This is a genomic window from Streptomyces sp. NPDC002640 (assembly GCF_053592575.1).
The window spans coordinates 169,596-227,266 of sequence record NZ_JBSFVZ010000002.1 but is presented as its reverse complement, the minus strand read 5'-3'; the positions used below and the strand labels follow the sequence as shown (position 1 = coordinate 227,266).

At 74.2% G+C, this 57,671-nt stretch carries 42 protein-coding genes and 1 riboswitch; of the genes, 28 read left to right on the top strand and 14 right to left on the bottom strand.

Annotated elements, in window-relative coordinates; all coding sequences use genetic code 11:
- Positions 1 to 23: 23 nt before the first annotated feature.
- On the top strand, positions 24 to 1,919 hold the full coding sequence (locus tag ACWD3O_RS03620) for a GMC oxidoreductase (RefSeq protein ID WP_451414835.1): 1,896 nt from the start codon (positions 24 to 26) through the stop codon (positions 1,917 to 1,919).
- Positions 1,920 to 2,337: 418 nt separating this feature from the next.
- On the opposite strand, the gene ACWD3O_RS03615 is transcribed toward ACWD3O_RS03620, so the two are convergent.
- From ACWD3O_RS03615 to ACWD3O_RS03605, 3 genes are all read right to left on the bottom strand, one after another.
- Positions 2,338 to 2,652 (bottom strand): chorismate mutase, encoded by a 315-nt coding sequence (locus tag ACWD3O_RS03615; RefSeq protein WP_451410516.1) that lies wholly within the window; start codon positions 2,650 to 2,652, stop codon positions 2,338 to 2,340.
- A 285-nt stretch (positions 2,653 to 2,937) separates the two neighbouring features.
- A complete protein-coding gene (locus ACWD3O_RS03610; protein ID WP_451410515.1) occupies positions 2,938 to 3,156 on the bottom strand; it encodes a hypothetical protein in 219 nt (72 codons plus the stop codon).
- Entirely contained in the window at positions 3,143 to 4,552 is a 1,410-nt protein-coding gene (locus ACWD3O_RS03605) for a PspC domain-containing protein (RefSeq protein WP_451414742.1), read from the bottom strand. The genes ACWD3O_RS03610 and ACWD3O_RS03605 overlap by 14 nt, the downstream gene beginning before the upstream one ends.
- Before the next feature lie 478 nt (positions 4,553 to 5,030).
- Between ACWD3O_RS03605 and ACWD3O_RS03600 the strand changes: the two genes are divergently transcribed.
- Entirely contained in the window at positions 5,031 to 6,323 is a 1,293-nt protein-coding gene (locus tag ACWD3O_RS03600; protein ID WP_451414741.1) for an ATP-binding protein, read from the top strand.
- Positions 6,320 to 7,057: a LuxR C-terminal-related transcriptional regulator gene (locus ACWD3O_RS03595; protein ID WP_451410512.1), complete on the top strand. Its 738-nt coding sequence runs from the start codon at positions 6,320 to 6,322 to the stop codon at positions 7,055 to 7,057. The genes ACWD3O_RS03600 and ACWD3O_RS03595 overlap by 4 nt, the downstream gene beginning before the upstream one ends.
- A gap of 41 nt (positions 7,058 to 7,098) precedes the next feature.
- Here the strand turns inward: ACWD3O_RS03595 and ACWD3O_RS03590 are convergent, their stop codons facing one another.
- Positions 7,099 to 8,166, bottom strand: coding sequence for an NlpC/P60 family protein (locus tag ACWD3O_RS03590; protein ID WP_451414834.1), 1,068 nt, complete (start codon positions 8,164 to 8,166; stop codon positions 7,099 to 7,101).
- A gap of 380 nt (positions 8,167 to 8,546) precedes the next feature.
- Here ACWD3O_RS03590 and ACWD3O_RS03585 point away from each other — a divergent pair, with 380 nt between their 5' ends.
- Positions 8,547 to 8,900: a hypothetical protein gene (locus tag ACWD3O_RS03585; RefSeq protein ID WP_451414740.1), complete on the top strand. Its 354-nt coding sequence runs from the start codon at positions 8,547 to 8,549 to the stop codon at positions 8,898 to 8,900.
- 75 nt (positions 8,901 to 8,975) lie between these two features.
- On the opposite strand, the gene ACWD3O_RS03580 is transcribed toward ACWD3O_RS03585, so the two are convergent.
- From ACWD3O_RS03580 to guaA, 3 genes are all read right to left on the bottom strand, one after another.
- Positions 8,976 to 10,139 (bottom strand): NlpC/P60 family protein, encoded by a 1,164-nt coding sequence (locus tag ACWD3O_RS03580; protein WP_451414739.1) that lies wholly within the window; start codon positions 10,137 to 10,139, stop codon positions 8,976 to 8,978.
- A 7-nt stretch (positions 10,140 to 10,146) separates the two neighbouring features.
- Positions 10,147 to 10,301: riboswitch (cyclic di-AMP (ydaO/yuaA leader) on the bottom strand.
- A 226-nt stretch (positions 10,302 to 10,527) separates the two neighbouring features.
- On the bottom strand, positions 10,528 to 11,811 hold the full coding sequence (locus ACWD3O_RS03575) for a hypothetical protein (RefSeq protein ID WP_451414833.1): 1,284 nt from the start codon (positions 11,809 to 11,811) through the stop codon (positions 10,528 to 10,530).
- 333 nt (positions 11,812 to 12,144) lie between these two features.
- The gene (gene guaA, locus ACWD3O_RS03570; RefSeq protein ID WP_451414738.1) at positions 12,145 to 13,734 is read right to left on the bottom strand and encodes a glutamine-hydrolyzing GMP synthase; all 1,590 of its coding nucleotides are present in this window, start codon (positions 13,732 to 13,734) and stop codon (positions 12,145 to 12,147) included.
- Positions 13,735 to 13,996: 262 nt separating this feature from the next.
- Between guaA and pcrA the strand changes: the two genes are divergently transcribed.
- Complete coding sequence (pcrA, locus tag ACWD3O_RS03565) at positions 13,997 to 16,501, top strand: DNA helicase PcrA (RefSeq protein ID WP_451414737.1); 2,505 nt, start codon at positions 13,997 to 13,999, stop codon at positions 16,499 to 16,501.
- A gap of 72 nt (positions 16,502 to 16,573) precedes the next feature.
- Here pcrA and ACWD3O_RS03560 read toward each other — a convergent pair whose 3' ends face one another.
- Complete coding sequence (locus tag ACWD3O_RS03560) at positions 16,574 to 18,022, bottom strand: M23 family metallopeptidase (protein WP_451414736.1); 1,449 nt, start codon at positions 18,020 to 18,022, stop codon at positions 16,574 to 16,576.
- A gap of 487 nt (positions 18,023 to 18,509) precedes the next feature.
- On the opposite strand from ACWD3O_RS03560, the gene ACWD3O_RS03555 reads away from it, so the two are divergent.
- The gene (locus tag ACWD3O_RS03555; protein ID WP_451414735.1) at positions 18,510 to 18,926 is read left to right on the top strand and encodes a cobalamin B12-binding domain-containing protein; all 417 of its coding nucleotides are present in this window, start codon (positions 18,510 to 18,512) and stop codon (positions 18,924 to 18,926) included.
- A gap of 550 nt (positions 18,927 to 19,476) precedes the next feature.
- Here the strand turns inward: ACWD3O_RS03555 and ACWD3O_RS03550 are convergent.
- Positions 19,477 to 21,075: a DUF5691 domain-containing protein gene (locus ACWD3O_RS03550; protein WP_451414734.1), complete on the bottom strand. Its 1,599-nt coding sequence runs from the start codon at positions 21,073 to 21,075 to the stop codon at positions 19,477 to 19,479.
- 70 nt (positions 21,076 to 21,145) lie between these two features.
- Entirely contained in the window at positions 21,146 to 22,477 is a 1,332-nt protein-coding gene (locus ACWD3O_RS03545) for an SWIM zinc finger family protein (protein WP_451414733.1), read from the bottom strand.
- A 145-nt stretch (positions 22,478 to 22,622) separates the two neighbouring features.
- Here ACWD3O_RS03545 and ACWD3O_RS03540 point away from each other — a divergent pair, with 145 nt between their 5' ends.
- The 7 genes from ACWD3O_RS03540 to sucD all read left to right on the top strand — a co-directional run bounded on the left by ACWD3O_RS03540 (position 22,623) and on the right by sucD (position 32,980).
- On the top strand, positions 22,623 to 23,777 hold the full coding sequence (locus tag ACWD3O_RS03540; RefSeq protein ID WP_356128824.1) for an ATP-binding protein: 1,155 nt from the start codon (positions 22,623 to 22,625) through the stop codon (positions 23,775 to 23,777).
- Positions 23,774 to 26,200, top strand: coding sequence for a DUF5682 family protein (locus ACWD3O_RS03535; protein WP_451414732.1), 2,427 nt, complete (start codon positions 23,774 to 23,776; stop codon positions 26,198 to 26,200). Before ACWD3O_RS03540 ends, ACWD3O_RS03535 begins: the two co-directional genes overlap by 4 nt.
- Positions 26,197 to 27,444 carry a VWA domain-containing protein gene (locus ACWD3O_RS03530; RefSeq protein ID WP_451414731.1) on the top strand — a complete coding sequence of 416 codons (1,248 nt, stop codon included), beginning with the start codon at positions 26,197 to 26,199 and terminating at the stop codon, positions 27,442 to 27,444. The genes ACWD3O_RS03535 and ACWD3O_RS03530 overlap by 4 nt, the downstream gene beginning before the upstream one ends.
- A gap of 145 nt (positions 27,445 to 27,589) precedes the next feature.
- On the top strand, positions 27,590 to 28,876 hold the full coding sequence (locus ACWD3O_RS03525) for a hypothetical protein (protein ID WP_451414730.1): 1,287 nt from the start codon (positions 27,590 to 27,592) through the stop codon (positions 28,874 to 28,876).
- 152 nt (positions 28,877 to 29,028) lie between these two features.
- Complete coding sequence (locus tag ACWD3O_RS03520) at positions 29,029 to 30,576, top strand: hypothetical protein (protein WP_451414729.1); 1,548 nt, start codon at positions 29,029 to 29,031, stop codon at positions 30,574 to 30,576.
- A gap of 312 nt (positions 30,577 to 30,888) precedes the next feature.
- Positions 30,889 to 32,067 (top strand): ADP-forming succinate--CoA ligase subunit beta, encoded by a 1,179-nt coding sequence (sucC, locus tag ACWD3O_RS03515; RefSeq protein ID WP_451410498.1) that lies wholly within the window; start codon positions 30,889 to 30,891, stop codon positions 32,065 to 32,067.
- A gap of 28 nt (positions 32,068 to 32,095) precedes the next feature.
- A complete protein-coding gene (gene sucD / locus ACWD3O_RS03510; RefSeq protein WP_451410497.1) occupies positions 32,096 to 32,980 on the top strand; it encodes a succinate--CoA ligase subunit alpha in 885 nt (294 codons plus the stop codon).
- A gap of 540 nt (positions 32,981 to 33,520) precedes the next feature.
- Here the strand turns inward: sucD and ACWD3O_RS03505 are convergent.
- Positions 33,521 to 34,864, bottom strand: coding sequence for a cell division protein PerM (locus tag ACWD3O_RS03505; RefSeq protein WP_451414728.1), 1,344 nt, complete (start codon positions 34,862 to 34,864; stop codon positions 33,521 to 33,523).
- Between the two features lie 256 nt (positions 34,865 to 35,120).
- Between ACWD3O_RS03505 and ACWD3O_RS03500 the strand changes: the two genes are divergently transcribed.
- On the top strand, positions 35,121 to 35,939 hold the full coding sequence (locus ACWD3O_RS03500; protein ID WP_451414727.1) for an RNA polymerase subunit sigma-70: 819 nt from the start codon (positions 35,121 to 35,123) through the stop codon (positions 35,937 to 35,939).
- A 156-nt stretch (positions 35,940 to 36,095) separates the two neighbouring features.
- Here the strand turns inward: ACWD3O_RS03500 and ACWD3O_RS03495 are convergent, their stop codons facing one another.
- Complete coding sequence (locus ACWD3O_RS03495) at positions 36,096 to 36,905, bottom strand: hypothetical protein (RefSeq protein WP_451414726.1); 810 nt, start codon at positions 36,903 to 36,905, stop codon at positions 36,096 to 36,098.
- Positions 36,906 to 37,351: 446 nt separating this feature from the next.
- Here ACWD3O_RS03495 and purN point away from each other — a divergent pair, with 446 nt between their 5' ends.
- Positions 37,352 to 38,002 (top strand): phosphoribosylglycinamide formyltransferase, encoded by a 651-nt coding sequence (gene purN, locus ACWD3O_RS03490; protein ID WP_451410493.1) that lies wholly within the window; start codon positions 37,352 to 37,354, stop codon positions 38,000 to 38,002.
- A complete protein-coding gene (gene purH, locus ACWD3O_RS03485) occupies positions 37,999 to 39,576 on the top strand; it encodes a bifunctional phosphoribosylaminoimidazolecarboxamide formyltransferase/IMP cyclohydrolase (protein WP_451414725.1) in 1,578 nt (525 codons plus the stop codon). Before purN ends, purH begins: the two co-directional genes overlap by 4 nt.
- Before the next feature lie 105 nt (positions 39,577 to 39,681).
- Here the strand turns inward: purH and ACWD3O_RS03480 are convergent, their stop codons facing one another.
- Positions 39,682 to 40,251, bottom strand: coding sequence for a hypothetical protein (locus ACWD3O_RS03480; protein ID WP_451410876.1), 570 nt, complete (start codon positions 40,249 to 40,251; stop codon positions 39,682 to 39,684).
- A gap of 310 nt (positions 40,252 to 40,561) precedes the next feature.
- Here ACWD3O_RS03480 and ACWD3O_RS03475 point away from each other — a divergent pair, with 310 nt between their 5' ends.
- The 12 genes from ACWD3O_RS03475 (at position 40,562) to ACWD3O_RS03420 (ending at position 56,419) form a co-directional block, all read left to right on the top strand.
- Complete coding sequence (locus ACWD3O_RS03475; RefSeq protein WP_451410875.1) at positions 40,562 to 41,416, top strand: bifunctional methylenetetrahydrofolate dehydrogenase/methenyltetrahydrofolate cyclohydrolase; 855 nt, start codon at positions 40,562 to 40,564, stop codon at positions 41,414 to 41,416.
- Complete coding sequence (locus ACWD3O_RS03470) at positions 41,406 to 42,035, top strand: DUF3017 domain-containing protein (protein WP_451414724.1); 630 nt, start codon at positions 41,406 to 41,408, stop codon at positions 42,033 to 42,035. Before ACWD3O_RS03475 ends, ACWD3O_RS03470 begins: the two co-directional genes overlap by 11 nt.
- Positions 42,036 to 42,190: 155 nt before the next feature.
- Complete coding sequence (locus ACWD3O_RS03465) at positions 42,191 to 43,381, top strand: DUF2690 domain-containing protein (protein WP_451414723.1); 1,191 nt, start codon at positions 42,191 to 42,193, stop codon at positions 43,379 to 43,381.
- Between the two features lie 341 nt (positions 43,382 to 43,722).
- Positions 43,723 to 44,712, top strand: coding sequence for a malate dehydrogenase (locus tag ACWD3O_RS03460; RefSeq protein WP_451410872.1), 990 nt, complete (start codon positions 43,723 to 43,725; stop codon positions 44,710 to 44,712).
- A 366-nt stretch (positions 44,713 to 45,078) separates the two neighbouring features.
- Positions 45,079 to 46,458, top strand: coding sequence for a Cys-Gln thioester bond-forming surface protein (locus tag ACWD3O_RS03455; protein WP_451410871.1), 1,380 nt, complete (start codon positions 45,079 to 45,081; stop codon positions 46,456 to 46,458).
- A 318-nt stretch (positions 46,459 to 46,776) separates the two neighbouring features.
- Positions 46,777 to 48,309 carry an aldehyde dehydrogenase family protein gene (locus ACWD3O_RS03450; protein WP_451414722.1) on the top strand — a complete coding sequence of 511 codons (1,533 nt, stop codon included), beginning with the start codon at positions 46,777 to 46,779 and terminating at the stop codon, positions 48,307 to 48,309.
- Positions 48,310 to 48,373: 64 nt separating this feature from the next.
- Positions 48,374 to 49,927 carry a GMC family oxidoreductase gene (locus ACWD3O_RS03445; protein ID WP_451414721.1) on the top strand — a complete coding sequence of 518 codons (1,554 nt, stop codon included), beginning with the start codon at positions 48,374 to 48,376 and terminating at the stop codon, positions 49,925 to 49,927.
- Positions 49,924 to 51,024 carry a quaternary amine ABC transporter ATP-binding protein gene (locus tag ACWD3O_RS03440; protein ID WP_451414720.1) on the top strand — a complete coding sequence of 367 codons (1,101 nt, stop codon included), beginning with the start codon at positions 49,924 to 49,926 and terminating at the stop codon, positions 51,022 to 51,024. The genes ACWD3O_RS03445 and ACWD3O_RS03440 overlap by 4 nt, the downstream gene beginning before the upstream one ends.
- Before the next feature lie 178 nt (positions 51,025 to 51,202).
- A complete protein-coding gene (locus ACWD3O_RS03435; RefSeq protein ID WP_451414719.1) occupies positions 51,203 to 53,422 on the top strand; it encodes an ABC transporter permease subunit in 2,220 nt (739 codons plus the stop codon).
- Positions 53,423 to 53,612: 190 nt separating this feature from the next.
- Positions 53,613 to 54,602, top strand: a complete 990-nt coding sequence (locus tag ACWD3O_RS03430) for an ABC transporter substrate-binding protein (protein WP_451414718.1) — start codon at positions 53,613 to 53,615, stop codon at positions 54,600 to 54,602.
- Between the two features lie 318 nt (positions 54,603 to 54,920).
- Complete coding sequence (locus ACWD3O_RS03425) at positions 54,921 to 55,226, top strand: hypothetical protein (RefSeq protein ID WP_451410866.1); 306 nt, start codon at positions 54,921 to 54,923, stop codon at positions 55,224 to 55,226.
- Positions 55,227 to 55,234: 8 nt separating this feature from the next.
- Positions 55,235 to 56,419 (top strand): glutathionylspermidine synthase family protein, encoded by a 1,185-nt coding sequence (locus tag ACWD3O_RS03420; RefSeq protein WP_451414717.1) that lies wholly within the window; start codon positions 55,235 to 55,237, stop codon positions 56,417 to 56,419.
- On the opposite strand, the gene ACWD3O_RS03415 is transcribed toward ACWD3O_RS03420, so the two are convergent.
- On the bottom strand, positions 56,409 to 57,575 hold the full coding sequence (locus ACWD3O_RS03415) for an acyltransferase family protein (protein WP_451414716.1): 1,167 nt from the start codon (positions 57,573 to 57,575) through the stop codon (positions 56,409 to 56,411). The two genes, ACWD3O_RS03420 and ACWD3O_RS03415, sit on opposite strands and share 11 nt — an antisense overlap.
- Between the last annotated feature and the right edge of the window lie 96 nt (positions 57,576 to 57,671).

The window sequence follows — 57,671 nt, the reverse complement described above, 5'->3', positions numbered from 1 at the left end:
GCCGGCCGCCCTACGACTACGACGTGGTCGTGGTCGGCTCCGGCTTCGGGGGTTCCGTCACCGCGCTGCGGCTCACCGAGAAGGGCTACCGGGTCGGTGTCCTGGAGGCGGGCCGCAGGTTCACCCGGGAGACCCTGCCGAAGAACTCGTGGGACCTGAAGAAGTTCCTCTGGGCCCCGCAACTCGGCATGTACGGCATCCAGCGCATCCACCTGCTGGGCAACGTGATGGTGCTGGCCGGCGCCGGGGTCGGCGGTGGCTCGCTCAACTACGCCAACACCCTGTACGTGCCGCCGACGCCCTTCTTCAAGGACCCGCAGTGGAAGGACATCACCGACTGGGAGGAGGAGCTGAAGCCGTACTACGACCAGGCGCAGCGCATGCTGGGCGTGCGGCTCAACCCCACCATGACCCCCTCGGACGTCCACCTGAAGGCGACCGCCGAGCGGATGGGCGTGGGGGACAGCTTCCACCTGGCGCCGGTCGGCGTGTTCTTCGGCGACGGCGAGGACGCGGACGGCGGCGTCACCGCGCGGCCCGGCGAGGCGGTCGCCGACCCGTACTTCGGCGGGGTCGGCCCCAGCCGCACGGCCTGCTCCGAGTGCGGCGAGTGCATGACGGGCTGCCGCCACGGCGCCAAGAACACCCTCAACGAGAACTACCTGTACCTCGCCGAGAAGGCCGGCACGACGGTGCACCCGATGACCACCGTGCGGTCCGTCACCGAGGACGGCCACGGCGGATTCCTGGTCGACGCCGTCGGCACCGACCGCAAGAGGCTCGGCAAGGGGCGCGTCTTCCGCGCACGTCACGTGGTGGTGGCCGCCGGCACCTACGGCACGCAGACGCTGCTGCACCGGATGAAGGCGGGCGGGCAGCTGCCCCGGATCTCCGGCAAGCTGGGCATGCTCACCCGCACCAACTCCGAGGCGCTGGTGGGCGCGCAGACCGACGACCGGCGCTACCGCCGGGTGACCGGGCAGCCCAAGGTCGACTTCACCCGGGGCGTCGCCATCACCTCGTCCATCCACCCGGACGCCAACACCCACATCGAACCCGTCCGCTACGGCAAGGGCTCCAACGCCATGGGTGCCCTCACGGTGCTCCAGGTGCCGTACGCCGCCAAGGGCACGGGCCCGGCGCGGGTCCTGGGCTGGCTGGGCAACGGGCTGCGCCACCCGCTGCTGACCCTGCGGTCGCTGTCCAACCGGCGCTGGTCGGAGCGGACCATCATCGGCCTGGTGATGCAGTCCCTGGACAACTCGCTGACCACGCACCTGAAGCGCACGGGCCTCGGCAAGGGCCTGCTCACCGCGCGGCAGGGCCACGGGGCGCCCAACCCGAAGCAGATCAAGGCGGCGGTGGAGGCGGCCTCGCTGCTGTCGGAGGAGATCAACGGTTTCGCCGGCAGCAACGTCGGCGAGCTCACCGGCATGCCGCTGACCGCGCACTTCCTGGGCGGCTGCCCCATCGGCGACTCGCCGGAGACCGGCGTGATCGACCCGTACCACCGGCTGTACGGACACCCGGGGATCTCCGTGGTGGACGGCTCGGCGGTCTCCGCGAACCTGGGCGTCAACCCCTCGCTGACCATCACGGCGCAGGCCGAGCGGGCGATGTCGTTCTGGCCCAACAAGGGCGAGGAGGACCCGCGGCCGGCGCAGGGCGAGGCGTACCGGCGACTGGCCGCGGTGCCGCCGCGGACACCGGTGGTGCCGGAGAAGGCCTTCGCGGCGCTGAAGCTGCCGTTCCTCGGCATGCCGGTGGTGCCGCCGAAGAAGGCGGACACGGGAGCGGCGGCGTCAGGAGCGGCGTTGGGAGCGGCGTCGGAGTCGCCCGCGGCGATCACCATGCCGAAGCCGGCCGAGACGGACCCGGCGGACCCGCCGACCGTTGAGGCCGCGGGGACGGCCGAGTAGCGCCCGTCCTCGACAACTCCCTGGACCGGGACCGTGGGTGGCGGTCCCTGTCGGCCGGCTCCGGGCGTCCCCGGAGCCGGCCGTTTTTCCGGTTGGACCGGGCTGCTGTCCCCTGCCGTCCGGTCACCACCCTGGAGCGACGGTCCCACGGCGCACGGCACGGTGTTCCGTGCGCCTCATCGCTCCAGCAAGCCACGCGTGGGTTTTTTCGGGAGCCGTGCCTGGCCGGCACGGACAACCGGACCAACGAAGGGTGCGGGTGGACGGTCACGGTCCCGGACGGGTGACCGTGCGGCGGTCCGGCGTCGACGGGTGGGCGGGGCGGCTGGTCCGGTCCGTCCGGCCCGTCCGGTCCATCTGGTCTGCCTGGTCCGTCCGGTGCGTCGGCCCGTGCGGGCGGGCTCTTCGGGACGGCGGTTCACACGCGGCCGCGGGAGAGCTCCAGGATGGTCATCGCCAGGGAGGTGCCCGGCCGGCCCAGGGCGTCGCGGTAGCGGGAGAGGACCTCCATCTCGCGGGACAGGTTCACCCGGCGGCCACCGGCGGAGATGCGGGTCTGCTGGATCACGGAGGACACGGCCATGCGTTCCTGCACCAGCCCCAGGATGCGGTCGTCGAGGGCGTCGATCCGCGTCCGGGCGTCGGCGATGACCTCGGCCGGGTCCGTGTCCTGGGCGGTGGGGCCGGTGGACGCGGGGGTGGCCAGGGGGGTCGTGGTGGGGGTGATGCTCATCGGGGTCTCCTCCGTGGTGTGCGGTGAGGCCCCGGCGCCGGTGGGTCCGGGAAAACGACAGGCGCCCCGGGCCTTGCCGGCCCGGGGCGCCTGGGAAGTCGCTCTGCGGTCTATCCGCGGTGAGCAGCACGACCATGGCAGCCGGCGGGCCGGGTGCCATAGGTAAACGTGTAGCTCGAAAGCGCGGACATGAGGCCAGTATGGCCGGAGGGACGCCCGGGCTCCAACCCGGCCCGCATCGTGAGACTCCCGTCCACGGTGAGGCGCGCCGCGGCGCCGCGGGTGTCAGGTCGCGGGGTCGTCGCCGGAGTCCCGTCCGGAGCGGAGGGTGCGGGCGACCAGGCCGGCCGCCCCGGCCAGCGAGAGGCCGCCCACCACCAGCGGAATCGCCACGAACCACGGCACGCTCCACTCCCCGGCGGCGTCGCCCGCGAAGAGCACGCCGGTCGTGATCAGGACCAGGCCGGCGGTGAAGCGCCCCGGCTGGAACTCATGACGCCACACGGGTCACCTCCACGTTCCCGGCGCCCACCTCGAGGCGCAGGTCGATCGTCCCGGCCGGCCGGTCGTCCTGGCCGTCGCCGTCCCCGCCGTCCGCCGCGGGCAGTGTGTACTCCTCGATCAGCCCGCCGCCGAGGCCGGTGTCCTTCCCGGCGGCGGCGGGCGAACGGATGTCGCCCATGCCGACCTCGATCCGCGTCCTGACCCTCAGGTCGTCCGGGACGATCACCTCCAGCCGCCCGGTGCCGACATCGGCCTCGACCGGCACCGTCTGCCCGTCCGTCACCGGCAGGCGTGTCAGGTCCAGTCGGGCCAGGCCCATGCCCAGCTGGTAGCCGTCGCGGGCCTCGGCCGCGGAGGCCGGACGCCATTCCACGCGCATCCAGTCCGCGTCCACGCTCCTCGGCAGGGCCGCCGACACGGTCAGCAGGGCCGCCGTGACCAGGCCCCAGAAGACGGTGCCGGCGCCGGTGCGGCCGAGGAAGGAGCTGACGGCCAGGCCGAGCCCGAGGACCAGCAGGGCGCAGGCCAGGCCCTGCTGGACGGCGCTGACGGCCGGGGTGCCGTCCCCGCCCAGGCCGGTGGCCAGCACTCCCGCCGCCACGGCCAGCAGGAACGTCGTCCCGCCGAGGGAACGGGGGCGCGGCCCCGCGCTCCGGGACCGGCCCGCACTCGGAGCCCGGCCGGCCGCGCCATCCGCGGCGGTGGCGCCGCCGCGGGAGATGGTGAGCGCCGCCGCGAGGTCCCTGTCGGAGGTGTTCCGCAGGTCGCCGGGGCCCCACAGGTAGCCCGTGCCCCCGACGAAGGTGCCGTCCTTGACGATCGGCTCCCGCCACCAGGACGGGCCCGGGACCGCGACCGGGGGAGCCTGCGCCTCCGGCGGGGCGTCGGCCGCGGCCTGGGCGGCCAGCGGGTCCGGCCCGGGAGCGTCCCGGTGACGGGACCAGTAGCCCGCCCCGGCCAGCAGCAGGGCGAGCACCGCGCCGAAGGTCAGCACCCCGCCGTTGCCCAGCATGGACAGGAACACCCCGCAGCCCACCAGGGCGAACAGCACCGAGGCCAGCGCCGGACCGTCCACCCGGCCGGTGAGCAGGCGGCGTATCTCGTTCTCCTCCTCGCCCTCGTAGGGGACCAGGAGCCAGGCGAAACCGTAGAAGACGAGACCGATGCCGCCGGTCGCCGAGAGCACCGCGAGGGTGATCCGGAAGATCACCGGGTCCATGTCGCACTGCCGGCCCAGACCCGCGCAGACGCCGCCGAGCATCTTGTACCGCCGGTCGCGCCGCAGCGGCCGTGGTTCCCGCTCCTGTTCCGGCCGCTCGTCGGCGGTCGCGGACGCACCGGCGCGCCGCCCCGCGTCGGCGGACGCGGGGTCGTGCGGGTGGTGGTGATCCGTCATGCCTTCATGGTGACGGGCGGGACGCCCCAGCGGGAGTCGGGACGACCCTGGGAAGACCCTGAGATCCTCCCCGAGGTCCCGGGCCGAAGCCTCTTGTGCTGAAGCCTCTCGTGCCGAAGCCCTGGGCCGAAGCCCTGGGCCGAGGACCCGGTCGAGGTCCCGGGCGCCGAGGCTGGACACCGAGGCAGGGCCGACGCCGGGCCGAGATCGGAGCCGACGCCGCCGGGCCTGGGCCGGAGCGGAGCAGGCCGGGGGGGCGAGGCCGACGCCGGGCCGGGGCCGAGGCCGAGGCAGGCCGGGGTGTCGGGGCCGACGGTATGCCCTGGGCGCCCGCCGCGGAGTGGTCCGCCGTCCCGGCGGTGGGCCGCGCCCCGGCGTCCCGGAGGGGAACCGTTCGAGGCGCGCCGGGGTGGGGATCAGGGTCCTCTCGGGGGCGGACCCTGATGACCCGGAGGACGCGGCGTGTGACGATCGTGGCATGCCGGAAGCCGCAGCAGTACTCGACGAACAGCGGCCGCCGCGCAAGCTCTACCGCAGCGGCGACGGACGCTGGCTCGGGGGCGTGGCGCGGGGGCTCGCCGGGCATCTCGGCCTGCCCGTGGCCTGGGTCCGCCTGACCTTCGTGGGCCTGTTCGTGGCGCAGGGGCTGGGGGCGCTGCTCTACGCGGCGTTCTGGTTCTTCGTCCCGCTGGGCGTCGGCGGCGTCGGTGCGGCGGACGGCCGGAAGCAGCAGGCCGCGTCGGCGTCCGGGGCCTCCTCGCCGCGCCGACTGGTGGCGCGCAAGCCCGACCGGGGGCAACTGGTCGCGCTGCTGCTGATGGTGGTGGTCGCGCTGGTCTTCGTGGGCAGTGTGGACCTGGGCGGCGGGACGCGGGCCTACCTGTGGCCCGCGGTGCTGGTCGCGGCCGGTGTGGCCCTGGTGTGGCGTCAGGCGGACAACGCGCGGCGGGCCCGCTGGATGGAGGTCGGCCGCCGTCGCCGCACGGTGACGCTGGCCCGCGCGGCGGCGGGCGTCCTGCTGGTGACGGCCGGCGTCTCGGGGATGTTCGTCCTGCAGGGCTCGGCCGCCCACCTCGGCTCCGTGCTGCAGGCCGCGCTGGCCGTCCTGGTCGGCGTGGCCCTGCTCGCCGGCCCCTACCTGGTGCGGATGACCCAGGACCTCTCCGCGGAACGGCTGATGCGCATCCGCGCCCAGGAACGCGCCGAGGTGGCCGCCCACGTCCACGACTCGGTGCTGCACACGCTGACGCTGATCCAGCGCAACGCCGACAGCCCCGGCGAGGTCCGCCGGCTGGCCCGGGCCCAGGAGCGCGAGCTGCGGGCCTGGCTGTACCGGCCCGAGGGCTCCGGCAAGGAGGAGGAGACCGAGCCGGAGACGCTCGCCGAGGCGGTCCGGAGCACCGCGGCCGAGGTGGAGGACAAGCACGGCGTCCCCCTCGAGGTCGTGGTGGTCGGCGACTGCCCGCTCGACGAGAAACTGGCCGCCCAGATCCAGGCCGCGCGGGAGGCCATGGTGAACGCCGCCAAGTACGGTGGCGACGGCGGGCCGGTCCAGGTCTACGCCGAGGTGGAGGGGAGGACGGTGTTCGTGTCCATCCGCGACCGCGGCCCCGGCTTCGACCTGGACGCGATACCCGCCGACCGGATGGGTGTCCGGGAGTCGATCATCGGCCGCATGGAACGCAACGGCGGCACGGCCCGTGTGCGGGCCGCGCCCGACGGGGGCACCGAGGTCGAGCTGGAGATGGAGAGGGCGGAGAGGACGTCATGAGCGACGCGACCGGAGCCACCGGCCCCGAGGGCACGGGCATCGAGGCGGGCACGGGCGGCGAGCCGGGTGCCGGACGCCGGGTGAGGGTCGTGCTCGTCGACGACCACCGCATGTTCCGCACGGGGGTGCGCGCCGAGATCGGCGAGACGGAGCGCACCGGAGTGGAGGTGGTCGGCGAGGCCGCCGACGTCGACCAGGCGGTCACGGTGATCACCGCCACGCGGCCCGAGGTCGTCCTGCTCGACGTCCACCTGCCGGGCGGCGGCGGCGTCGAGGTGCTGCGCCGGTGCGCGGGCCTCGCCTCCGACCCGGAGCAGCCGGTCCGGTTCCTCGCCCTCTCGGTGTCCGACGCCGCGGAGGACGTGATCGGCGTCATCCGCGGCGGTGCCCGCGGGTACGTCACCAAGACGATCACCGGGTCGGACCTGGTCGACTCGGTCTTCCGGGTCCAGGAGGGCGACGCGGTGTTCTCGCCCCGGCTGGCCGGCTTCGTCCTGGACGCCTTCGCCTCCACCGACGCCCCGCCGGTGGACGAGGACCTGGACCGGCTCACCCAGCGGGAGCGGGAGGTGCTCCGGCTGATCGCGCGCGGCTACGCCTACAAGGAGATCGCCAAGCAGCTCTTCATCTCGGTGAAGACGGTGGAGTCGCACGTCTCGGCGGTCCTGCGCAAGCTCCAGCTCTCCAACCGGCACGAGCTGACCCGCTGGGCCACGGCCCGACGCCTGGTCTGACGGCGGGCCTGCCCGTCCCCGCCCCGCGCGCTCCGGTCCGCTCAGACCACGCGGGTCGCCCCGGCGAAGGGCATTTCGTCGATGGGGGCGATCCGGACCGGGGCCGAGGGGTTCGGCGCGTGGATCATCCTGCCCTGGCCGATGTACATGCCCACATGGGTGACGCCCGGGTAGAAGAACACCAGGTCGCCGGGGCGGAGCTGGGAACGGGACACGCGCCGGCCGGCGTCGATCTGGGCGTAGGTGGTGCGGGGCAGGGAGACCCCCGCGGAGCGGTAGGCGGCCTGGATCAGTCCGGAGCAGTCGAAGGCGTTGGGCCCGGTGGCGCCCCAGACGTAGGGGCTGCCGAGCTTCCGCTGGGCGTAGGCGATGGCGGCCGCCGCGCGGGAGTCGGGTGCGGAGATCCTGCCGCCGGAGCCCTGGGTGCCGGCGGACCCGCCGCCCTTGCCCGGTGACGCCTCCGCGCCGCCGCCCGACGCCTCCGCGAGGCGGGCGCGTTCCTCGGCGGTCAGCCGGGAGAGCAGCCGGCGGGCCTTCTCCAGCTTCCCGGTGACGGTCCGCTTGTGACGCTCGGCCCGCTCCTGCTGGTCGCGCAGCCGCTCCAGTTCGGTCCGGGCGTCGTCCCGCACCTCGTCGAGTTCGCGGATCTGCTGCGACACGGAGGCGATCTCGGTGGCCTGGAGGTCGCCGGCGCGCTGGGCGAAACCCGCGTCCCGCAGGAAGCGGTCGGGGTCGGAGGAGAGCGCCAGCTGCATGGCGGGGTCGAGACCGTTCCCGGAGCGGTACTGGGCGGCGGCGGCCGAGCCCAGTGCCTCACGCGCCTCGTTCAGCTCCTCGGCCCGCCGGGCGGCCTCGTCCTGCAGCTGGTCCACCCGGCGTTCGGCGACCCGGGTCCTCTCCTGGGCGCCGTTGTACTTCTCGGTGGCCGCCTCGGCCTCCCGGTACAGCTGGTCGACCTCTTCCCTGACCTGTTCCGGCGTCGGCTTCGGCGCCGCGTGTCCGACCCCCTCGAGTCCCGCCGAGGCCGCCGCTCCCGCGAGTACCGCGGTGAGCAGGGTGCGTGCCCTGCCGCCGCTCCGGTGCTGTGGGGGTTTGCGGTGCGATGCCACGTTGGAGTCCACGTCCTTCCGTACGTCCCGCCCCACTGGAGGGACGGTCACACAATCCGGCGGCGGCCCGCACAGGGGAGGCGGGCCGCCGCCGGACCTTCGATGGGGTGGCCGACGCCGTCCGGTCGGGACGACAGGTGGGGGAGCCGGTCACCTGGGGGAGGACGCTAATCCGGTAGGTCACCGTACGGTAACGGTTTGTGCGGAGATGACTGCAAAGAGTCACGGGCGGACTCGAGAGGGTTGTAAGGCGCTTCGGTCATGACGGATCGATGTGCTCTCACGACCGTTTGTGCACGTCCGGGGCGGGTGGGGCGGGAGGGGCGTTACGCGGCGGCCCGCCGCGGGAGCCGCCGCGGGCGGTGGCTAGGCTCCCCGGCATGGACGTACTCCTGCACATCTTCGTCGGTCTTCACATCATCGGTATCGCCGCGCTGCTCGGCGGTTTCTTCCACCAGATGAAGGCCATCGGTCAGGGCACCGCCCGCTTCACCCCGGGCATGCTGCACGGCGCCCTCACCATGCTGGTCACCGGCATCGTCCTGGTGGGCCTCAACGAGGCCCAGGGCGCCTCGGTCAACCACGTCAAGATCGGCATCAAGCTGCTGCTGCTGATCGTGATCCTCGGCCTGGTCTACGTGAAGCGTGACGAGGAGCGGGTGTCCAAGGGGCAGTTCGCCCTGGTGGGGGCGCTCACCACGGTCAACATCTTCATCGCGGTGCTGTGGACGTGATCCCGCGTCCCTGACGCGTACCGCGACGGCCCGCACGCCAGGAGCGTGCGGGCCGTCGCGCGTCCTCGGGGCCGTTCAGGAGGGGCGCACGATGCTGTGGATGGAGCCCTCGCCGTCGTAGTAGATCGACTCCTCGCGGACGTTCGTGCCCGGCTTCGGAGCGTGGACCATCATGCCGCCGCCGATGTAGACGCCCACGTGGGTGACGTCGTCGTAGAAGAAGACCAGGTCGCCCGGCTGCGCCTGGGAGACCGGGACGGTGGTCCCGGCGTCGACCTGGTCGTAGGTGGTGCGCGGCAGGTCCACGCCGGCGGCCTTCCAGGCGGCCTGGGTGAGACCCGAGCAGTCGTAGGAGTCCGGGCCGGTCGCGCCCCACACGTAGGGCAGGCCGATCTGGGCCTCGGCGAACGCGACGGCCTTCTGGCCCTGCGAGGCGGAGGCGTCGGTGGAGCCGCCGGAGCCGGTGTCGCCGCCGGTGGAGCCCTCCTCGGCGGCTTCCTCGGCCTCCTCGGCCGCCGCCTCCTGACGGGCCTTCTCCTCGGCGGCCTGCTGCCGTGCCAGTTCCTCGGCCTTGCGGCGGGCCTCCTCCTCCTTTGTCCGCTCGATCTCGGCGAGCCGCGCCTTCTCCTCGGCGGTCAGCTCGGCCAGCAGTTCGCGGGCGTCGCTCAGCTTCTTCTGGACGGTCGCCTTGCTGGTGCGGAGCTCCTCCTCGGAGGAGCTCAGGGTCTCCATGCTCTCGGAGGCCTCCTGCCGCTTCTCGGCGGTGGCGGCCTGCCGCTCCACGAACGCGTCGACCGCCTCCTGCTGGCGGGCGGTCAGACGGTCCATCAGCTGGGCCTGCCCGAAGTAGTCCTCGGGGGCCTCGGCGAGGAGGAAGGTGGCGGTGTCGGGGAGCGCGGTGCCGGAGCGGTACTGGGCGGCGGCGTACGAACCGAGCTTCTCGCGGGCCTCGTTCAGCTCGTCGGTGCGCTCGGCGACCTCGTCGAGCAGCTTGTCGAGCTCCTGGCGCTGGGCCTCGCTCTGCTCCTTGGCGGAGTTGTACTTCTCGGTCGCCGCCTCGGCCTGGCGGTAGAGGCCGTCGACCTTCTCCTGGACCTCTTCGAGGCTCGGGCGGTCGGACGGGGCGGCCTGGGCGGTCTGGCCCAGCAGGGCCAGGGAGGTGAGGGCGACGGTCGCCAGGGCGGGGGTGCGTATGCCCGCGAGCAGACCCGCGGGGCGGGGTTTTCGGTGCGACGCCAAGGCGGCGACTCCTTCCGTCTCCCGCCTACCGGGTCAGCTGTCGGGTTCGGGCGGCAGTTCCGGAAGGGTTGCCCTACGGTCCGGCGGGGCCGGAACGATTCACCCCAGGTGGTGCGTGCGGGCCCGGCTCCGGCGCGGGGCCGGACTCGGCGGGGGCCGCACGGACCGGCGAGGTTCGCGGGTCGGGGTCGGACGGCCCGCGCGGCACGTTAGCCAACGTGTGGGGTCCGTGTGAAGGACGGTGTGCGATATGCCCGATACGTTTTCGTGACCTTGTCCTGAGCGTGGCGCTGCGTCACACCGGGGCGGCTGGTGGTAACCATCGCCCCCGCGTCCCGCTCCTCCTGGCGTATGCCCCGCAAGGGGGTGCCGCGCGGACGCAAGGGGGTCACTCGGTGACGTCGACGACCACCCGGTTGGTCTCGAGGCCGGCCGCGGTGACGACCTGGACCTCGACGCGGCCGGGCTCGACGTCGGCCGGCACCGGCACCGTCAGCACCGTGTCGGACGGGTTGCTGAAACCGCCCGCCACCGGCACCAGCGGCACGTGGACGTTGACCGCTCCTATGCGGACGACCATCCGCGACAGACGGTCCGCGCCCTGCGCCCCCGGCGGCACGAAGCCCGCCCCGCGGATCTCGATGTCGTCGCCTGTGCGGATCGGCCCGTCGAGGTCCCCCGCCTCCCGGGCCCGCACCACGGAGAGCACGACCGGACGGCCGCCCTCCGCGTACTTGCCGGCCAGGTAGGTCGCCGCCGAGATCAGCACCACCACGGCCAGCCCCCACGGCAGGTCGGGCAACTGCTCCGGCTTGCGCGCCAGCCGGACCAGGCCGAAGACCAGCGCCACCGCGGAGATCACGACGTACTGGATGTCGGCGAAGCTGCCGCGCCCGGCGTCGTCGGTCAGCAGGTCCGCCGCGCGCGGCCGGTGCGCGCGCACCTTCTGCAGCCGCTGCCCCTGCACGCGCAGGCTCACCACCCGGCGGACCAGTACCGCGATGGCGCACACCACGGCCAGCACCGTCACCATGCCCGCCCCGCGCGCCAGGTCGAGGCCCGCGATCAGCGCGTCGCGCTCCCGGTGCCCGGAGGCGGCGGCGAGCTGGCCGGCCAGGGTGAGCACGGCGAAGGCGGTGAACAGCACCCACGCGACGGCCACCGCGCGCGAGGTGGACAGACGGTTGTCCTCGCCGATCACCGGCGCGAGCACCCCGCCGCGAGCGCGGTGGTACCAGGAGGCGGCGGAGAGCGCGGCGGCCGTCACCAGGGCCGCGAGCAGCCCGGCCGTCCGGGCCGGTGTCCATCCCGCCCCGATCGCGGTGAGGGCCTGCACCAGCAGGAGCAGCAGTACCGCTCCCCACACGGCGTAGAGCGTGACCCGCCACAGCCGTGCCAGCCAGGCCTGGCCCTCGGCCCGGCTGCGCTCGGCGACCTCCGCGGCGGACTGGGTCAGCTCGTCGGAGACCCACTGCCGCGAGGCGGACGCCGAGTGGGCGACCGCGGCGGGCAGTCCCTTTCCGGCGGCGAACTCGTCCCGCTGGTGGAGGAAGGCCGCCACGGCCTTCCGGTGTCCCGCGCGTGCGCCGTGCGGACAGTCCCCGCACGTGCAGCCGCCCTCATGGGTGTCCTTCGCCGCGTCGGCGCCCTGCCGCGCCTCCTGCACCGCCACGCCGTGTCCGCCTTCCGCAACGATCGTCACAACGGCAACTCCGCTGCCGCGTAGGGGAATTGTGCCGTACCGCCCGCCCCGTCCGGTCCACGGGGCCCGCTCCGCCGCGGGGTGCCGCCGGGAGCCGGGGGCGCGTCCCGGCCTCTCCCTTCACAACCGTCCCGGCGCCCTGCGGGTCTCGGTCGCGGCCCAAGAATTTCGGCCCGTTTCCCGGCCGCGGGGCGACATCCCGGGCGGTTCGGCCGGAATCCGTCCTCCGGGAGGGGCGGGGACGGCGAAGGGCGCCGTCCGGAAGGCCGGACGGCGCCCTGCGTCACGCGGTGGTGGGAAGGGTCACTCCCACTCGATGGTGCCCGGCGGCTTGGAGGTGACGTCCAGCACCACGCGGTTGACGTCCCGCACCTCGTTGGTGATGCGGGTGGAGATACGCTCCAGCACCTCGTACGGCAGCCGCGACCAGTCGGCCGTCATGGCGTCCTCGGACGAGACCGGGCGCAGCACGATCGGGTGGCCGTAGGTGCGGCCGTCGCCCTGGACGCCGACGCTGCGGACGTCCGCGAGCAGGACCACCGGGCACTGCCAGATCTTGCTGTCCTGGCCGGCCGCGGTGAGCTCCTCGCGGGCGATGGCGTCGGCCTCGCGCAGCAGGTCCAGGCGCTCCTTGGTGACCTCGCCGACGATGCGGATGCCGAGGCCGGGGCCGGGGAACGGCTGCCGCTGGACGATCTCCTCCGGCAGGCCGAGCTCCTGGCCGACCATCCGGACCTCGTCCTTGAACAGCTGGCGCAGCGGCTCGATCAGCTGGAACTCGAGGTCCTCCGGCAGGCCGCCCACGTTGTGGTGGGACTTGATGTTGGCCGTGCCGGTGCCGCCGCCGGACTCGACGACGTCCGGGTACAGGGTGCCCTGGACCAGGAACTCGACGGGCTGGTCGCCCGGCGCCTCGGCGACGATCTCGGCCTGCGCCTGCTCGAAGACGCGGATGAACTCCCGGCCGATGATCTTGCGCTTCTCCTCGGGGTCGCTGACGCCCTTGAGCGCGGTCAGGAACCGCTCCTCGGCGTCGACGACCTTGAGCTCCACGCCGGTGGCGGCGACGAAGTCCTTCTCGACCTGCTCGGTCTCACCCTTGCGCATCAGGCCGTGGTCGACGTAGACGCAGGTCAGCTGCTTGCCGATGGCCTTCTGGACGAGCGCCGCGGCGACCGCGGAGTCCACGCCGCCGGACAGGCCGCAGATGGCGCGACGGTCGCCGACCATCTCGCGGATCGCGGTGACCTGCTCGTCGATGACGTTGCCCGTGGTCCAGGTGGGCTGCAGGCCCGCGCCGCGGTACAGGAAGTGCTCGAGGATCTGCTGGCCGAACGTGGAGTGCATCACCTCGGGGTGGTACTGCACGCCGTACAGCTTCTTGTCGTCGTTCTCGAACGCGGCGACCGGCACCACGTCGGTCGAGGCCGTGACCGCGAAGCCCTCGGGGGCGGCGGAGCAGGCGTCGCCGTGCGACATCCACACCGGCTGCTCGTCCGGGGTGCCCTCGAAGAGGGTGGAACCCGACCGGCTCACGTGGAGCTGGGTACGGCCGTACTCACGGGCGCCCGTGTTGTCGACCTGGCCGCCCAGGGTCTGCGCCATCAGCTGGAAGCCGTAGCACATGCCGAAGACGGGGACGCCGGCCTCGAAGAGGGCGCGGTCCAGGGTCGGCGCACCCGGCTCGTACACGGACGAGGGGCCGCCGGAGAGGATGATCGCCGCCGGGTTCTTGGCGAGGATCTCCTCGACCGGCATGGTGCTCGGCACGATCTCGCTGTAGACCCGTGCCTCGCGGACGCGACGGGCGATGAGCTGGGCGTACTGCGCACCGAAGTCGACGACCAGGACGGTGTCGGGGGCGGCGGACGCAGCGGTGGGCGCTGATGACACGGGGGGCCTTCCGGCGTCAGGGTGTGGGTCTGTCCGCCCAATTCTACCGGTGTGCGGAGAACGCCGTGTCCGCCCGCGGGCCGCCCCGGGCCCCCGCGGCGGCCCGCGGGGCGGGACCTTCGTCACACCGGGAGGGACGGGGAGGCGCCGGTCCGCGCGTGGGGCGCGCGTGCGGACGCGCCGGGGGGCGCGTGCAACGGTTCGGGGGCGGTTTCGTCCACCGGCCACGGGTGTCGGTGCGGGCACCTAGACTCGGAGGGCGATGAGCAGCCTCTTTGACGAAAGCTACCTGGCGAGCCTCCAGGCCCCTCCGGCCCACGACGAGGCCCCGCCGCCGCCCGACGAGGAGCACGGCGAATACCCTCCGGAGCCGATCCCGGACGACCTGTTCGCGGGCCGCTTCGACGTGCCGCCCGCCCGGGACGCCTACTACCGCGACGGCGCCCCGCGCCCCGCCCTGAGCGGCGCCGCCCTGCTGGACGGGCTGAACGAGAACCAGCGCGCCGCCGTGGTGCACGCCGGGTCCCCGCTGCTCATCGTGGCCGGAGCCGGCTCCGGCAAGACCCGGGTGCTGACCCACCGCATCGCCTACCTGCTCGCCGAGCGCGGCGTCCACCCCGGCCAGATCCTCGCCATCACCTTCACCAACAAGGCGGCCGGCGAGATGAAGGAGCGCGTCGAGCAGCTGGTGGGCCCGCGCGCCTCGGCGATGTGGGTGATGACGTTCCACAGCGCCTGCGTGCGCATCCTGCGCCGGGAGAGCAAGCGCCTCGGCTTCACCTCGTCCTTCTCGATCTACGACGCCGCCGACAGCAAGCGCCTGATGGCGCTGGTCTGCCGCGACCTGGACCTGGACCCGAAGCGGTTCCCGCCCAAGTCGTTCAGCGCGAAGATCTCCAACCTGAAGAACGAGCTGATCGACGAGGAGGACTTCGCGGCCCAGGCGACCGACGGCTTCGAGAAGACCCTTGCCCAGGCCTACGCGATGTACCAGTCCCGCCTCCGCGAGGCGAACGCGCTGGACTTCGACGACCTGATCATGACGACGGTCAACCTGTTCCGCGCCTTCCCGGACGTGGCGGAGAGCTACCGGCGCCGTTTCCGGCACGTCATGGTCGACGAGTACCAGGACACCAACCACGCCCAGTACGCGCTGGTCCGTGAGCTGGTGGGCGGGGCCTCGGAGACGCACGACGAGGACGTGCCGCCCGCGCCGGAGGACGTGCCGCCGGCCGAGCTGTGCGTGGTGGGTGACGCCGACCAGTCGATCTACGCGTTCCGCGGGGCGACCATCCGCAACATCCTCGACTTCGAGGAGGACTACCCGAACGCCACGACGATCCTCCTCGAGCAGAACTACCGCTCCACGCAGACCATCCTCAGCGCCGCCAACGCGGTCATCGAGCGCAACGAGTCCCGCAGGCCCAAGAACCTGTGGACCAACGCCGGCGCGGGCGCCAGGATCACCGGCTACGTCGCGCCGTCCGAGCACGACGAGGCGCAGTTCGTCGCCGACGAGATAGACCGCCTCACCGACGCCGGCGACGCCAAGCCGGGCGACGTCGCGGTGTTCTACCGGACCAACGCGCAGTCCCGTGTCTTCGAAGAGGTCTTCATCCGGGTCGGGCTGCCCTACAAGGTCGTCGGCGGCGTGCGCTTCTACGAGCGCAAGGAGGTCCGCGACGTCCTCTCCTACCTGCGGGTGCTGGCCAACCCGGAGGACGCGGTGCCGCTGCGCCGCATCCTCAACGTGCCCAAGCGGGGCATCGGCGACCGGGCCGAGGCGATGATCGAGGCACTGGCGCGGCGGGAGCGGATCAGCTTCCCGCAGGCGCTGGTCCGGGTCGACGAGGCGTACGGCATGGCGGCCCGCTCGACGAACGCGGTCAAGCGGTTCAACACGCTGATGGAGGACCTGCGCACGGTGGTGGAGTCCGGCGCCGGTCCGGCGACGGTCCTGGAGGCCGTGCTGGAGCGGACCGGCTACCTCGCCGAGCTCCAGGCGTCCACGGACCCGCAGGACGAGACGCGGATCGAGAACCTCCAGGAGCTCGCCGCGGTCGCCCTCGAGTTCGAGCAGGAGACCGCGGAGGCCGAAAGCGGTTCCACGCTCGCCGACTTCCTGGAGCGGGTGGCGCTGGTCGCCGACTCCGACCAGATCCCGGACGAGGAGGACGGCGACGGCGTCATCACGCTGATGACGCTGCACACCGCCAAGGGCCTGGAGTTCCCGGTGGTCTTCCTGACCGGCATGGAGGAAGGCGTCTTCCCGCACATGCGGGCGCTGAGCCAGACCAAGGAGCTCGAGGAGGAGCGGCGGCTCGCCTACGTCGGCATCACCCGCGCCCGTGAGCGGCTGTACCTGACGCGCGCCGAACTGCGCAGTGCGTGGGGGCAGCCGTCGTACAACCCGGCGTCGCGGTTCCTGGACGAGATCCCGGACGGGCACGTCGACTGGAAGCGCAAGGGCGGCTCGTCCTCGGGCGGCGGCTTCGGCAGCGGCCCCGCGGCGGGCGTCGCGGCCTCGCTGTCGTCCACGCGGGCCCGTTCCTCCGCCGCGGGCGGTTCCGGCTTCGCCACGCGGCGGGCGGGGGAGAAGCCGGTGGTCGACCTGTCCGTCGGCGACCGGGTCACCCACGACCAGTTCGGCCTCGGCACGGTGGTCGGCGTGGCCGGAGCGGGCGACAAGGCGCAGGCCACGATCGACTTCGGGGACGGCAGCCCGAAGCGGTTGCTGCTGCGGTACGCGCCGGTCGAGAAGCTGTAACGGGGGTCCCCGCGGCGGCGCGCCGCACCACGCCGGAGCCGGTGTGCGCCGCCGCGGGACGACGCTCGGGTGTCAGGTCGGGTCGATGCCGTGGCTGCGGAGCCAGGCCAGGGGGTCGACCGCACCGCCGCCGCCCGGGCGGACCTCGAAGTGGAGGTGGGGACCGGTGGAGTTGCCCGAGTTGCCCGAGTAGGCGATGGTGTCGCCGGCCTTCACGGCCGTGCCGTCGGCCAGCTTGTACGTGGAGAGGTGGCAGTACCAGGTCTCCGTGCCGTCCTTGGCCGTCACGATCATCATGTTGCCGTACGCGCTGTTGTACTGGGTGCGGACCACCCCGTCCGTCGCGGCCATCACCGGCGTGCCGTACGAGACGGGGAAGTCGATGCCGGTGTGCACCGACATCCAGTTCACGCCCGCCGCGCCGTAGTAGGCGCTGAGACCGTGCGCGGAGACCGGGCTGGCGAACTTGGGGCGGAGCCGCTCCTTCTTGGCGGCCTCCTCCGCGGCCTTCCTGATCTCGGCCTCGCGCTGGGCCTCGAGGTCGATCCGCTCCTGCTCGCGGCTGGCGCGGTCGCCGAAGTCGGCGGCGGCCACGGTCACTTCGCTGAACTGCGCGGAGACCTTGTCGTTGGCGACGGAGGGCTTCACCGGCTGGGCGTCGGACGCGGCCTGGGTGGTGGTCTCCTCGGCGGCGCCGCCCACCGAGGCGGCGGCGACACCGGCCACGCCCATCACGCAGACCGAGGGCACCGCGACGGTCAGCAGGGCGGACCTGCGGGCGGGGGTGCGGCGGCGTCCGCGCGAACCGGACCGGGGGACGTGCGGCAGCGCCTCGTCCTGGCCGTCCAGGAGGTGCGGCCGGCCGTCGGGCTGGTCGTCGTGGCCTCTGGGCCGGTCGCGGTCCTCGCCGTCCGCGTCCTCACGCCGGCCGTCGGCGGACTCCGGCGTGTCGTGGGCGTCGCCCTCGGCGGAGTTCCACGCGGTGGCGTCGTAGGCGCCGGTCTCGGTGTCCTGCTCGTTCCAGTTCCACTGCCCGGTGCTCTCGTGGCCGCCGGTCGCCTGCTCGGGAACGTCGGCGGAGTACGGGTCACCGCCGCCCCAGCCGTCGGAGTCGGACGACCCGGTCTCCTGGGCGGCGTAGTGCTGCTCTGCGTAGAACTGGGCGGCGTAGGCGTCGTACTGGGCGCCCATGTCCCACTGGCCGCTGTCGTAGGAGGAGTTCGAGCCGTAACCGTCGCCGGTGTACTGGGCCGTCATCGACGGATCGGTCCAGGCGGACGTGTCGGTCGTGTCGTAGGAACCGCTCGGGTACGAGCCGGCGTCGTAGGAGCCGGACAGCGTGGCGTAGGAACCCGTGTCGTATCCACCGCCGGGGTGGATATGCGTCTCGTAGGACCCGGTGCCGTAGTCCTGGGAGGCCTGACCGTCGTACGGGGTGAAGTCCGCGTAGTAGGGCTCGGACGCGCCGTACGCCGGGTAAGGCGCCGACGACGAGTCGGAGGCCGGGGCCGGGGTCGTCATGCTCCCCGACGGGTGACGCTCGTCCACCAACTTCTCTTTCGCCTCGACGACAGGGGCTGCCAGAGCAGTGCGGCGACTGTACCCGGCGGTATGCGGACTGGACAATCTTCGGCGGCCATACTGCGGGCACCAATGGGACAGGAGGGCCTGTTTCGGTGTTCCTCGGGCGTGTCCTTGGGGATGTGTTCGGCAAACGTTCGACGTGTGCGGCACCGTTTTGGGGTGAACGGGCCGGTTGCCTATGCCAGGGTCACGCCGACCGGCGGTTCTACCGTCCCCCGAGTGCCGTGTCGGGGCTCGTGGGACCGGCGTGTCGGAACCCTGCGGGAGGGGCCGACGGACGTGTTCGAGGGCCGGTCGAGCGGGTGGCCGTGTGATGTTGCCCTCCCTCTTCACCGGGCGACTGACGGTTGAGGGATGCTGTGGATAACGTGCGTTCACTTCCCCGGCCGGTGCGGCGGGCTTGAGTCGGTTGATGGAGGCGTTGATGGGTGTGGCAGTCGGTCCGATCCGTGTGGTCGTAGCCAAGCCGGGACTGGACGGTCACGATCGTGGGGCCAAGGTCATCGCGCGTGCCCTGCGGGACGCGGGCATGGAGGTCATCTACACGGGCCTCCACCAGACCCCCGAGCAGATCGTGGACACCGCGATCCAGGAGGACGCCGACGCGATCGGCCTGTCCATCCTCTCCGGTGCGCACAACACGCTGTTCGCCAAGGTGATCGACCTGCTCAAGGAGCGCGACGCGGCGGACATCCTGGTGTTCGGCGGCGGGATCATCCCGGAGGCCGACATCGCGCCGCTCAAGGAGAAGGGTGTGGCGGAGATCTTCACCCCGGGCGCGCCGACGCAGGCGGTCGTCGACTGGGTGCGCGCCAACGTCCGCGAGGACGCGCAGGCCTGACCCGGCGCCGAACGGCCGCCGAGTCCCCTCTCATCGGTGTGTCTCTGTTGATGTGTCTCTACTGGCGCGTCGCCAGAGGCCGTTGTCGGCCGTTGTCGGCCGTTGTCGGGGGTGTCGTCCCGCGTCGACCCGTCCTCCTGATCGGCCCGGCCGCCCGGTGCGACGGCACGGCACCGGGGGCCGGCCTCTTCACCCGTCTGGTCCGTGCGGCTCCGAGGGCACGCGCTCGCGGAGCCGCGGCGGAGCGCGCCGGTGGGTCTGGGCGGTGCGTGCCGGTGCCTGGCGCCGAGCCGTGACCGCGTCAACTGCGGGTCCGCGGAACGCCGCGCCGCAGGGGCGGCCCGCCTTCGGGGCGCGGCCGTCCCCTTCCTTCCGCGGGGAGGGCGGACCGCGCCGCGCCCGCCGCTCGACGGCGGCCCGGCGGCGGTCGAGCGCGCGGGGCCGCCCGTGCGGTGGCTGACCGACGGGGCCTCAGCGTTCCCGGCGCCCCGGCTGGGCCGATGCCCTGGTGAGCGAGCCCCGTCCGGCCCCGCCGTTGGTCGACGCCTCGTCAGGTCACCCCCAGTTCCTGGGCCATGGTGGCGCGGAGACGGAGGGTGCTGTCGAGGCGCTGGAAGGCCTCCGACCAGTAGCCGCCGGCCCCCGGCGCCGTGTCCTCGCCGTCGGCGGACGTCGCGGTGAGGGGCGCGAGGCGGGTGGCCTCGGCCGGATCCAGGCAGCGTTCGGCCAGGCCCATCACCCCGCTGAAGCTCCACGGGTAGCTCCCGGCGTCCCGGGCGATGTCCAGGGCGTCCACGACGGCCCGCCCCAGCGGCGCCGACCACGGCACCGCGCAGACGCCGAGCAGCTGGAAGGCCTCCGACAGTCCGTGCGCGGCGATGAACTCGGCCACCCAGGCCGCCCGTTCCTCGTCGGCGAGGGTGGTGAGCAGCTTGGCCCGCTGGGCCGGGCCGACCGCGCCCGGGCCGGCGGCCTCCGGCGCGGAGGGGGAGCCGAGCAGGGCGCGGGCCCAGGCGGCGTCACCCTGCCGGACGGCCGCCCGGCACCAGGCCGCGTGAAGTTCGCCCTCCCAGCCGTCGGCCACCTCGAGGGCCACGATCTCCTCGGGCGTGAGCCCGCCGAGCCGTTCCGGCCAGGTCGCGAGGGGGGCGGCTTCGACGAGCTGGCCCAGCCACCAGGAGCGTTCGCCGCGCCCGTTCGGCGCCTTGGCGACCACGCCGTCGCGCTCCATCTCCGTGTTGCAGGCGTGCGGCGCCTCGACGACGACGCACGGTTCCGCGTCCGTGCGGTCCAGGGCCACGCAGGTGGTGGCCCGCGCGGCCATCCGCAGGGACAGGGCGGATCCCGGCAGGGCCGACAGCAGTTCCGCGGCGGTCGCCCGCACGTTGCGGCTGCGGTCGCCCAGCGCCCGCTCGAGGAACGGCTCGTCCTCCGCGCACAGCCCGGCCCGCAGCGAGTCGAGGAACATCAGCCGGTCCTCCGCGCGCTCGGTCGTCCAGGTGGACTCCAGCAGGACGCGGGCGGCGGCCGGGTCCTGGCCGCGCAGGGAGGTCAGCAGGGCGACCCGCTCGGCGAACAGGCCTTCCTCCCAGAGCTGCCGTGCGCCGTCCGGGTCGGTGGCGGCGGGCAGCCTGCCACTGCCTCCCGGAGCGGAGCGCAGCGCGAAACGCCACTCGGGATTGAGCCCGGCCAGCCAGAGGGCTCGCGGCCCGGCGAAGGAGAGCACGGCGGGCCGCAGGTCGGTGCGGCTGCGGGCGGCCTCCAGCAGGGCGGGCAGCGCCTCCGGCGGCGCGGCGAACCCGCGCCCGTCGGCCAGGGCCAGCCACTGCGGCAGCAGTTCCACCAGGTCGGGCGTGGTGCCCCGGCGTCCGCCGCCCCCGCTGCCGGGGCGTGCGGTGAGCAGCAGGGAGAGCCGGCGGGCCGCGGCCGGCGGCAGCGGGGGCCGGAGGTCCGCGGGCGCGGGGCGGGGGAGCGGCGCGGCCTGGGCGGGGCGGAGCCCGGCCCTCCGGCGCAGCGTCTGCTGCGCGGCCTCGTCCAGCAGGGCGATCGGCGCCTCCCGCCCCTCGGAGGGAACGGACGGCGGGCGCCGCTCGGTGCCCAGCAGGGCCGTGGTGACCAGGTCCTCCCAGGCGGAGGCGGTGGCAGTCATGAGGGGAGCGTCCCTTCGGTGAGGCGACGGTGGCCGCGGAGACGACGGGCGGGCCGGTGGGCGGGGCGGGTCATCGGACCGTCACCGGCTCGCCGGGGCCGGCGGGCCAGGCGGTGAGCGGGGTGAAGCCGCGGTGGCCGTACTCGCCGAAGACGCGCAGCGGGGCGCCGCCGGAGAGGGAGACCAGCCGCCAGAAACCCGTGCCGGGGGACGCCGACCCGGTGACGGGCACGGCGCCGCCCGCGGCGTCGGCCAGCTGCCAGCCGTCGGCGTGCGGGACCGGGGTGACGGCCTCCAGCGTCACCGGTACGGAGTCCAGCCAGGGGTCGTGGCACAGCGCGTCGCCGTACCGGGCGGCGGCCTCCGCCGTGGTGAGGCCCGGCGGGCGCAGCGTGCTCGGGGCCGGGGCGGCGAACTGCTTCTCCAGCGCCGCCCTCGGCTGCCCGGACCCCGGATAGGAGGAGAGCTCCGCGTCGAGGGCGAGCCCCGTCGGCAGCACCAGTTCCGGCGCGCGGCCGGCGGCGCCGTAGGAGAGGAGCAGCGCCGTCCGGCCGCTCTCCTCGCCGTGCACCCATATGCGGCGGGTGGTCAGGCGGGCGTCGGCCGTGTCGTAGTGGGCGAGCACCAGCCACCGGTCGCGGACCGCGGGCCCCTCCGCGGAGCCGGTCAGGCCGACCCGGGAGCGGACCGTGGCGGCCAGTTCCGCGGGGAGCCCGTCGCGGCGCAGCCAGCCCTGGACCAGAGTGTGGAGCAGCGCGCACTCCTCCAGCAGCCGCACCGGCCAGCCGGGGCCGGAGCCGGGTATCGCCCCCAGTTCCCGCACCCGCGCGGCCAGTCCGGGCGCCTGGGCGTCGACCATGCGGGCCGCCGTCTCCTCCCAGAGCGCGTATCCGGCCTGCTCCGCGCCGGCCAGGCCGGTCCGCAGCAGGTCGGCGAGTCGTCGTTCCAGCTCCGCGGCGCCCGCGTCGATGCGCTGCGCGCGGCGCTCGGCGCGCTTGCGCGCCGCCTCCCCGTCGGCCGCGGCCGTCTCCTTGCGCTCGGCCCGCTGCCGCCGGCCGTCCAGCCACTGCGCCGCCCAGTCCGGAGGCCGCTGTCCGTCCGGGACGGCCACCGGGTCGGCCGCCCACAGCAGCAGCAGCCCCAGGGCGTGCTTGCAGGGGAACTTGCGGCTCGGACAGCTGCACTTGTAGGCGGGAGCCGCCGGGTCCCCCAGGTCCACGATCGTCTGGTAGGGCTTGCTGCCGCTTCCCTTGCAGAGCCCCCACACCGTTCCCTCGTCGCCGCAGCCCGTGCCGGACCACGGCCCGGACGCAGCGAGTTTGCTGCCGGCTTTGCGTGACGCCGCGTCAGGCGCCAGTGCCAGCACTTGTTCCGCGCTCCAGCGCACCCCCTGCTGAGTCATGTCTACGACGGTAGGGCCCGGCACTGACAACGCTCCCCCGGACTGCCCTACCGACTTCGTTTCCGCAGGTCGTGACCGATTGTCAGTGGCGTCGTGCAAGGTGGTCACCAGATCCGAACCGGCCGAGCTGGAGGGGGCCTCAGCCATGTCTGTGTCCATCGACCCGACGTCCGTCACCGAGCGTTCCGACGACCCCGCGCCCGCGAACGGCGCAAACGCCGAGCAGGCCCTGCGGCCGCACGCCGAGGACGCCTTCGCCCACGAACTGAGGGCGCTGGCGGCCGCCGACGACCGCCCTCGCCCGGCCCGCTGGAAGATGTCCCCGTGGGCCGTCGCCACCTACCTGCTGGGCGGCACGCTCGACGACGGCACGGTGATCACGCCGAAGTACGTCGGTCCGCGCCGCATCGTCGAGGTGGCCGTCACCACGCTCGCCACCGACCGCGCCCTGCTGCTGCTCGGTGTGCCGGGCACGGCCAAGACCTGGGTCTCCGAGCACCTGGCGGCCGCCGTGAGCGGCGACTCGACGCTGCTCGTGCAGGGCACCGCCGGCACGCCGGAGGAGGCCATCCGCTACGGATGGAACTACGCCCAGCTGCTGGCCCACGGCCCCAGCCGGGACGCGCTGGTGCCGAGCCCGGTGATGCGGGCCATGGGCGAGGGCATGATCGCCCGCGTCGAGGAGCTCACCCGCATCCCCGCCGACGTCCAGGACACCCTGATCACCATCCTGTCCGAGAAGACGCTCCCGATACCGGAGCTCGGCCAGGAGGTCCAGGCGGTGCGCGGCTTCAACCTGATCGCCACCGCCAACGACCGCGACCGCGGGGTCAACGACCTGTCCAGCGCGCTGCGCCGCCGCTTCAACACGGTGGTGCTGCCGCTGCCGGACAGCCCGGAGGCCGAGGTGGAGATCGTCTCCCGCCGGGTCGACCAGCTCGGCCGCTCCCTGGACCTGCCGCAGGCCCCCGACGGCATCGACGAGATCCGCCGGGTCGTCACGGTCTTCCGCGAGCTGCGCGACGGACTCACCACCGACGGGCGCACCAAGCTCAAGTCGCCCAGCGGCACGCTCTCCACGGCGGAGGCCATCTCGGTGGTCACCAACGGCCTGGCGCTCGCCGCCCACTTCGGCGACGGCGTGCTGCGCCCCGGCGACGTGGCCGCCGGCATCCTGGGCGCCGTGGTCCGCGACCCGGCCGCAGACCGGGTGATCTGGCAGGAGTACCTGGAGACGGTGGTCCGCGAGCGGGACGGCTGGAAGGACTTCTACCGCGCTTGCCGGGAGGTGTCGGCATGACCGGCGCGCAGGCGCTGCCGCTGCTGCTCGGGGTGCGGCACCACGGGCCGGGTTCCGCCCGCGCGGTACGGGCGGCCCTGGAGGCGACCCGCCCCCGGGCGGTCCTGATCGAGGGGCCGCCCGAGGCCGACGCCCTCGTACCGCTGGTCGGCGACGAGGAGATGCGGCCGCCGGTCGCCCTGCTCGCCCACGCGGTCGACGAGCCGGGACGCTCCGCGTTCTGGCCGCTGGCCGAGTTCTCCCCGGAGTGGGTGGCCCTGCGCTGGGCCGTGGAGAACGACGTGCCGGTCCGGTTCGTCGACCTGCCCGCCACCCACGTCCTGGCCCTGCGGGGCGAGGAGGAGGCGGCGGCAGCCCCGGACGCGGGTCCGGTCGCGGCTCCCGCCGGTGAGGCCGACCCCGCCGGCGCTGCCGACGACGCCGGCCCGGTCGGCCCGGCCGGCTCCGCCGGGGCCGAGGAGGCCGCCGGGGCCGGTGCCGCGGACCCGCGGGTCGACCCGCTGGCCGTGCTGGCGGACGCCGCCGGGTACGACGACCCGGAGCGCTGGTGGGAGGACGTCGTCGAGCACCGCGGGGCCGGGGAGGACCCGCTCGCGCCGTTCGCCGCCGTCGAGGAGGCGATGGAAGCCCTCCGCGAGGCCTACGGCACCGGCGGACACGACCGCGACCCGGTCCGCGAGGCGTACATGCGCCTCCAGCTCCGCGCCGCCCGCAAGGACTTCGGGGACCACGTCGCCGTGGTCTGCGGCGCCTGGCACGTGCCGGCGCTGCGGCAGAAGAGCACCGTCACCGCCGACCGCGCCCTGCTCAAGGGCCTGCCCAAGGTGAAGACGGAGATGACCTGGGTGCCCTGGACCCACCGCCGGCTCTCCCGGTTCAGCGGCTACGGCGCCGGTATCGACTCCCCGGGCTGGTACGGGCACCTCTTCTCCGCCCCCGACCGCCCGGTCGAACGCTGGATGACCAAGGTCGCCGGCCTGCTGCGCGACGAGGACCTGAGCGTCTCCTCCGCCCACGTCATCGAGGCGGTCCGGCTCGCCGAGACCCTCGCGGTGATGCGCGGCCGCCCGCTGCCCGGTCTCGGCGAGACCGTCGACGCGGTGCGCGCGGTGATGTGCGAGGGCTCCGACGTGCCGCTGGAGCTGGTCCGCGACCGGCTGATCGTCGGCGACGTGCTCGGCGAGGTGCCGTCCGCCACGCCCTCGGTGCCGCTGCGCCGGGACCTGGAGCGGCAGCAGCGGACGCTGCGCCTCAAGCCCGAGGCGCTCGAGCGGGAACTCGAACTGGACCTGCGCAAGGAGAACGACGCCGCCCGCAGCCGTCTGCTGCACCGGCTCCGCCTCCTCTCCGTGGCCTGGGGCGAACCCGTCTCCGCGCGGGGCGGCACCGGCACCTTCCGGGAGACCTGGCGGCTGCGCTGGGAGCCGGAGCTGGCGGTCCGGGTGGCGGAGGCCGGGGTGTGGGGCACCACCGTGCTCTCCGCCGCCACCGCCAGGGCCGAGTCCGACGCCCGGGACGCCACCGCCCTCGCCGAGATCACCGCGCTCGCCGAACGGTGCCTGCTCGCCGACCTCCCCGACGCCCTGCCCACCGTGATGCGGGCCCTCGCCGACCGGGCCGCGCTCGACACCGACGTCGCCCACCTGGCGGCGGCCCTCCCCGCGCTGGTGCGGACCCTGCGCTACGGCGACGTACGCGGCACCGACACCGGGGCGCTCGCAGGGGTCGCCGCCGGGCTCGCCGAGCGGATATGCGTCGGCCTGCCGCCGGCCTGCTCCGCGCTGGACACCGACGCGGCCGACGAGATGCGCCGTCACGTCGACGCGGTGCACACCGCGGTGGGACTCCTCGGTGGCGTCCCCGCCGTCGACCCGGAGGGACTGCGCGCCCGCTGGCACGGGGTGCTGCGGAAGCTCGCCGGACGGGACACCGTCCCCGGCGTGCTCCGCGGCCGCTCGGTGCGGCTGCTGCTCGACGACGGTTCGCTGGACACCGACGAGGCCGCCCGGCGGATGGGCCTGGTCCTGTCGCCCGGCACCGAGCCGGCCGACGCGGCGGCCTGGATCGAAGGCTTCGTCGGCGGCGGCTCCGGCGGACTCCTGCTGGTCCACGACGAGCGGCTGCTCGGCCTGGTCGACGCCTGGCTCACCGGCGTACCGGCCGAGGCGTTCACCGACGTCCTGCCGCTGCTGCGCCGCACCTTCTCCGCCTACGAGCCGGGAGTCCGCCGCAGCCTGGGCGAACTGGTCCGGCGCGGACCGGCGGCCGGCGGCGGGGGGACGGCCACCGTGTCCGCCCCCGGCTTCGGCGAGGGCCTCGACGCGGCCCGTGCCGACGCCGTCCTGCCCGTGGTCCGGCTGCTGCTGGGCCTCGACCCCGCCCCCGGCCCTCAGCCCGACGACCTCGTGGAGGCAGCGGCATGACCACATCTCCGACCCGGACCGCCACGGCGTCCGCCCAGGCTTCCGCCCAGGGGTCCGCCCAGGCGTCCGCCCCGGCTTCCGACGCGGACGTGGAGCGGCTGCGGCGCTGGCGTCTGGTGCTCGGCGGCGACCGCGCCGACGGCACCGGTCACGGCCTCACCGGCCGGGACGCGGCGATGGACGCCGCCCTCGCCGCGCTCTACGGCAACGGCGAGCAGGGCGCGCGCGGCTCCGGCCGTCCGCGCGGCGGTGAGCGTTCGGCGGGCCTCGGCGGCTCGGCGCCGTCGGTGGCGCGGTGGCTGGGCGACATCCGGACGTACTTCCCGTCCTCCGTCGTCCAGGTGATGCAGAAGGACGCCATCGACCGCCTCGGGCTGGCGTCGTTGCTGCTGGAGCCCGAGATGCTGGAGGCGGTGCAGCCCGACGTCCATCTGGTCGGCACCCTGCTGTCGCTCAACCGGGCGATGCCGGAGACGACCAAGGAGACCGCCCGCGCGGTGGTGCGCAAGGTCGTCGAGGACCTGGAGAAGCGGCTCGCCTCACGCACCCGGGCCACCCTCACCGGAGCGCTGGACCGCAGCGCCAAGGTCAGCCGGCCGCGCCACCACGACATCGACTGGAACCGCACCATCGCGGCCAACCTGAAGAACTACCTGCCCGAGTACAACACCGTCGTGCCGGAGCGCCTGATCGGTTACGGGCGGGCCTCCCAGGCGGTGAAGAAGGAGGTCGTGCTCTGCATCGACCAGTCCGGCTCGATGGCCGCGTCGGTCGTCTACGCCTCCGTCTTCGGGGCGGTGCTGGCGTCCATGCGGTCCATAGCGACCCGGCTGGTGGTCTTCGACACCGCCGTGGTCGACCTGACCGACCAGCTCGACGACCCGGTCGACGTCCTCTTCGGCACCCAGCTGGGCGGCGGCACCGACATCAACCGCGCGCTCGCCTACTGCCAGTCGCAGATCACCCGGCCGTCGGAGACGGTGGTCGTGCTGATCAGCGACCTCTACGAGGGCGGCATCCGCGACGAGATGCTCAAGCGGGTCGCGGCGATGAAGGCGGCGGGCGTGCAGTTCGTGGCGCTGCTGGCGCTCTCCGACGAGGGCGCCCCGGCCTACGACCGTGATCACGCGGCGGCGCTGGCCGCGCTCGGGGCACCGGCGTTCGCCTGCACGCCGGACCTGTTCCCCGAGGTGATGGCGGCGGCGCTGGAGAAGCGGCCGTTGCCGATACCGGACACGGCGTGAGGCAACGGGACATCACAGCGCATCCCTGACAGGGGGCTTGCGTGGCCGAGGGAGGCGCGTGCGAGGATCGGTGCGCCGTGGGCGTGGCCGGATCTCGCCGCTCCCGCCTCCGCCATCCGTTGCCGCACGGAGGAACTCCTTCCCCTTGAACTCGCCAGCGTCCTTCGCCGGGACCGTTCCGCGCGCCGTGCGCGGGGCGGCCGGGCGGCGTGCGCTGTGGCTGGCGGTGCTGGTGGCCGGGCTGTTCGCGCTCGGTCTGCTCTGCGGAGAGCGGGCGGGGGCGACGGAGCGGCTCACCGGTGACGGCGACCTGCCCGTGCGGGCCGTGACGGAGCGTCTGGTCGGGCTCGCCGGGAGCACCGCTGCCGGTGCGGAGGCTGACGCCGTGTCGGTCCCGGGCGGTGCGACGGTGACGGAGCCGGGTGGTCCGACCGCGCGTCGGGCGGCGCCGGAGCCCGTGGAGGCCACCGCGGCCGAGGCGGCGCGAGAGCCGTCCCGCTCGGCGGCCGACCGGGAGGCGCCGCCTGTGAGGGGCGCCGACATCGGTCCGGAGAGGCTGTCGTCCGCGGTCGCCTCGTCGTCGACCGGGGTGCAGGCGTCCCGTGCCGGTGCCTCGCGGACCGCTAGCCCGGAGGTGCCGAACCTTCCCGCCCCGCCCGCGGCCCGCGGCACCGACCACGGCACCGCGCCGTCGGCACAGCCCGACGTCCCCGCGGCGGCCGGTCGGGCGGACCTCGCCGGGCCGGCGACCGTGGTCGCCCTGCCGGACGGTGCAGCGCTGCCGGTCCTCACCGGTCTGCCGGGCCTCGCCGGTCTGCCGGGCCTCGCCGGTCTGCCGGACCACACCGAGCTGCCGGACCTCACCGGGCTGCCCGGGCTCACCGAGCTGCCCTCGCTGGGGGCGCTGTCGACGCTGCCGGTGCTGTCCGACCTGTCCCGGCTGCCCGCGCTGCCGACGCTTCCGGGACTGCCGGGCCTCCCCGGCCTCCCCGGCCTCCCGAGTCTCCCCGGCCTTCCGGCTGTCCCCGGCCCGGCCGCACCGGACACCTCTCACGAGCCGGCCGCCCCGGCGGGTGACGGTTCGGCCCGGGACACCGAGGCCGGGACGCCGCGCCCCGCGGGCGGGGCGGAGCAGGGCCCGGGGCTGCGGCCGTGGCTCGCGGACCTCTCCGGTCAGGGCGCGGGCGAGGAGGCCCAGCGCGCGGCCGCCGGGACCGTGCCGTCCCCCGCCGACCGGTCGCCCGCAGGCGCTCCGTTCCCCGTGCCGGCCGGTACCGCGTCGGCCGACAACGGGCCGTCCCGCAACGGCGACACCCACGCCGTCACCCTCGACGCCCGGCCGCCCCTGCGGCTGAGCGCCGGTGCCGCTGCGCCCGACGACGCGGCCGAGACCCGCGACCGGCACCGCGACGTTCCCGTCTTCCCCGGCTGAGGCAGGCCCTTCCCCCGCCACGACCTGCCGCGCGGGGGCGGAACAGGTCTGCCCGCCTGGCCGGACGCACTCCGGTACGGGAACGTCTTCAGTCTTCCGATCGTCCTTCGACGCCTCGGAACGCTCATGATCCGAAGGATCCGCAGCACCTCATGAACAAGAACCTTCGTCGCTCCATCGCGATAGCCGCCGGCGTCACCGGCGCCTGGGCCCTCGGCACGGCCACCGCCTCGGCCGACGAGTTGCCCACCACCACCTCCCTGACCCTGCCCGACCTGCCCGTCGAGGACGCCGCCGCCGAGGTCGCGTCCGGCACCGCCGCCGACGCCGCGTCCGAGGTGGAGGCGGATCTCGCCACCGTCCGGGAGGAGCTCCCCGTGTCCGAGGACACCGTGCCCGAGACCCTCGCCCGGGCAACGGCCGCCACGGAGGTCGACTACCTCTTCGGTCCCCTGGAGGACTTCGCGCCCGACCTGGCGGAGGCCCGCTCCGCGGCCGTCACCGGCGCCGGCGAGGCGGTGGACGGCGCGGCCGCGGCGGCCGTCCCGCCGGTGGCGCACACCGCTGTGGACGGGGCTCGGCCCGCCGTGGACGGCACGGTCGGCCGGATCGCGGCGGTCGCCGGACAGGCCGTCACCGGAGCCACCACCGCCCTCACCCATCTGGGTGAGGTTGCCGGGCACGCGGTTGACGGGGTGCGGCCGGTCGCCGGCGGTCTCGTCGAGGACGTGGCCCCGTACGCCACCGGGATCGTCGGCGACGTCGCCACCGACACCGGGCAGGCCGTGCTGCCGCCCGTCGCGGGGGCCGCGGTGCGCGGCGTCGCCCCGGTCGCGGAGCAGGCCGTCGCCGACGCGGGTGACCTCGCGACCGGCACCACCGGGCTGGTCCGGCCGTTCGTGGCCCGCCTCGCGGACCAGGTCCCGCCGCTCGCCCAGGGGGTGGCCGACCACGCCGCTCCGTTCGCCCAGGCGGTCGTCGGCGAGGTGCCGCAGGCCGTGCACGGTGTGACCGGCACCGCCGACGCCGCGGTCGGCGCGGTCGCCCCCGCCGTCGCCCCGGCGGTCGACCGGGCCGACGCGACCGCCGCCGGAGCCGTCCGGGACGTCCACACCACGGCCGTGCCGCTGGTGGAGCGGGCCGACGCGACCGCCGCCGACGCCCTGTACGGCGTGCACGGCGCCGCCGACCAGGCGGTCCGGCAGGTGGCGGGCACCGCGTACGACACGGTCGGCGCGGTCCACGCGACAGCGGCCCCGGCGGTGGGCGGGGTGTGGGACGTCGCGGGCACCGCCGTCCGGCACACCGACGGCACCGTCACCGCCGTCGGTCACGGCCTGCACGGCACCGTCGCCCCGGTGACCCACGGAGCGGCGGGCGCCGTCGACGCCACCGCGTACGGGGTGGCGGCCACCGCCGACGGCACGGTCCGGACCGTGGCCGGGGAGGCCGCGCCGCTCGCCTTCGGGGTCACCGGTGAGGCCGGCGCCTTCGTCCGGGGCGCCACCGGCGAGGCCGCGGGCCTCGCGCACGGTGCCGTCGGCGAGGTCTCCGGGGGCGTGGCCGGCACCGCCGCACACGCGGTGGACGGCGCCCACGGCGTCACCCACGGCGCCACCCACGACGTCACCCACGGCGCCGCCCATGACGCCGTGGGCGACATCGCCCCGCACCACTCCACGCACCCGTACTTCGGCTGATCGCCGGCAGATCATCGGCTGATCACCCGTCGACCTCACCGGACCGGGCCCCGGTCCGGTGAGGTCGGTCGAGCGGGGCCGAACGGGTGAAAACCCGTGATCACCTGCGACAACATGTGACCGGTATCACCGCTCATGTGTGATGCCCTAATTAGAGCCGTCGTGGGTGGCGGGGATACCCTGCCGGACGGACATGCCGCGCGCTCGGACACCGTGTGCGCCCCCCTTGTGACACAGCGGACGTCACGTTGCCCTTCGCGGCACGCCCACGCATCCAACGAACCGCGAGATCACTGATAGGGACGGAAGCGCGTGGACCTGTTCGAGTACCAGGCGAGGGACCTCTTCGCCAAGCACGATGTACCGGTGCTTGCCGGTGAAGTCATCGACACGCCTGAGGCGGCGCGCGAGATCACCGAGCGGCTCGGCGGCAAGTCGGTCGTCAAGGCGCAGGTGAAGGTCGGTGGCCGCGGCAAGGCCGGCGGCGTGAAGCTCGCCGGCACGCCCGACGAGGCCGTCGCCCGGGCCAACGACATCCTCGGCATGGACATCAAGGGCCACACGGTCCACAAGGTCATGCTGGCGGAGATGGCGCCGGAGATCGCGGAGGAGTACTACGTCTCCTTCCTCCTCGACCGCGCCAACCGCACCTTCCTCTCCATCGCCTCCGTCGAGGGCGGCATGGACATCGAGGAGGTGGCGGCCAGCCGCCCCGAGGCCGTCGCCAAGACCCCGATCGACGCGATCGACGGTGTCACCCCGGAGAAGGCCCGCGAGATCGTCGAGGCCGCCAAGTTCCCGGCCGAGGTCGCCGACAAGGTGGCCGCGGTGCTGGTGAAGCTCTGGGACGTCTTCATCAAGGAGGACGCCCTCCTGGTCGAGGTGAACCCGCTGGCCAAGGTGGCCTCCGGCGACATCATCGCCCTGGACGGCAAGGTCTCCCTGGACGACAACGCCGAGTTCCGTCACCCCGACTTCGAGGAGCTCCACGACAAGGCCGCGGCGAACCCGCTCGAGGCCGCTGCCAAGGAGAAGGGCCTCAACTACGTCAAGCTCGACGGCGAGGTCGGCATCATCGGCAACGGCGCCGGCCTGGTCATGTCGACCCTGGACGTCGTCGCGTACGCCGGTGAGGCCCACGGCGGCGTGAAGCCGGCCAACTTCCTCGACATCGGTGGCGGCGCGTCCGCCCAGGTGATGGCGAACGGCCTGGAGATCATCCTCGGCGACCCGGACGTCCGCTCCGTGTTCGTCAACGTCTTCGGTGGCATCACCGCCTGCGACGAGGTCGCCAACGGCATCGTCCAGGCGCTGCAGCTCCTCGAGGAGCGCGGCGAGAAGGTCGAGAAGCCGCTCGTCGTCCGCCTCGACGGCAACAACGCCGAGCTGGGCCGCAAGATCCTCAGCGACGCCAACCACCCGCTGGTCCAGCGCGTCGACACCATGGACGGTGCGGCCGCGAAGGCCGCCGAGCTCGCCGCCGCCAAGTAAGCACCGAGGACGAGGACATCCACACACCATGTCTATCTGGCTCAACAAGGACAGCAAGGTCATCGTCCAGGGCATGACCGGTGCCACGGGCATGAAGCACACCAAGCTCATGCTCGGCGACGGCACCAACGTCGTGGGCGGCGTCAACCCGCGCAAGGCGGGTCAGACGGTCGACTTCGACGGCACCGAGGTACCGGTCTTCGGCTCCGTCAAGGACGCCATCGACAAGACCGGCGCCGACGTCACCGTCATCTTCGTCCCGGAGAAGTTCACCAAGGACGCGGTCATCGAGGCGATCGACGCCGAGATCCCGCTGGCCGTGGTGATCACCGAGGGCATCGCCGTGCACGACAGCGCCGCGTTCTGGGCGTACGCCGGCAAGAAGGGCAACAAGACCCGGATCATCGGCCCGAACTGCCCCGGCATCATCACGCCGGGCGGCTCGAACGTCGGCATCATCCCGGGCGACATCACCAAGCCGGGCCGCATCGGCCTGGTCTCGAAGTCCGGCACGCTGACGTACCAGATGATGTACGAGCTGCGCGACATCGGCTTCACCACCGCCGTCGGCATCGGTGGCGACCCGATCATCGGCACCACGCACATCGACGCGCTCGCCGCGTTCCAGGACGACCCCGACACCGACCTGATCGTGATGATCGGTGAGATCGGCGGCGACGCCGAGGAGCGTGCCGCGGCGTTCATCAAGGAGAACGTGACCAAGCCGGTCGTCGGCTACGTCGCGGGCTTCACCGCGCCGGAGGGCAAGACCATGGGTCACGCCGGCGCCATCGTCTCCGGTTCCTCCGGTACCGCGCAGGCGAAGAAGGAGGCCCTCGAGGCCGCCGGCGTGAAGGTCGGCAAGACGCCGACCGAGACGGCGAAGCTCGCCCGCGAGATCCTCGCCGGCTGAGCACCGCTCCTGTCTCGACGGGCCCGCGCCCGGGATCACCTCCCGGCCGCGGGCCCGCCGCCGTTTCCGGTCGGGGACGGGTTCGGGCCCGGTGCGGGCGGTGGCGGCGCCGAGCCAGCGCGGTTGGCGGCGCCGAGCCAGCGCGGTTGGTGGCGGTGCCGGGCCCGGTGCGGTCGGTGACGGGTCCGGGCCAAGCGCGGTCGGTGACGGCGCCGAGCCAGCGCGGGCGGTGGCGGGTCCGGGCCGGGGGCGGTCGGTGACGGGTTCGGGCCCGGTGCGGTCGGTGGCGGGTTCGGGCCAGCGCGGTTGGCGGCGCCGAGCCAGCGCGGGCGGTGGCGGGTCCGGGGCGGGTGCGGTTGGTGGCGGCGCCGGGCACGGTGCGGTCGGTGACAGGTGCGGGCCTAGCGCGGTTGGTGGCGGGTCCAGGCCCGGTGCGGGCGGGTACGGCGCCGGGTCAGCGCGGTTGGCGGCGCCGAGCCAGCGCGGGCGGTGGCGGGTCCGGGCCGGGTGCGGGCGGTGGCGGGTTCGGGCCCGGTGCGGTCAGGGGCGGCGTCGGGTCCAGCGGGTGAGGAGCGCGGCGGGGAGGGCGGCCGGGAGGACCCAGACCGTGGCGGCGAGGGCGGACCGCCACCAGACGGGCCCGAACGCGGCGAGCGCACCGGTGCCGAGCGGCCCCGTGGAGAGGGCGGTCAGCACGCCGAGGGCGGCGCCGCACAGGACGCACGCGGCCGCCGCCAGCACGACCGTCCGCGGCCACGGCCACGGGACGGCCCCCGCCGCGGCCCGCCGGCCCGTCCGCACCCCGATGGCCACCCCCGCCGCCGACGGCACCGCCGCCAGCGCCCACACCACCGGCCCCGGCGCCGCGGCCGGCACCGCCGCCAGCCAGGGGAAGGCCGGGAGCGCGTCCACCGGGCCCGACACCGCGAGCGGCCCCACCACCGCGGGCCCCACCACGAAACCGGGCCCCAGCGCGTACGCCGCCGCCCACACCGCCGCGTTCGGCAGCAGCGCGAGGCAGAGCAGCAGCAGCGTCGTGCCGCCGAGCAGGCCGTCGGCCAGCCTGCCGAAGGCGTGGCCCGCGTCCCCGGCCCGCAGCACCAGGGCGGCCAGGGCAAGCAGCGCCCCGCCCGCCACCAGCACCGCCGTGCCCTCGGCGGCCGCGCGCACGGTGGCGGTCAGCCGGCGGCCCCGGTCGGCGTGGCCGAGGAGGAGGACGGGGAGCCGTCCGGGCAGCCGGTCGACCGCCCGCCGGGGGTGCTCGCACCCGGCCCACACCCCCGACAGGGCCGCCGCGGCGGTCAGCGCCGGCAGGGCGAGCACCGGCGGGCCCCAGCCCGGGCGGTACTCCCCGCCCGTGGCGTACGCCGCGGCGGCCAGCCCGGCGACCAGGTACCCGGCCGTCACCCCGGCCCAGGCGGCGAGCGGGCTCGGCGGCGGCACGTCCTCGCGGCCGTCGCCCTCCGCGGCCGCACGCCCGGCCCGGTACAGCAGCCGCACCGGCAGCACGGTGAGCAGCAGCGGGGCCACCCCCATCGGCGCGGGCACGCCGGTGAGTGTCTCGGTGCGGACCAGTTCGACCCCGTGCGCCAGCAGCCAGACCGCGGCCGTGGTGTGCAGCGCGTTGCCGGGGCCGCTGTCCGGGTACGGCGAGGTCATCCACAGGAGGACCAGCGGCACGGCGAGGAAGGCGAGGCCCGCGCCGGCCGCCGCCAGGCCGGTCACGACCGCGGGCAGAGGCAGGGTGGTCAGGGTGGTCCGGAGCGCCGGGCGGGCGCCGGAGCGGGGCGACGCCTCGGCGGCGGCCCCGCCGGTCACGCCGCTCGCCGCGGTCCGGCCGAGGAGCAGCCGCAGCCGGAGCCGGAGGGCGAACCGGAGCAGCACCCGGGCCGGCAACCGGTGCGGGGCGGACGGCGCCCCCGCCCCCAGGGGCGCGGGCGACGGCGGAGACGGAGACGGAGGCGAGGGCGCGGGTGTGGGCGGCGGAGTGGCGGGGGCTGGTGGGGGAGGCGTGGTCCGGGACACGTCGCCATGCTGCCAACGGCACCCGCATTCCCCATGCAACAGGCGCACACAGGACGTGTCGCCCATGATGCGCTTATGGGTTTTTTCGTGCGGAAGGGTGACGGGGTGACGGCCCGTGACGCCTGAGCAGGCGTTCGACGAGCTGTACGTGTCGTGCGCGCCGACCCTGGTCCGGCAGACCTACCTGCTCACCGGGCGGCACAGTCTGGCGCTGGAAGCCGTGGAGCAGGCGTTCCGGCGTGCCTGGCACCACTGGCCGGAGGTGGCGCTGGACCCGGATCCGCCGAGCTGGGTGCGGGCGGCGGCCCACGACCACGCGCTGTCGCCCTGGCGGCGGCTGAGCCGCCGGCACCGGCGGGAGGAACGCGCCCCGGCCGCCACCCGCTCCTCGCCCGCGGACCGGGCGCTGCTGGCGGCGCTCACGGCGCTGCCGCCGCGGCACCGGCGCACGCTGCTGCTCTACGACGGCCTCGGCCTCGACCTGCCGGAGACCGCGGCGGAGACCGAGGCGTCCACGGTGGCGACGGCCGGGCGGCTGCGGCACGCGCGTGAGGCGGTGGCGGCCGTGCTGCCGGAGCTCGCCGACCCGGAGACGCTGGCGCGGCGGATGGCGGAGACCGCGCAGGCGGCGACCTCCACGACCCGGCCCCGGCCGCTGCGGCCGCCCGCGGTACGGGGGCGGGCGGAGCGGCAGGCCCGGTGGTGGACCGTGGTGTCGGCCGGGACGACGGCGGTCCTCGGCGTGCTCACGCTGGTCGGGCTGTTCACGGCGGCGACCCGGTACGAACCGCCGGTGCCGGAGGGCGAGCGGGTGCGGGGAGTGCCGGTGCAGGGCGCGCCGGGTCCGCTGTCGAAGCCCGAACGCAAGCTCAGGACCCACCTGGAGAAGGCCCCGGGCGCGGGCCCGCCCCGCCTGCTCCCCCAGCCCGGCTGACCGGGCGAGCCGCACGGCCGGCCACGCACAAGACACGCACAAGAAACGGGGCGCCCCACAGTCGACCGAGCGCACAGCCGACCGCGCCGCAGAACCCGGCCCCAGCTCCGGCCGGCCGCGGCCCCCCCGCCGCCCCGTGGGCGGCGGGGCTTGCGGTCAGTTCGGGACGGTGAGGCTGTCGCGGAGGTCGTCCGGGATGCCCTCGGGCAGGTGCTCGACGCAGGCCTGACGGGCGTCGCGGGTGAGCGCCTCGTCGGTGCAGACGTAGAAGTCCCGCAGGAACACCTGCTGGGCCAGGACGAGCAGGGCCACCAGGAGCAGCGCGATCGAGCCGGTGACGATGCCGATGATCGCGGCCCGCCGCTGCGGGTTCCGCCCCGCTCCGGCCGCCCCCGCGCCGGTCGCGGGCGAGCGGTCCACGGGACGGTCCGGGTCCTGCGGGCGCGACGGCGCGCGCAGCGCGCTGATGCCCCAGTGGAGGGCGAGCGCGCCGAGCAGCAGGGCCAGCCACGGCAGGCCGAAGAGCGTGAAGATCAGACCCCAGGTGCCGCTGAGCAGGGCGTACCGGGCGCGGCGCTGCGCGGGGTCGGTGGGGTCCCAGCGCAGCCCGCCGGGGCCGCCCTGGCCGCCGCCGGAACCGTCCGGGCCCTGGCCGGACCCGCCCTGGCCGCCGCCGGAGCCGCCCGGCCGCTGACCCCAGCCGGACCAGCCGCCGCCCCCGCCCTCGGGCTGACGGTCGCTCCAGCGGCCCTCCTGCGAGGGCTGGCCGGGCGGCGGCGGGGCGAACGGGTTGTCGTCCTCGCGGGGGCCGGGGTCCTGCCGGTCGTCGCGGGCGGGCGAGCCCGGCTCGGAGGGCTTCCGCAGCAGCATGCCGCCACGCTCCCCTCCCGGCGAGGAGAGTCCTCGCGTGCCGGGCGCGAGGCGCGTGGGGAGGGTGAGGAGTCGCGGGCTGCTGCGGTCGGGCATCGGGTGTGCGTCTTCCCCTTGGCTGGAACGGGCTGGAACGGGCTGGAACGGGCTTCGGACGGACGGGACGGCTTGCCGCCACCGCCCCGGTCGGGACGGCGGACGGTCGCGGCGGCGCCGTCCGGGGGAGCGGGGGAAGGAGCCCCGCGGATGTGCCGTGCGGCACATCCGGCGCCGGGGAAGACCCCGGGCCCCGGCCCCTGCTCCTTTCGGAACGTGTGGCGCACCTGGGACGTTCCCGCCCGGTGCCGCGTCGCACACGGCAGACGGTACCGCCCGGCTCCGCCCCCGTCCCGTGGGGGCGTCCGAAGTGCCGGGTATCGTTGCTGCCGGTCGACCGCTTCGTAGACTTCCCCGTATCCCGGGGCGCGAAGCATTCGTACGTCCGTACAAAGCCGCGCGTACGACCGGCCGGAACAGCCGCTCCCCCGAGAAAGGGCCCCGCCGTGGCCGCCGCCCAGCCGCCCGCGTCCGTGTCCGTCGGCGTCAAGCGCCTCGTCGTGCTGGTGTCCGGCTCCGGTACGAACCTCCAGGCGCTCCTGGACGCCATCGGCGGCACCGGCGCCGAGGAGTACGGGGCCGAGATCGTCGCCGTCGGCGCCGACCGCGACGGGATCGAGGGGCTGGCCCGCGCCGAGCGCGCCGGGCTGCCGACCTTCGTCGTCCGGGTGAAGGACCACGCGAGCCGCGAGGAGTGGGACGCCGCCCTCGCCGAGGCGGTCGCCGCCCACCGGCCGGACCTGGTGGTCTCCGCCGGCTTCATGAAGATCGTGGGCAAGGAGTTCCTGGCCCGTTTCGGCGGACGGTTCGTCAACACGCACCCCGCCCTGCTGCCCAGTTTTCCCGGAGCCCACGGCGTGCGGGACGCGCTCGCGTACGGCGCCAGGGTCACCGGATGCACCGTCCACTTCGTCGACGACGGCGTCGACACCGGCCCGATCATCGCCCAGGGCGTGGTCGAGATCCGGGACGAGGACGACGAGAGCGCTCTGCACGAGCGCATCAAGGAAGTCGAGCGAAGGCTGCTCGTCGATGTCGTGGGGCGTCTCGCCCGCAACGGCTACCGCATTGAGGGACGAAAGGTACTTATCCCGTGACCGCCGACAGCACTGCCACCCAGCGGCCCATCCGTCGCGCGCTGGTCAGCGTCTACGACAAGACCGGCCTCGAGGAGCTCGCGAAGGGCCTCCACGAGGCGGGTGTCGAGCTGGTCTCCACCGGCTCCACCGCCGGCCGGATCGCCGCCGCGGGCGTCCCCGTCACCAAGGTCGAGGAGCTGACCGGCTTCCCCGAGTGCCTCGACGGCCGCGTGAAGACGCTGCACCCGAAGGTCCACGCCGGCATCCTGGCCGACCTGCGCCTGGACAGCCACCGGCAGCAGCTCGACGAGCTGGGCGTCGCCCCGTTCGACCTGGTGGTCGTCAACCTCTACCCGTTCCGGGAGACGGTCGCCTCCGGCGCCTCGGCCGACGAGTGCGTGGAGCAGATCGACATCGGCGGCCCCTCCATGGTCCGCGCCGCCGCCAAGAACCACCCCTCGGTCGCCGTGGTCACCAGCCCCGCCCGCTACGCCGACGTGCTGGCCGCCGTGCAGGGCGGCGGGTTCGACCTGGCCACCCGCAAGCGCCTGGCCGCCGAGGCCTTCCAGCACACCGCCTCCTACGACGTGGCCGTGGCCTCCTGGTTCGCCTCCGACTACGCCCCGGCCGACGAGCAGTCGGGCTTCCCCGACTTCCTCGGCGCCACCTGGAAGCGCAGCCACACCCTGCGCTACGGCGAGAACCCGCACCAGCCCGCCGCCCTGTACCTGTCGGAGGACGGCGACGGAGGCCTCGCCCGCGCCGAGCAGCTGCACGGCAAGGAGATGTCCTACAACAACTACACGGACACGGACGCCGCGCGCCGTGCCGCGTACGACCACGACGAGCCCTGCGTCGCGATCATCAAGCACGCCAACCCGTGCGGCATCGCGGTCGGCGCCGACATCGCCGAGGCGCACCGCAAGGCGCACGCCTGCGACCCGCTCTCCGCGTTCGGCGGCGTGATCGCGGTCAACCGGCCGGTGTCCAAGGAGATGGCCGAGCAGGTCGCCGAGATCTTCACCGAGGTCATCGTCGCCCCCGGCTACGAGGACGGCGCGGTCGAGGTCCTCGCCCGCAAGAAGAACATCCGCGTGCTGCGCGCCCCCGAGGCCCCGGCCGCGCCCGTCGAGGTCAAGCCGATCGACGGCGGCGCGCTGCTGCAGGTCACCGACCGGCTCCAGGCCGACGGCGACGACCCCGCCAACTGGACGCTGGCCTGCGGCGACGCGCTCTCCGAGGCCGAGCTGGCCGAGCTGGCGTTCGCCTGGAAGGCGTGCCGCGCGGTGAAGTCCAACGCGATCCTGCTCGCCAAGGACGGCGCCTCGGTCGGCGTCGGCATGGGCCAGGTCAACCGCGTCGACTCCGCGAAGCTGGCCGTCGAGCGGGCCGGCGAGGAGCGCGCCCGCGGCTCGTACGCCGCGTCCGACGCCTTCTTCCCGTTCCCGGACGGGCTGGAGATCCTCACCGCCGCGGGCGTCAAGGCCGTGGTCCAGCCCGGCGGTTCGGTCCGCGACGAGCAGGTGGTCGAGGCCGCGAAGAAGGCCGGCGTGACCATGTACCTCACCGGCACGCGGCACTTCTTCCACTGACGCCCGGCCGCCCGCGGGCGGCACGCGAACGGCGGCGGCGCCGGCCACCCTCGGGGGGTGACCGGCGCCGCCGCCGTTCACGTGGTGCCGGTGTGCTCCGCGACGTCAGTACCGCGGGCGGTTGAACCAGGCCTTGCCGTTGGCGTTGCCGACGAACACGGCGACCAGGACGGCCAGCACGGTGTGGATCAGGCCCACGACGATGAAGGGGTAGATGCCCAGCACGGCGGTGATGATCGCGAACACCAGGATCGCGATGCGCACGCCGTTGCCGCCGGAGCCGAACTTGACCGCCAGCACGATCGCGGCGGCGGCCCAGACCAGCGCGAACACGGTCAGGCCCCACAGCATGCCGGACGAGTAGTCGGCGAGCTGCTGGAAGGCGGCGTCGTCCTGGAGGGTCGCGTCGTTCTTCGCGGCGTTGACGCTCACCGCGCTGAAGGCGAACAGGGCGAGGCCGATGAGCTGCAGGCCCACGATGACCCAGAGCAGCACGCGGGCGGTGCTCACGGTGCCGGGCATGGTCGTCATGACGGGACCGCCGCCGTACTGCTGCGACTGCTGGGGGTAGCCGTACCCCTGCTGGGCGGGCTGCTGCTGCGGGTAGCCGTAACCGGGACCGGACGGCTGCTGCTGCGGCGCTCCGTAGGGGTTGTTGGGGTCGCCATAGCTCATGGGCGGTTGCCTTTCTCCGAAACTCGATCGCACGACAGGGCCACGACGGGCGAACGTCTGCGGAGGAAGGTGCGCGTGTGCGGTCTTGGCCCCCCGGTACTGCCCGCTGCACTGCCGTCCCATCGTTTCCGCACCGATCGGTCCGTGTCCACCCGTCCGGCGGAGGCGTTGCGGAAGCGCAACCTGGGGTTCACCCTGCGTGGTCGCGTGCGGGGCCGTGCGCGCGGGTGCGGGCCGGGTGCGGGCCGAGTGCGGGCCCGGCCGTGGACGCGTTTTGAACAGGGCCCGGTCCATCCGGGAGGATGGGGGCATGAGCGCCCAGATTCTCGATGGCAAGGCCACCGCGGCCGAGATCAAGTCCGAGCTTGCCGCCCGCGTGGCGAAGCTGAAGGAGAAGGGCGTCACGCCCGGTCTCGGCACCCTGCTGGTGGGGGACGACCCCGGCAGCCACAAGTACGTCGCCGGCAAGCACCGTGACTGTGCCCAGGTAGGCATCGCCTCCATCCAGCGCGAGCTGCCCGCCACGGCCACCCAGGAGGAGATCGAGGCGGTCGTCCGCGAGCTGAACGAGGACCCGGCCTGCACCGGCTACATCGTCCAGCTCCCGCTGCCCAAGGGCATCGACGAGAACCGGATCCTCGAGCTGATGGACCCGGACAAGGACGCCGACGGCCTCCACCCGATGAACCTGGGCCGCCTGGTGCTCAACGAGCCCGCCCCGCTGCCCTGCACCCCCAACGGCATCCTCACCCTGCTGCGCCGCTACGGCGTGGAGACCAAGGGCGCCGAGGTGGTCGTGGTCGGCCGCGGCGTCACCATCGGCCGGCCGATGCCGCTGCTGATGACCCGTCGCTCGGAGAACGCCACGGTCACCCAGTGCCACACGGGCACCAAGGACCTTGCCGCCCACCTCAAGCGGGCGGACATCGTGGTCGCGGCGGCCGGTTCGCCGCACCTGATCCGCGCCGAGGACATCAAGCCGGGCGCGGCGGTGCTGGACGTCGGCGTCTCGCGCAACGCCGAGGGCAAGATCGTCGGCGACGTCCACCCGGACGTGGCCGAGGTCGCCGGGTACCTGTCGCCCAACCCGGGCGGTGTGGGCCCGATGACGCGGGCGCTCCTGCTGGTCAACGTGGTCGAGGCGGCGGAGCGTCGTGCCGGCTGAGACCAGGGGCGGGAACGGCGCCACGGACGCGGCGCGGGTCCCGGACGACCGGGAGCGGGACGCCCCGGCCGCCGCCGACGCCCCGGCCGCCGCCGACGCCCCGGTCGCGGCCGACGCCCCGGTCGCGGCCGACGCCCCGGCCGACGCCGCCGACGACGTGGACGCCCCGGACACGGTGGTGACGCGGGACGCGGTCAGCGCGCCCGACGCACAGGGGAGGCCGCGCCGGGTCACCCGGCGGTTCCCCCTGTTCACCCGCGACACCGCGCGGCCCGAGGGCGGCGGCCGGGCCGCCCCCGGCGACGCGCCCGCGCCCGCCCGGCAGTGGCCGATCATCCTGGTCATCTCCGTGGTGGCGGTGGGCCTGCTGCTCACGGCGTTCGACCTGTTCCGGGCCGGGACCATCGTGATCGGCGCGGGGCTGCTGCTCGGCGCGGTGCTGCGCTCCACGCGGCCCAACGTGGGCATCCTCGCGGTGCGGTCACGGTTCACCGACGTCGTGACGTACGCCCTGCTCGGCACGGTGATCGTGCTGCTCGCGCTGATGGCGCAGCCCCACCCCCTGCTGGAGCTGCCGTTCTTCAAGGACGCCCTCCACTTCACCGTCAACGACGGCTGACGCGCCCCGCCGTGTGCTCCTGCGCGCCGGTGCGGGGAACACGAGGTGTTCTCCCGCAACGGCGCGCAGCGGGCTAACGTGGTCGGGACGTCCGGAATGCCGTGTGCGGGGGAGGCACGCGGCAGGGGGCCGGACGCTCGGGCCAAGGGGGGAACATGCCGCGTTGGAAGGCGTTGCCGGAGGAGCTCGACCCGGAGGTCAGGGAGCTCACGGAGACCCTGCGGATGCTGGTCGACCGCGGCGGACTGGGCATCGCGGCCGTCGCCGACAACACCGGGTACAGCAGGACGTCCTGGGAGCGGTACCTCAACGGGCGGCTGCTGCCGCCGCAGGGCGCGGTGATCGCGCTCGCCGAGGTCACCGGCGTCAACCCGCTCCACCTGACCACCCTGTGGGAACTGGCCGAGCGGGCCTGGAGCCGCTCGGAGATGCGGCACGACCTGACCATCGAGGCGATGCGCATCGCCCAGGCACGGCAGGAACTGGAGGAGTACGCCGGGCCCCAGGCCCCGCCCGCCCCTTCCCCGCCGCCCGCCGCCGCGCCGCCGCCGGCGCCCATGGCACCGCTCCCGCCGCCGCCCGCTCCCGCCCCGCCGCCCGCTCCCGCCCCGCCGCCCGCGCCCGCCGAGCCGTCGCCGGCCCCGGTCCCGGCTGCCCCGGGAGCCGCCCCGCGGCCCCCGTCCTCCGGCCCCGCCGTCGCGGACGCCCGGCCCGCCCAGGACGCCCGGGACGCCCAGGACGCCCAGGTCCAGCACGCCCTGCAGGCACGCGCACAGGCCCAGGAACAGGCCCCCGCACCGGCCGTGAACCCGGCCAGGGACGCCCCGGGCCCCGCCCGTCCCGCCGCCCGGGGGCAGGCCAGTCGCGCGGTCACCTTCCTGGCCGGAACGCTCGGCGCCCTGCTGATCGTCGCGGCGGCCGTCTTCCTCACCCAGTCCGACCCCGAGGACGAGGCGCGGGCCTCGGACCGCGCGACGCCCACCGCGCCCGCCACCAGCGGGCCGCCGCTGCCCGACGGGGTGAAGTGCCAGGGCTCCGGCTGCGCGGGCGAGGACCCGGAGGCGATGGGCTGCGGAGGGCAGCGCGCCACCACCGGAAAGAGCGTCACCGTGGGCAAGGCGCTGCTCGAGGTGCGGTTCAGCGAGGTGTGCGGCGCCGCCTGGGCCAGGATCACCGGCGCCGCGCCGGGGGACCGGGTGACGGTGAGCGGCCGGGGCGGCCCGGAGCGGAGGGCCGAGGTCGGGCAGGACCCCGACGCGTACACCCCGATGGTCGCCGTGGGCCGCGCGCGGGACGCGAAGGCGTGCGTCACCCCCGTCAAGGGGCCTGCCGCCTGCACCCGTTGACACGTTCGGGTCATTCCGCGGACGTCCGCGCATGACTCCCGCCGGGTTGGGCAGGCGAGCGCCATCCCCCCACGGGAGGCGGGTCCGCCGGGCCGCCGCGACGGGTGGTGTGGCCCTGCTGTGGGCCGGGCCACACGCACCCGTCCCTAGCGGTACGGCGCAGGCGCGATAGCCTGACGCCCGGATCTCTTGACGCCAAGAGATCGATCATTTGTATCGTTGATCGATCATCATGGTGGGCAGCCGGGCCGATCGTCCGGGGGCCGCCTCGCGACGGGCGCCGGGGATCCCCGCATCCCGGGGCGGACCGCCCCACCGCCTGCTGTCCTACGGAGAACGCCATGACCCGCACTCCCGTGAACGTCACCGTCACCGGCGCCGCCGGCCAGATCGGTTACGCCCTGCTCTTCCGCATCGCCTCCGGCCAGCTGCTCGGCGCGGACGTGCCGGTCAAGCTGCGCCTTCTGGAGATCACCCCGGCGCTCAAGGCCGCCGAGGGCACCGCCATGGAGCTCGACGACTGCGCCTTCCCGCTCCTCCAGGGCATCGAGATCACCGACGACCCGAACGTCGCCTTCGCCGGCGCCAACGTGGCCCTCCTGGTCGGCGCCCGTCCGCGCACCAAGGGCATGGAGCGCGGTGACCTCCTGGAGGCCAACGGCGGCATCTTCAAGCCGCAGGGCAAGGCCATCAACGACAACGCCGCGGACGACATCCGCGTCCTGGTCGTCGGCAACCCGGCCAACACCAACGCCCTGATCGCCCAGGCCGCCGCCCCGGACGTGCCGGCCGAGCGCTTCACCGCGATGACCCGCCTGGACCACAACCGCGCGCTGACCCAGCTCGCCAAGAAGACGGGCACGTCGGTCTCCGACATCAAGCGCCTGACCATCTGGGGCAACCACTCCGCCACCCAGTACTCGGACATCCACCACGCCACCATCGGCGGCAAGTCCGCCGTCGAGGTCGTGAACGACGAGAAGTGGCTGACCGAGGAGTTCATCCCGACCGTCGCCAAGCGCGGCGCCGCGATCATCGAGGCCCGTGGCGCGTCCTCGGCCGCCTCCGCCGCCAACGCCGCCATCGACCACGTCCACACCTGGGTCAACGGCACCGAGGAGGGCAACTGGACCTCCATGGCGATCCCGTCGGACGGCTCCTACGGCGTCCCGGAGGGCCTGATCTCCTCCTTCCCGGTCACCTGCAAGGACGGCAAGTACGAGATCGTCCAGGGCCTGGAGATCAACGACTTCTCCCGCGCCAAGATCGACGCCTCGGTCGCCGAGCTGGCCGAGGAGCGCGAGGCCGTCCGTTCGCTGGGCCTCATCTGAGCCCGACGCCACCACGGCATCCCTGACCGCCCCGGCGGGCCCCTCGCGGGCCCCCGGGGCGGTTCCGCGTTCCTGGGCGCAACTCGCCGGTAACGGCGTCGACTTCACGCCACGACCGGACGGAACCGGCCACGCGACCCCGGGTGCAACGTGGGCAACAGGGACAACTCGCGCGCTTCGCAGGGGATTTCGGAACCACGGGAACCAGGTGTTCCAGCGTGTGATTATCATGTGGCACTCGGTCGCGTTCGCGACCGTTCGCAAGCACCCCCAGGTCTTGGGGAGTTGCAGATTTCGCGGGCTGGTGTGCGCTCTCCGTCAGTCTGTTGCCGTGACGTGACGCTGCCACGCCCGGAGGGGAAACCTATGTTCCGTATACGGAGACGTGCCACCGCGCGGCTGTCCGCCGCGATACTCGTCGCCGGTCTCAGTGTCGGCGGCTCCCTCGCCACCGCGGGCGTCGCCGCCGCCGACGACGCCCCGGCCGGCGGAGCCACGGCGACGCTCAGGGACGAGATGGCCTACAAGGGCGACGCCACCATCGACGGCGACGACGTCCCCGCCGGCCTCTTCCAGATGGACGTGGCGGGCGGCGGTGGCACGCTGCAGACCTACTGCATCGACGCGCACACCGACACGGCCTTCCGGGCCTCCTACCGGGAAGCCTCCTGGGCCCAGTCCTCCCTGGCCAACAACCCTGACGCGGGCAAGATCCACTGGATCCTGAAGAACTCCTTCCCGCAGGTGAGCGACGTCGCCGCGCTCGCGAAGCAGGCCGGGATCACGGGTGAGCTGACCAAGGACGACGCCGCCGCCGGCACCCAGGTCGCCATCTGGCGCTACTCGGACCACGTGAAGGCCGAGGCGAAGGACACCGAGGCGGAGGCCCTCGCCGACTACCTCGAGGAGCAGGCCAAGACCAAGGCCGTCGAGGAGCCGGCCGCGTCGCTCTCGCTGAGCTCGGCGTCCGTGGCGGGCAAGGCGGGCGAGAAGCTCGGCCCCGTCACCGTCACCACCAACGCCGGAAGTGTCGCGGTCAAGGTCGCCGGTGCGGGCGTCCAGGTCGTCGACGGGTCGGGCAACCCGGTCACCAGCGCTTCCAACGGCACCGAGCTGTACCTGGACGTTCCGGCCGCCACCCCGGCCGGCACCGCCACCGTCACCCTCGAAGGGTCGCTGGCCCTGTCGGTCGGCCGGGCGTTCGTCGGCGAGAAGGTGCGGACCCAGACCCAGATCCTCGCCGGTTCCACGGAGAGCAAGGTCGCCGCGTCCTTCACCGCCACGTGGGGCGAGAAGGACCACACCGGCCCCGTGCTCGCGGCCGAGGCCGTGAAGAACTGCGCCAAGGGCGGCGTCGACGTCAAGGTCACCAACAGCGGTGACGAGGCGGGCGAGGTCACCGTCGGCGGCGAGAAGCACACCGTCGAGGCGGGCAAGGACGTCACCGTCACCGTTCCGGTGAAGGAGGACGCCGAGTACAGCATCGCCGTGACCGGTCCGAACGGTCTCGACCAGACCTTCACCGGCGTGCTCGACTGCCAGACCGCCGGCGACGGCGGCTCCGAGAGCCCCGCGCCCTCCACCGCACCGAGCCCGGCCGGTGAGCAGGGCGGCAACGCCGACGGCGGCAACCTCGCCGAGACCGGCAGCAACAGCGCCACCCCGGTGATCGCCGGTGTCGCCGTGGCGCTGGTGGTCGTGGGCGGCGTCACCATGGTGGTGCTGCGCAAGCGCCGGACCTCCTGACCCGGCGGTCCGACGACCCGGTGCCGCCGTCCTGAGCGCACGTCCTGACCAGCGGGCGCTCGCACGGAGGCACGGAGGGGCGGTCCCCGTCACCGGGGACCGCCCCTTTCTCGTGCCCACTGCCTGTCATGCTCGCGACATTCAGCGCCGCACGCCCCCGCGCTATGTCCGGATTGCCCGCCGGATTCGGTGACTCATTCCACTTTCCGCGCCGAATCCGCATGCGCCTCGCCCGCTCGGGCAGGCGCAGCCGGTCCCCGAGGGTCACACCGTGGTGACTCAGGGATATGGCACAGCAAGGGAAGGCGATACGGCAGCATGGACCATAGAAACGAAGGTCAATTCGGGACACGTCGCACCATTTCCGCGGGGGGAGAATGGCGCGAGGCGGTCTCGGGGGCGACCCGGGAGGTGCTCGACCCGGCGGACGGACGGCCGTTCGCCGTCGTCGCCGAGGGCGACGAGCGGGACGTCGACCTCGCCGTGGAGGCCGCGCGCCGCGCCTTCGACTGCGGGCAGGGCGTCTGGCCCCGCACCCCGGCCGCTCGGCGCGCGGACGTCCTGCGCCGCACCGCCGAACTGCTCCGCCGCGACCGCGAGGAGCTGGGGCGGCTGGAGGCCCGCGACGCCGGCAAGACCGTCGAGGAGGGCCGCGTCGACATCGACTGCGTGGCCGACGCGTTCCGGTACTTCGCGGACCTGGTCGCGGCCGAGGCGCCCGGCCGGGTGGTCGACGCGGGCAGCGACGAGATCCACAGCGTGGTCGTGCACGAGCCGGTCGGCGTCTGCGCGCTGATCACTCCGTGGAACTACCCGCTGCTCCAGGCCAGTTGGAAGATCGCCCCGGCGCTGGCCGCGGGCAACACCTTCGTGGTCAAGCCCAGCGAGATCACCCCGCTCTCCACCGTCGCGCTGATCCGCCTCCTCGAAGAGGCCGGACTTCCCGCCGGGGTGGCCAACATCGTCACCGGCCCGGGGCACAGCGTGGGCGCCCGGATGGCCGAGCACCCCGACGTCGGCCTGGTCTCGTTCACCGGCGGCCTGGTCAGCGGCACCAAGGTGGCCAAGGCGGCCGCGGACACCGCCAAGAAGGTCGCGCTGGAGCTCGGCGGCAAGAACCCCAACGTGGTCTTCGCCGACGCCTGCGCCACCGAGGAGGGCTTCGACACCGCGGTCGACCAGGCGCTCAACGCGGCGTTCGTCCACAGCGGCCAGGTCTGCTCCGCGGGCGGCCGGCTGATCGTCGAGGAGGCGGTGAAGGAACGGTTCGTCGGTGAACTGGCCCGCCGCGCCGCGCGGATCCGGATCGGCCGAGGCACCGCCGAGGGCGTCGAGGTTGGTCCCATGGTCTCCGCCGCGCAGCGCGCGAAGACCGAGGAGTACGTGGCCTCCGCGCTCGCCGACGGCGCCGTGCTGCGCGCCGGCGGCCGCCGTCCGGAGCCGTCCGAGGACCGTCCCGAGGGCGGCTTCTACTACCTGCCCACCGTCCTCGACGACTGCGACCGTTCGATGCGCGTGGTCCGCGAGGAGGTCTTCGGTCCGGTCCTGACCGTGGAGACCTTCCGCACCGAGGACGAGGCCGTCGCGCTGGCCAACGACACCGAGTACGGGCTGGCCGGGGCCGTGTGGACCGCCGACGCGGGCCGCGCCCGCCGGGTCGCCGGCCGACTGCGCCACGGCACCGTCTGGATCAACGACTTCCACCCCTACCTGCCGCAGGCGGAGTGGGGCGGGTTCGGGAAGAGCGGCGTCGGCCGCGAGCTCGGTCCCGCCGGGCTCGCCGAGTACCGCGAGACCAAGCACGTCTACCAGAACCTCGCCCCCCGCCCGGTCCGGTGGTTCGCGGGCTGACCCGCCCGCCCGACCGCCCCTTCTCCCGCACACGCATTTTCGAGTTTCAGGAGGACCTCCTCCCATGACCACCTCCCCCACCCCCGGCACGCCCCGACCCACCGAGTACGACTACGTGGTGGTCGGCGGCGGCACCGCCGGCTCGGTGATCGCCGCCCGGCTCACCGAGAACCCGGACGTCACCGTCGCCGTCATCGAGGGCGGCCCCAGCGACCGCGACCGCGAGGACGTGCTGACCCTGCGCCGCTGGATGGGCCTGCTCGGCGGCGACCTCGACTACGACTACCCGACCGTCGAGCAGCCCCGCGGCAACTCCCACATCCGCCACAGCCGCGCCAAGGTGCTCGGCGGCTGCTCCTCGCACAACACCCTGATCTCCTTCAAGCCGCTGCCCTCCGACTGGGACGAGTGGGAGGAGGCGGGCGCCAAGGGCTGGAACGCGGTGGCCATGGAGGCCTACTTCGCGCGCCTGCAGAACAACATCGTCCCGGTGGACGAGAAGGACCGGAACGCCATCGCCCGGGACTTCGTGGACGCCGCGCAGAAGGCGACCGGGGTGCCGCGCGTCGAGGGCTTCAACAAGAAGCCCTTCGCGGAGGGCGTCGGCTTCTTCGACCTGGCCTACCACCCGGAGGACAACAAGCGCTCCTCCGCCTCGGTGGCCTACCTGCACCCGATCATGGACGACCGCGCCAACCTCCACCTGTGGCTGGAGACCTGGGCGTACAAGCTGCACCTGGAGGGCACCCGCGCCGAGGGCGTGCACGTGCGCACCAAGGACGGCGCCGAGCACCTGGTCCGTGCCCGCCGCGAGGTGCTGCTGTGCGCCGGAGCCGTGGACACCCCGCGGCTGCTGCTGCACTCCGGCATCGGCCCCCGCCAGGACCTGGAGGCGCTGGGCATCCCCGTCGTCCAGGACCTGCCGGGCGTGGGGGAGAACCTGCTGGACCACCCCGAGTCGGTGATCGTCTGGGAGACCGACGGCCCGATCCCGGAGAACTCCGCGATGGACTCCGACGCAGGCCTCTTCGTCCGCCGCGACCCCGGGCACGCGGGCCCGGACCTGATGTTCCACTTCTACCAGGTGCCCTTCACCGACAACCCGGAGCGCCTCGGCTACCGGCGGCCCGAGCACGGCGTGTCGATGACGCCGAACATCCCCAAGCCGCGGAGCCGCGGCCGCCTCTACCTGACCAGCGCCGACCCCGAGGTCAAACCCGCTCTGGACTTCCGGTACTTCACCGACGAGGACGACCACGACGCCCGGACCCTGGTCGACGGCATCCGCATCGCCCGCGAGATCGCGCGGACCGAGCCGCTGGCCGGCTGGCTCAAGCGCGAGGTCTGCCCCGGCCCGGGGATCACCTCCGACGAGGAACTGAGCGAGTACGCCCGCAAGGTCGCGCACACCGTCTACCACCCCGCCGGCACCTGCCGGATGGGCGCCGCCGACGACGAGGCGGCCGTCGTCGATCCCGAACTGCGGATCCGCGGCCTGCAGAACATCCGCGTCGCCGACGCCTCGGTCTTCCCGACCATGACCGCCGTCAACCCGATGATCGGCGTGCTGATGGTCGGGGAGAAGGCCGCCGAGCTGGTCGGGGGCGACGCCCGATGACCGTCACGGACACCACGGAGCACACCACCATGAGCAGTCCCGAGTCCGCCGCCGCGCCCGTCTTCTCGGTCCGCGGCCTGTGGAAGGTCTTCGGCCCCAAGGCCGACCGCATCCCCGGCGACCAGGAGCTGGCGGGCCTCTCGCAGGCCGAGCTGCGGGAGCGCACCGGCTGCACCGCCGCCGTCCGCGACGTCTCCTTCGACGTCCACCAGGGCGAGGTCTTCGTCGTGATGGGCCTCTCCGGCTCCGGCAAGTCCACGCTGGTGCGCTGCCTGACCCGGCTGATCGAACCGACCTCCGGCGCCCTGGAGTTCGACGGTGACGACCTGCTCGCCATGGACAAGGACAAGCTGCGCGAACTGCGCCGCCGCCGCGCCTCCATGGTGTTCCAGCACTTCGGGCTGCTGCCGCACCGCACCGTGCTGGACAACGTCGCCTACGGCCTGGAGATCCAGGGCGTCGGCCGCGCCGAACGCCGCGCCCGCGCCGCCGAGATGGTCGCCAAGGTCGGTCTCGACGGCCTGGAGAACCGCCGCCCCGGCCAGCTCTCCGGCGGCCAGCAGCAGCGCGTCGGCCTCGCCCGCGCGCTCGCCGTCGACCCCGAGGTCCTGCTCTTCGACGAGCCCTTCAGCGCCCTGGACCCGCTGATCCGCCGTGACATGCAGGAGGAGGTCATCCGCCTCCACCGCGAGGAGGGCCGGACCATGGTCTTCATCACCCACGACCTCGGCGAGGCACTGCGGGTCGGCGACCGCATCGCGCTGATGCGCGACGGCGAGGTCGTCCAGCTCGGCACCCCCGAGGAGATCGTCGGCTCCCCGGCCGACGCGTACGTCCGCGACTTCGTCCGGGACGTGCCGCGCGAGCAGGTCATGACGGTGCGCCGGGCCATGCGCCCGCTCGCCTCCGGTGAGGTGGCCGACGGCCCCGTGGTCGCCCCGACCGCCACCGTCTCCGAGGCCGTCGAGGCCGTCGCCCGCACCGGGTCGCCCGCCCGGGTGATGGAGAACGGCCGCTGCCTCGGTGTCGTCGACCAGGACGGCCTGCTGCGCGTGGTCGCCGGCCTGGGCGCCGGCCGCGAGGAGGTGGCCGCCTGATGCGCCGCTGCCTCCACGGCCCCGCCCCCGTGCCGACGGCCGCCCGCCGCGGCCCGCACGCCCCGTCGCACCCCGGCACGCCCCGGCCGGTCTCCGGTCCCGTCCCGCCCCGGGGCCCCGCGCGGAGGCCGGTGACCCGGATCCGGCCCGCGGCCGCCGGCGGAAGGAGGCGATGCGCATGAGCACCGCCACCGACCCCACCCGCACCGGCCGCGCCGACGACCACCGGGACGGCCGCGCCGAAGGACATGCCGAGGGAAGTGGCGCGGACCGCGCCGAGGGACGTTCCGCGGGCCGCGCCGCGGGCCCTGCCGCCGAGCGCACCGCCCCGGCCGGCGACCGCCCCACCACCTGGCGCGGCACCGACTCCGCCTCCCCGCCGGCCCCCGGCGGGAAGACCACCGGCACCCCCGGCGAGGACACCACCGGCCGCGCCGCCGCCCCGTCCCGGCTGCGCGCGGCCCTGGCCGGACGCCCCGCCCTGCGCCGGCTGCTCCCGCTGCTCGCCGCCGCGGTGGTCCTGATCCCCGTGGCCGCCGCCCTCTGGGGCAGCGGCGGATGGCCGCAGCAGCTCGCCGTCGACGTCAAGACGCCGCTGGACGACGCCTACGACTGGGTGATCGACAACCGCGAGACCAACCCCGTCTTCCTCTACTTCCTGCTCCACCTGAGCAACTGGGCGGAGATCTCGGTCGACGCCGTCACCGTCTTCCTGCTCCAGCTCGGCTGGTTCGGCGTGATCGCCGCCGCGGTCCTGCTGGCCTGGCGGGTCGGCGGCGCCGGCCTGCGCGGGCTGCGCACCGCGGGCGTGGCCCTGGCCGCGTTCGCCGTCTGCGGCGTCCTCGACATGTGGGAAGCCACCATGGAGACGCTGGCGCTCATGGTGGTCGCGGTGGCCGTCTCCGTGGCGATCGGCCTGCTCCTGGGCCTCGCCGCCGGACTCTCCGACCGCTTCGACCGCTTCCTGCGGCCGGTGCTGGACACCATGCAGATCATGCCGGCGTTCGCCTACCTGCTGCCGCTGGTGCTGCTCTTCCAGATCGGCGTGCCCGCCGCGCTGATCGCCACCGTGATCTACGCCGTCCCGCCGATGGCCCGCCTGACCTCGCTCGGCCTGCGCGGCGCGGACCAGGGAGTGCTGGAGGCCGTCCGCTCGCTGGGCGCCGGCCCGGTGCAGCGACTGCTGACCGCCCGCCTGCCGCTGGCCCGCAAGGAGATCCTGCTGGGCCTCAACCAGACGATCATGATGGCGCTGTCGATGGTCACCATCGCCTCGGTCGTCGGGGCCGGCGGCCTCGGCGAGGAGGTCTTCAGCGCCCTGTCCACCGTGGACGTCGGCAACGCCCTGGCGGCCGGCATCCCGATCGTGCTGCTCGCCGTCTGGCTGGACCGCACCACCGCGGTCGCCGGCCAGCGGGTCGCCGAGGGCGCCGACCACGAGGCGACCGGTGTGCGCGCGCTGCTGCACGGCTGGCGGGCCTGGGCGCTGGTCGCGGCGGTGTTCGCCGTGGTCGTGCCGCTCGGCCGGAAGTTCCTCATCGAGGAGTGGCCCGAGCTGTGGGTCGTGGAGATCGCCCGGCCGGTCAACGAGGCCGTGCAGTGGTTCACCGCCCACCTCGCCACCGGCGTGCCCGTGGTCGGCGGCACCCGGGTGTGGGCCGACGGCTTCACCACCGGGGTGCTCTCCCCGCTCCGCGACGGCCTGCAGGCGATGCCCTGGTGGTCGCTGGTGCTGGTCGCGGCCGTCCTCGGCCTGCTGGCCGGCGGGTGGAAGGCCATGTGCACGGCCGCCGCCTCCCTCGCGCTGATCGGTGTGATCGGCGTGTGGGACAAGTCCCTCGACACCCTCTCCCAGGCGATCGCCGGCGTGGTCCTCACCCTGGTGCTCGGCTTCGCCGTGGGCGTCGTCGCCGCCCGGGTCGGCTGGGTGGAACGGGCGCTGCGCCCGGTGCTGGACGTGCTGCAGACGCTGCCGCAGTTCATCTACCTCATCCCGGTGGTCGCCCTGTTCAACGTGGGCCGCTCCGCCGCCGTCGCCGCGGCCGTGCTGTACGCGCTCCCCGCCGTCGTGCGGATCACCGTGCAGGGCCTGAAGCAGGTCGACGCCGGCACCCTCGAGGCGTCCCGGTCGCTGGGCGCCGGCACCTTCCAGCAGATCCGCCAGGTGCAGCTCCCGCTGGCGCGGCCGGCGCTGATGCTCGCCCTCAACCAGGGCGTGGTGCTGGTCCTCGCCATGGTCATCGTCGGCGGCTTCGTCGGCTCCGGCGCGCTGGGCTACGACGTGGTCTACGGCCTGCAGAAGAGCGAGCTGGGCACCGGTCTCGCGGCCGGCGTCGCCATCGTCCTGCTCGGCGTCGCCCTCGACCGCGCCACCCAGCGCCGTAGCCCCACGGCCTGACGACCCACCAGCTGACAGCTCACCGGCTGCCGGCTCACCGCCTGACAGCCCACCACCCGACACCCTGCCCGGCCGGGGCGCCCCCGCCCCGGCCGGCGCCGAGCCGGTTTCCCGTGCCCCGGCCGCCGTGGCGAGCCCCGCGCCGCCCCGGCGGTCCGGCCGGACCCGAACGAACGGAACGAGAGAAACCATGAAGCCCCTGCGCCCGTCCCGCATGACCCGCACGTCCCGCCCGACCCGTGTCGCCGTCGCCGCCACCGCCGTGCTCGCCGCCACCGGCCTGAGCGCCTGCGGCGCGGCCGACACCGGCGCCACCGCCTCCTCCGGCGGGGCCGGGGACAAGGTCACCATCGCGGTGCCGTCCTGGGTCGGCGCCGAGGCGAACGCCGCCGTCGCCGCCCACATCCTGGAGCAGGAGTACGACGTCCGCGTCGAGAAGACCCAGATCGACGAGTCGGTCGCCTTCGACGGGCTGGACAGCGGCAAGATCGACGCCATCCTCGAGGACTGGGGCGGCGCCCCCGACAAGATCGAGAAGTACGTCGACGAGCGGAAGAGCGTGGTGTCCGCCGGCGACCTCGGCGTCACCGGGAAGATCGGCTGGTTCGTGCCGGAGTACCTGGCCGAGAAGCACCCGGACATCACCGACTGGAAGAACCTCGACAAGTACGCGGACCTGTTCCGCACCGCGGAGAGCGGCGACAAGGGCCAGCTGCTCGAGGGCTCGCCGTCGTACACCACCAACGACGACGCGCTGGTGAAGAACCTCGACCTCGACTTCAAGACCGTCTACGCCGGCTCCGAGGCCGCGCAGATCACCCAGATCCAGCAGAGCTACAAGGCCAGGAAGCCCTTCCTGACCTACTGGTGGACCCCGAACTGGGTCAACGAGGACGTCAAGATGGTCGAGGTGAAGCTCCCCGGGTGGACCGAGGGCTGCGACGACGACCCCAAGGCCGTCGACTGCGGCTACCCCGAGACCCCGCTGCAGAAGTACCTCAACGCCGACTTCGCGAAGGACGGCGGCAAGCCGGCCGAGTTCCTCAAGCGGATGCAGTGGACCGAGGAGGACCAGAACGAGGTCGCCGCGATGATCGCCGGGGAGCGGATGAGCCCGGAGGACGCCGCCGAGAAGTGGGTGGCCGAGAACGAGGACGTCTGGAAGGCCTGGCTGGCCTGAGGCCGCCCCGGGCCCTGAGCACCCGTTCCGGGCCCTGAGGCCCGCCCCGGCAGGCATTCCGCCCGTCCCCGACGGGTAGGGAGACCGGCGGGCGGTGAACCTGACACCACCGCCCGGGGCCCCGCGGGACACCCCCGTCCATGGGACGGACGGTGCCCGTGGGGCCCTTGTCATGGGACCGACATTGCTCTCCCGCGCGGAGATCCCTAGGCTGCCGGGCGTAGCGCGACGCTGCACACCTGTGCGGAGGGAACCGAACGAGTGCCTCCGGGTGTCTTGGCGTCGGGCACCGCTCGCACCGATCCGGGGGGAAACACCATGGCACAGAAGCAGCGCCGGCGGCTGCGCTCCAGCACGGTCGTCCTGGGCGGCATGGGCGTCGTCGCGGCGACCCTGACGTCCTGCAGCTCCGAGCCCGACCGGCGTTGCGTCGACACCGACAGCTACGAGTACGCCAACGGCTACCGGATCGTCGCGGACTCCAACTGCTCGTCGTACACGAGCGGCAGCGACTGGTACTACGACGCCGACGTCGAGGACGGCTGGGCCGAGGACGGCACCTTCGACCGCGAGGAGGCCGTCGACCGCAACGGCTTCGGCTGCAGCGGCAGCGGCGGGGGCTGACCGGACCCGTGGAACGCCGCACCACCGAACCCCGCGCCGGCTGGCAGGAGACCGTCGAGGCGCAGGGCCTGATCTACCCGCTCACCCGCCACCCCGACGGCGAGCTGCGCCCGTACTGGGACGAGAGCGCGTACTACGTCTTCTCGCTGCCCGAGGTCGAGGCGCTGGAGGAGGTCGTCGAGGAGCTGCACGGCATGTGCCTGGCGGCGGCCGACTTCATCGTGCGGGAGAAGCGGTTCGCGGACCTCGGCATCACCGACGGGCGGGTGGCCGCGGCCATCGCCGAGTCCTGGCGCCGCCGCGACGAGGTCCCCTCCGTCTACGGCCGGTTCGACCTGCGCTACGACGGCACCGGCCCGGCCAAGATGCTGGAGTACAACGCCGACACGCCGACCTCCCTGGTCGAGGCCGCCAGCCCGCAGTGGTTCTGGATGGAGGAGCGCTTCCCCGGCGCCGACCAGTGGAACTCCCTGCACGAGCGGCTGGTGGAGGCCTGGCGCAGCCAGGCGCACCTGCTGCCGCCCGGCGCCCCGCTCCACTTCGCCCACACGGCGGGCGACGAGCTGGGCGAGGACCTGATGACGGTCGCGTACCTGATGGAGACCGCCGAGCAGGCCGGACTGCGGACCGAGTGGATCTCCATGGAGGACATCGGCTGGGACCGGCTGAGCCGCCGCTTCGTCGACAAGAAGCTCCGCTTCATCCGCAGCTGCTTCAAGCTCTACCCGTGGGAGTGGCTGACCACCGACCGCTTCGGGCCGCAGGCGATGAGCACCCTCGACCTCGGCGGCGGCACGGGCTCGACGCTGTGGATCGAGCCGATGTGGAAGATGCTGCTCAGCAACAAGGCGCTGCTGGCGATCCTCTGGGAGCTGTACCCCGGCCACCCCAACCTGCTCGCCTCCTACGTGGATGGCCCGCGCGAACTCGCCGGCACCACCGGCTACGTCACCAAGCCGCTGCTCGGCCGCGAGGGCGCGGGCGTGACGGTCCACGAGGCCGGACCCGGGGCGCCGGCCCCGGACCAGCCCTGCTGCTACCAGGAGCTGGCCCCGCTGCCGTCCTTCGACGGCAACCGGGTGGTGCTGGGGGCCTGGGTGGTCCAGGGCGAGGCGGCGGGCCTCGGCATCCGGGAGTCGGACGGCCTGGTGACCGACGGCTACGCGCGCTTCCTGCCGCACGTCATCCTCTGAGCCGCGCGCCGTCCTGGGCGGTGCCGTCCTGCCGCGCGCCGTCCTGCCGTGCGCCGGCAGTCGGGCCGGCCTGCCCCGCGGTCTGAGGGCGCAGCAGCAGGCCCACCGGTGGCCGGGTCAGCGGCCGGGCCAGGCGGCGCACCGGGGTCGAGCCGAGCACCATGGCAAGCAGCACCGCGCAGGCCACCAGGCCGGCCACCTCCAGCGGCCGGTCCACCCGTTCGATCACGCCCTTCTCGCGGAACGGCAGGATCACCAGTGGGTGGAGCAGGTAGATGGTGAAGCCGCCGGCGCCCATGGAGGAGATCAGCGGCAGCCGCCGGCGCGGCATCACCCGCAGCAGGCAGAGCACCAGCACGGCCGCGCAGGCCAGCACCGTCAGGCGGATCAGCCAGGCCCACTCCAGGCTCATCGGGTCGTCGGGGGAGTACGCGTGCCGCATCGACAGCCAGCGGCCCTCGACGTCCCGGTGCCACAGCAGGCCGACGGCGGCGGACGCCACGATGCCGGCCACCGCCACCGGCAGCGTCCAGCGGCGGGTGAACCAGGAGGCGAGACCGCCCTGCCCGATCCACCAGCCGAGGTAGAACAGCGGCAGGTAGACCAGGGTGCGGGAGGCCGAGAACTGCATGCCGAACTCGGGCAGGTAGCCCACCCCGAGCGCCACGACCGTGGTCGTCGCCAGCGGGAACCGCAGCTGGACCACCAGCGGCAGGAACAGCCGCCAGAAGAACAGCGACATCAGGAACCAGAGGTTCCAGGGGAGCTGGGCGACGTGCACCTGGAACTCCGCGCCCAGCGCCCAGTTCTCCAGCGAGAACAGCAGCCCGAAGAGCAGCCCGGGCAGCGCGATGGACTGGACGAGGGAGCGCAGCGGGCGGGCCCCGAGCGGTCCCGCGCTGCTGAACACGCCGGCCAGCAGCACGAACGTCGGCACCCGGAACGCCCAGGCGCCGAGCTGGAAGGCGTGCAGCGCGTCGATCCGGGGGAGCAGGCTGCCCACGGTGTGCAGCACGACGATCAGCGTGGCGGCCACGAAGCGGGCGTTGTCCCACCACGGGTCCCGGGTGCTCGCCGCGGCGGCCCGGGGCGACGGGGCCGCCGCCGCCTCGGCGAGGGGGAGGGGCGCGGGCAGCGTTCTCGGGGTGGTGGTCATCGGGCGGCGGACTCCTGGAACGGGCCGCGGGCGGTGCGGCGGCGGGGCGACGGGCGACGGCGGGGCGACGGGTGGGGCCGGTGGTGATGCGCGGGG

Coding starts and splice junctions, on each gene's coding strand:
- ACWD3O_RS03615 (WP_451410516.1), bottom strand. CDS start 2,652: ATGAGCATCACCCCCACCACGACCCCCCTGGCCACCCCCGCGTCCACC.
- ACWD3O_RS03605 (WP_451414742.1), bottom strand. CDS start 4,552: ATGACGGATCACCACCACCCGCACGACCCCGCGTCCGCCGACGCGGGG.
- ACWD3O_RS03600 (WP_451414741.1), top strand. CDS start 5,031: ATGCCGGAAGCCGCAGCAGTACTCGACGAACAGCGGCCGCCGCGCAAG.
- ACWD3O_RS03595 (WP_451410512.1), top strand. CDS start 6,320: ATGAGCGACGCGACCGGAGCCACCGGCCCCGAGGGCACGGGCATCGAG.
- ACWD3O_RS03585 (WP_451414740.1), top strand. CDS start 8,547: ATGGACGTACTCCTGCACATCTTCGTCGGTCTTCACATCATCGGTATC.
- pcrA (WP_451414737.1), top strand. CDS start 13,997: ATGAGCAGCCTCTTTGACGAAAGCTACCTGGCGAGCCTCCAGGCCCCT.
- ACWD3O_RS03560 (WP_451414736.1), bottom strand. CDS start 18,022: ATGACGACCCCGGCCCCGGCCTCCGACTCGTCGTCGGCGCCTTACCCG.
- ACWD3O_RS03555 (WP_451414735.1), top strand. CDS start 18,510: ATGGGTGTGGCAGTCGGTCCGATCCGTGTGGTCGTAGCCAAGCCGGGA.
- ACWD3O_RS03550 (WP_451414734.1), bottom strand. CDS start 21,075: ATGACTGCCACCGCCTCCGCCTGGGAGGACCTGGTCACCACGGCCCTG.
- ACWD3O_RS03545 (WP_451414733.1), bottom strand. CDS start 22,477: ATGACTCAGCAGGGGGTGCGCTGGAGCGCGGAACAAGTGCTGGCACTG.
- ACWD3O_RS03540 (WP_356128824.1), top strand. CDS start 22,623: ATGTCTGTGTCCATCGACCCGACGTCCGTCACCGAGCGTTCCGACGAC.
- ACWD3O_RS03535 (WP_451414732.1), top strand. CDS start 23,774: ATGACCGGCGCGCAGGCGCTGCCGCTGCTGCTCGGGGTGCGGCACCAC.
- ACWD3O_RS03530 (WP_451414731.1), top strand. CDS start 26,197: ATGACCACATCTCCGACCCGGACCGCCACGGCGTCCGCCCAGGCTTCC.
- ACWD3O_RS03520 (WP_451414729.1), top strand. CDS start 29,029: ATGAACAAGAACCTTCGTCGCTCCATCGCGATAGCCGCCGGCGTCACC.
- sucD (WP_451410497.1), top strand. CDS start 32,096: ATGTCTATCTGGCTCAACAAGGACAGCAAGGTCATCGTCCAGGGCATG.
- ACWD3O_RS03495 (WP_451414726.1), bottom strand. CDS start 36,905: ATGCCCGACCGCAGCAGCCCGCGACTCCTCACCCTCCCCACGCGCCTC.
- ACWD3O_RS03480 (WP_451410876.1), bottom strand. CDS start 40,251: ATGAGCTATGGCGACCCCAACAACCCCTACGGAGCGCCGCAGCAGCAG.
- ACWD3O_RS03475 (WP_451410875.1), top strand. CDS start 40,562: ATGAGCGCCCAGATTCTCGATGGCAAGGCCACCGCGGCCGAGATCAAG.
- ACWD3O_RS03465 (WP_451414723.1), top strand. CDS start 42,191: ATGCCGCGTTGGAAGGCGTTGCCGGAGGAGCTCGACCCGGAGGTCAGG.
- ACWD3O_RS03460 (WP_451410872.1), top strand. CDS start 43,723: ATGACCCGCACTCCCGTGAACGTCACCGTCACCGGCGCCGCCGGCCAG.
- ACWD3O_RS03455 (WP_451410871.1), top strand. CDS start 45,079: ATGTTCCGTATACGGAGACGTGCCACCGCGCGGCTGTCCGCCGCGATA.
- ACWD3O_RS03450 (WP_451414722.1), top strand. CDS start 46,777: ATGGACCATAGAAACGAAGGTCAATTCGGGACACGTCGCACCATTTCC.
- ACWD3O_RS03445 (WP_451414721.1), top strand. CDS start 48,374: ATGACCACCTCCCCCACCCCCGGCACGCCCCGACCCACCGAGTACGAC.
- ACWD3O_RS03440 (WP_451414720.1), top strand. CDS start 49,924: ATGACCGTCACGGACACCACGGAGCACACCACCATGAGCAGTCCCGAG.
- ACWD3O_RS03435 (WP_451414719.1), top strand. CDS start 51,203: ATGAGCACCGCCACCGACCCCACCCGCACCGGCCGCGCCGACGACCAC.
- ACWD3O_RS03430 (WP_451414718.1), top strand. CDS start 53,613: ATGAAGCCCCTGCGCCCGTCCCGCATGACCCGCACGTCCCGCCCGACC.
- ACWD3O_RS03425 (WP_451410866.1), top strand. CDS start 54,921: ATGGCACAGAAGCAGCGCCGGCGGCTGCGCTCCAGCACGGTCGTCCTG.
- ACWD3O_RS03415 (WP_451414716.1), bottom strand. CDS start 57,575: ATGACCACCACCCCGAGAACGCTGCCCGCGCCCCTCCCCCTCGCCGAG.